Here is a 43529-nt window from a genome sequence, read left to right on the forward strand (position 1 = left end):
TCGGTCAGCGTCTTGCCCATCACGACGGGACCGTGATTCTTCAGCATCAGGATGCGCTTGTCGCCCAGATTTTCGACGAGGCGTTCGCCCTCTTCCTCGCGCACCGTCACACCCTCGAAATCATGATAGCCAAGCTGGCCCATGAAATTGCAGGCATAGAAGTTCACAGGCTGGAGCCCACCCTCGAGCGAACAGACCGCCGTTGTCGCGGTCGTGTGGGTGTGGATGATCGCATGGGCGTCGGGCAGCACGCGGTGGAACAGGCTGTGCTGGACGAAGCCCGCCTTGTTGACGTGCCACGGATTATCCACGTCGACCTTGTTGCCGTCGATGTCGATCTTGATCAGGCTCGACGCAGTCACTTCGCTGAAGTGCATGCCATAGGGGTTGATGAGGTAGCTGCCGTCCTCGTCCGGCACCTTCACCGTGATGTGGTTGAAGATCATTTCGTCCCAGCCCATCATCGCGAAAATTCGGTAGCAGGCGGCGAGTTCGAGCCGCGCCGTCCATTCGGCTTCGCTATATTTGCTGTTGCGCTTGAGCTGGGTTGCCATCGGGCGATCCTCTTCCTGTCGGTTTCGTCTTGCTACCTATGCCACAGGCGAGCGGGCGCGCGCAATGGCGGCGGCGGGCATCCGCGCGCGGAAGAGCGACGATTTGCCGCGTGGGGGCTTGCATTTTGGCGCGAATCTCTCTAGTGGCCGCCCCAACGGAACGTCGCGCCTTTGCGACGCTCTTTTTATTGCCCGAATATCGGCGACCTATGGCAACCCGGATTTCCGCCGGAAGCCTCGGCCGTCTGACGAACAGGAGACGACACGGCGTATGCAGATCATCGTTCGCGACAATAATGTCGACCAGGCCCTCCGCGCGCTCAAGAAGAAGCTGCAGCGGGAAGGCGTGTATCGCGAAATGAAGCTGCGCCGTCACTACGAAAAGCCGAGCGAAAAGCGTGCGCGCGAACGCGCCGCCGCCGTCCGCCGCGCCCGCAAGATGGAGCGCAAGCGGATGGAACGCGACGGTATCAAGTAAGACCGTCTTCGATACGAAATCCTGTTTCGTAGAAGGGCGCCGCGGCAACGCGGTGCCCTTTTTCTTTGCCTGTGGTGCAGGACTTATCCCAGCGCGTCGACTTCTTCGGCCAGCGCCAGCCAGCGATCCTCGGCTGCGGCTTTTTCCGCGCGCAACGCGTCGAGCTTTGCCGTCAGGGCGCTGAAACGCGCATTGTCGCGCGTGAACAGGCTGCCGTCGGACAATTCGGTTTCGATGCCGGCCATCTCCTTCTCAATCTCCTCGATACGGCCCGGAAGCAGGTCATAGTCGCGCTGGTCCTTGTAGGAGAGTTTTCGGCGTGCCTGGGGCGGTGGGGGCGGCGCGGTATCGGCGCCGGCCCCCTTGGCTTTCGCCGACGAGGGCTTGCTGCGCTTGGCTTCCCAGTCGGCATAGCCGCCCGCGACGATATCGACCTTGCCGGATCCGTCGAGGCCGAGGGTGACCGTCACGGTGCGGTCGAGGAAGTCGCGATCGTGGCTGACCAACAGCACGGTTCCCGCATAGTCGGCGATGACCTCCTGCAAGAGGTCGAGCGTTTCGAGGTCCAGATCGTTGGTCGGTTCGTCGAGGACGAGCAGGTTCGATTCGCGCGCGAATTCGCGCGCGAGCAGAAGCCGCGAGCGTTCGCCGCCCGAAAGCGCGGCGACACTGGCCTCGGCAACCGAAGGATCGAAGAGGAAGTCCTTGAGGTAACCCTGGACATGCTTCTTCACGCCGCGCACCTCGACCCAGTCGCCGCCGTCCGCGAGGATGTCGCGCACGGTCTTTTCGGGCGACAGCAGGCTGCGCTGCTGATCGATGACGATGCCATCGAGCGTCGGGGCGAGGGTGACCTTGCCCTTGTCGGGTTCGATTTCGCCAGTGAGCAGCTTGAGCAGCGTCGATTTGCCCGCGCCATTGGCGCCGACGATCCCGATGCGGTCGCCGCGCTGGACGCGAAAGTCGAAGTCCTTGATGATCGTGCGATCGCCGAAGCGCTTGCTGATATGGTCGGCGACGATCACCGACTTCGAGCGGACGTCGTCGTTGGCGAGGCCGAGCTTGGCGACGCCGGGGCCGCCGATCATCGCCGCGCGCGTGGCCCGCATCTCGATCAGCTTTTCGAGCCGGCCCTGGTTGCGGCGGCGGCGCGCGGTCACGCCGCGCTGGAGCCAGTGTGCCTCCAGCTTCAGCTTCGCATCGAGCTTTTCCGCGGCGCGCGTTTCTTCGGCATAGATGGCCTCCATCCACGCATCGAAGCCGCCGAAGCCGATTTCCTTGCGCCGGATGCCGCCGCGGTCGAGCCAAAGGGTCTGGCGCGTCAGGCGCGTCAGAAAGGTGCGGTCGTGGCTGATGGCGACGAAGGCGCCGGAGAAGCGTGACAGCCAGCCTTCGAGCCAGTCGATCGCCGCTAGGTCGAGGTGGTTGGTCGGCTCGTCGAGCAGCAACACGTCGGGGTTCTGCGCCAGCGCGCGCGCGATGGCGGCGCGGCGACGCTCGCCCCCCGAGGCGCTTGCCGCTTCGCGCGCCATGTCGATGCCAAGCTGGTCGGCGATCGCCGCCACCTCATGTTCGGCGGGCGGGTTCGCGCCGCCGATCGCATAGTCCATCAGCGTCGCATAGCCCGTGAAATCGGGCTCCTGCTCCAGCAGCACGACGTGGGTGCCGGGGACAATCGTCCGCTTGCCCTTGTCGGGCTCGATACGTCCGGCGAGCAACTTGAGCAGCGTCGTCTTGCCCGCACCATTGCGGCCGATCAGTGCAAGCCGATCGCGCGCGCCGACGTAGATGTCGAGATCCTGAAACAGCCAGCCGGTGCCCTGCACCAGGGCCAGGCCTTCGTAAGAGAGAATGGGAGCTGCCATGATGAACGGCTCGCTACATAGGCGTTCAGCGTCATGCAAGCGCCGAGCGCCCAAAGGCGGGAACGGGCCCACTCCGTCCTGCGTATGGGGTGGGTATCCACGATCGGCCGGGGGTCCGGCCTACAGGAGTTTGATATGACCAAGCATATGTTCACCGCCATGGCGACCGGCATCGCGCTGCTGGCTGCGACGCCGGCCATTGCACAGCAGAGAGGTTCGACGGTGACGACAGCAACGACGGAAGGCCCGATCCTGAGCTTCAGCGTGAGCGAGGAGGTCCGTTCGCGGCCCGATCAGGCGACGGTGGGCGCCGGCGTGACGACGACCGCGCCGACCGCAGTCGAAGCAATGCGGCTGAACGCCGCCGCGATGGACAAGCTGATCGCCGCTGCCAAGGCGCGCGGGATCAAGGCCGAGGATATTCAGACAAGCGGCATCAGCTTGTCGCCGCAATATGACTATAATAATCGTAGCGACGGTCAGCCGCCGCGCTTCCTGGGCTATCAGGTCAGCAACAGCGTGCGCGCGACGACGCCGAAGATCGACGATATCGGGCCGCTGCTCGATGCGCTCGTCGCGGCGGGCGGGACCAATATCGATGGCCCCTGGTTCGCGATGAAAGATCCCGATGCGCAGCTTGTCGGCGTTCGCGGCGCGGCGATCAAGGCTGCCGAAGCGAAGGCGGCGGACTATGCCAAGCTGGCCGGCTATCGCGCCGCCGAGCTGGTTTCGATCAGCGAAGGCGGTGCTGTCGGCGGGCCGGTCCCCATGCCGCGCGTGCAGATGATGGCCGCAGAGGCCAAATCGACGCCGGTCGAGCCGGGTCAGGTCGGCAACACGTTGACTTTGAGTTTCCAGTATCGGCTGGTACGCTAAAGGTCTGGGCCGTGTCTCGGCAGACGCCGAGGCACGGTCGGCCGGATCAGCCTAGCTCGCCCTCGGCCCATGGCCAGGTGCGTTCGCGGAACCATTTGGTGATGATATATTTGCGGCCCTTGCGCACCTTCATTCCGTGATGGAGCGTCTCGGGGTTCGGCTTTCCGTCCGCGCGGACATTGTTCCACGCGACGAGTTTGCCCGTTTCAGGCTGGTGCATCTTGCCCGTGGCGAGAAAGCGCGTCGCGCCGCCCGCCTGGGGCTGGTTGAGATAGACCATCAACGTCCAGGTTCGCTGTCCGGGAATCGCGCAATAGGTCTCCCAGTCGGCGCCGTGCGGGTCGAAATAGTCGGTATGCGCCTTGAACTCCTGCCCCACATCATAGCGCTGCCCCTGTAGCGGCTCGCCATGATCCAGCGGTATTCCGGTGATATCATGCAGCCGCGCGTTGACCGCCCGCACCAGCGGATCGCGGTGATCGAGGTCGCAGGTCGTGCTGGTCCGGAAAGCTTCGTCACCATTGGGATCGGCGATCGTCGAAGGGCGCACGTCGCGGTTGATCTGCGCCATCAGCCCGGCGCATGTTGCGGGATCGAGAAAACCCACCAGCATGAATTGCTGCAGCTTGGGCGTCGGTGCGCGCCGGATGCCGGGAAGCAGCGCCAGCCGCTCGGCGGTACGGTCGGCGCCCGACAGCGCCATATCGACATGCTCGTTTCCGGACATGGCCTCTTTTAGGCGGCGTTGACCATGCGAACAATGCTTGACGAAAGGGGTGGTCACGCCTATCGCCGCGCGCTGTCGCAGGCGGTCTCGCCCGGCATATGGCGATCGTAGCTCAGTTGGTTAGAGCACCGGTTTGTGGTACCGGGGGTCGCGGGTTCAAGTCCCGTCGATCGCCCCATTTTCAAAGCTTTTCGTTGATCGGAACCGTGGCGATCCCTTTGGGGGTGACTCGCGCCGGCTATTTCATTATTACGCCCCTACGTAATTTTTTAACGCGAGGGTGACGCCATGTCCGCAGTCTGGGATTTCGCCGATTTCGACGATCATGAACATGTTCACATGTTCCGCGATCGCGACAGCGGACTGACGGCGGTCATCGCCGTGCATTCGACCCACCTCGGCCCCGGTGCGGGCGGGGTGCGCTTCTGGCATTATCCGCAGCGGTCGGCCGCGATCGTCGATGCGCTACGCCTCTCGCGCGGCATGAGCTATAAGAATGCGATGGCGGGGCTGCCGATGGGCGGCGGCAAGGGCGTAATCCTGGCCGACGAAGCTGGCACCAAGACCCCCGAACTGCTTGCGGCCTTCGGTCGGGCGGTCGAATCGCTGGGCGGCGCCTATGTGACCGCGGAAGATGTCGGCATCACCGACGCCGACATGGTCCAGATCGCGAAGAAGACCAAACATGTCAGCGGCCTTCCGGTCGCGAGCGGCGAGGCCGGGGGCGACCCCGGTCCCTATACCGCGCTTGGCGTTTATCTGGGTATCAAGGCGGCAATCCGCGAAGGGCTGGGTACCGACAGCGCCGCGGGCGTGCGGATCGCGATCCAGGGCGTCGGCAGCGTCGGCGGCGGCGTTGCGCGGCGGCTTGCGGCCGAAGGCGCGAAGCTGACCCTTGCCGACGTCAATCTGGCGCGCGCAAAAGCACTGGCAGAGGAATTGGGTGCCGATCTCGCCGACTCGGCGGCTATCATGGAAATCGAAGCCGATGTGCTCAGCCCCAATGCGCTGGGGGCGATCCTGACCGAACGCAGCATCGAAAAGTTGCGCGTGCCGATCGTCGCGGGCGGCGCGAACAACCAGCTCGCAACCGCCGCCGACGGGCAGCGCATCCACGATCGCGGCATCGTCTACGCGCCCGATTATGTGATCAACGCCGGCGGCATCATCAACGTGGCGCTCGAATATCTGGGGCAGGGCAGTCAGGAGGAGGTCGAAAGCCGCATCCACCTGATTCCGGGTCGCCTCGCCGAGATCTGGGCCGAGAGCAAGGCAAGCGGCACGCCGGCAGCGACGGTAGCGGATCATATGGCGCAAAAGCTGATCGGGCGGCGCTGACCAGCGGCCGGTTGCAACATGGGATGGCGCGCGCGCGAAAACGCGCTAAGCCGCTCCCATGAAGCGGCATTTCTATCTGGTTTCGGGATGGGCCTCATTGGGGCTCGGCGCGCTCGGTGCGTTCCTGCCGCTGTTGCCGACCGTGCCCTTCGTGATCCTAGCCGCCTTCTGCTTCGCGCGCTCGTCGCCGCGCCTCGAGGCCTGGCTGCTCACGCATCCGACCTTTGGAAACCACATTGTTGCTTGGCGCGAGGAGGGGGCGATCAGTCGCCGCGGCAAGCTTGCTGCAAGTGCCGCCTTTGTTTTCAGCATTGCGCTGGCGCTGCTCTTTGCGCCCTGGCCGTGGATGATGGCGCCGATCATCGCGGCCGTCGTAACGGGAAGCTGGATATGGACAAGGCCGGAGGCATAGCCCCCGGCCTTGTCCCTTTCAGCAATGTCGTCCGAGCTTAGAAGTCGACCGACACACGCCCATAGACGAAGCGACCGCTGAAGCCGAACGGCGACTGCGACGAATAGGGCAGGAAGCTGTTGTTCAGGCCATAGTTATAGCCATCGACAACCCCGAACGGCAGGCGGTCCGGATATTCGTCGAGCAGATTATTGGCACCGACGGCGATCTGCACCGGCTGGATCGGGCGGAAGCGGAACTCCAGATCGACAACCCATTTCGGGGTCAGGGTGATATCGCCAGGAGCGGCACCCTTCGGGATGGTGATGTCGAGGCTGGGGCCGGGCAGAAAGACCTTGCCATAGCGATTGGCACGGAGCGTCATGCCGGCGGGACCCGCCTCCCAATCGACCCCGACGTTCAGCTTGTTCGAGGGCTGGCCGTCGGTCAGGCGGAAGCTTTCGGGGCGAGCGAACAGCCGCTGCGCCGTAAAGCCGCTGAACGTACGGCGATCAGTGATCTTGGTATCGTTGAGATTATAGCCGGCAGTGAGCGTAACCTTGCCGATCCCGAAATCGGGCAGGCGATAGCTTCCGACGATATCGACACCCTGCGTGCGGGTGTCGATCCCGTTGATGAAGAAGCGTGCCGATGTGCCCTGCACATTGGCTGCCTGAAGGATCGCGACGACGTCTGCGCCCTGCAGGTTTTCGGTGAGCGTGATGCGATCGTTGATCTTGATGCGGTAATAATCGACTGTCAGGCTGAGTCCGCGAACCATGTTGAAGGCGAAGCCGCCGCCGAAGTTGACCGATTTTTCCGGCTTCAGCGGCTGCGCCCCGAGTGCGACGGCAATCGGCGATGCAACCGGGAAGGTGCCTATCTCGATCAGCGTCCCGTTCACATTGTTCGTCGAGGTGGTCGAGAAGAACTGCTGGGCCATCCCCGGTGCGCGGAAACCGGTCGAAACCGACCCGCGGAAAGCGAGACCGTCGATGGGCTCGAACCGCGCCGCAAGCTTCCCGTTCACCGTGTCGCCGAAGTCCGAGAAATGTTCGTAGCGGCCGGCGGCCTGGACGTTGAACATATCGCTGATATCGGCATCGAGTTCGAGATAGCCGGCAAAGCTGTCGCGCGACTTGTCGATCGCGGTGGTCGGCGAAAAGCCGGGGAACACCTGCGAACCCGGCGCCGCGCCGTTGGAGAAGGTGTAAGGACCGGCGATATAGCTTTCGAGCTGCCCCGGAACGATGCGGTAATTCTCGTTCCGCCATTCCGCTCCGAGCGCGAGCGTGGTGCTGCCGATACCGAGGTTCAGGTCACGGCTTGCGTCGAGGTTGACCGAGGTTTGCCCCGAGCGGAGACCGCCTGCGTCGAACTTGCGCGGGCTGTGCAGGCTGCCGAGCGAGGTGTTCACGCTGTTCTCGACGCCATAGTCGAGCCGGTTCGATCCATAGTTGACCGACAGGTCGAGGTTCCAGCCTGCGGTTTCGCCGCGCAGCCCGCCGGCGATGGCGATATCCTGAATGGTGCTGGTAATCAGCGGCAGGAAGCCGTCGGGATAGATTGGCTGGCCGCCATTGTCCCAGTCGGCGTTGCGCGAGTCGAGCGAGCGGCGATAGAAGCCCGCGCCATTGGCGTCACGGATGCCGTAACTACCGAAGCTGTAGAGCTCAAAGCTTTCGCCAACATCCATCCCGGCGTTGAAGAAGAAGTTCATGTCCTTCGATTCGCCATCGCCGAAGCGGTGTTCGTAGCGGTTGAAGGTCACCTCGCGCGGATCCCCCGCAGCGGCATAGTTGCGCCGCAAATCGGGGCCCGAGCGGTTGGTTGGCGAACGGTCCTTATATTCGGCCGTGAAGTTGAAATAGCCCGCATCGCCGATCGGCAGGCCTATATTAGTCCCGATGGTCCAGGTGTCGCCGTCGCGGCGCTTGCGATCCTCGCCCGTGTAGGTGATTGCCGGATCGTCGGACGCGCCCGTCGTCGGTGCGACGCTGGCGACCTGCGCGACATCCTCCATCGTCGTGATATATTTGCCGAAGCTGATCTGCGCACGGCCCCCGACGCTTTTCTTAAGCTGGATGTTGATAACGCCAGCAATCGCGTCCGAGCCATATTGCGAGGACGCGCCGTCGCGCAGCACCTCGATACGCTCGATTGCCAGCGGCGGAATCGTGTTCATGTCGACGCCCGCCGAGCCGCGTCCGATCGAGCCATTCAGGTTGAGCAGCGACGAAAGATGGCGGCGCTTGCCGTTCACGAGCACGAGCACCTGGTCGGGCGCGAGGCCGCGCAGCGTGGCCGGACGCAGCGAGTCCGTGCCGTCGGTCAGCGACGGCTGAGGGAAATTGAACGAAGGAACGAGCTGGTTGAGTAGCCGGTTCGTTTCGGTCGTCCCGCTATTCTGCAGCGATTCACTCGAGATCACGTCGATCGGCACGGTGCTGTCGGCGATCGTCCGGTCGGTCCGGCGGGTGCCGGTTACGATGATCGTTTCGTTCGCATCCGCGTCGTTGGCGCCTTCCTGTGCGAAAGCCGGCGCAGTCCAACCGCTTGCGACAAGAGCGGTGGCGAGCGCGAGGCTCGATAATTGGGTCGTGTTTTTCATGGTCATCTTTCCCTGTTGATTGCCCCTAGAAACGACCTGCACAGGTTTGATGAGAAATGCCGACGCTTCCACCCCTCACGCGGCCGAGCGGGGCGCTATTATTTCGTTTTGGTGACATATGTGGCAATTGAGCCACACAATCGCCGCATGCTAAGTAATTTTATGTCTTCCCACCATTGCTATCGATATCATTCGTGCGTGACGCCGATGGCGTCAATTGTCTAGACCGCGGCCGTGCGCTCGCCTAAGGCTCGGCGCGCGATGCACGCCTATGCGAATCCGACCCGTTTTCTGGCCATTGCGCGTCCGCTGACGCCGTGGCTGCTGTGGCTGGGACTGGCGTTCTTGCTCGCCGGGGCATGGGCCGGACTGACGATGGTGCCGGGCGAAGCGAAGCAGGGCGAGACGGCGCGCATTCTCTATGTTCATGTTCCCGCCGCCTGGCTCGGCATGGGGGGCTGGACGTCGCTCGCTCTTGCAGGATTGGTGCAGCTCGTGTGGCGGCACCCGCTGGCAGGGATTGCGGCGCGCGCGATCGCGGTTCCTGGCATGCTGTTCACCGCACTGTGTCTCGCGACCGGATCGATCTGGGGAAAGCCGACCTGGGGGACCTGGTGGGAATGGGACGGCCGCATGACGTCGATGCTCGTGCTGCTCTTTCTCTATGCCGGTTTCGTCGCGTTGACGACGGGCGACGAAAGCGAGCGGCAGGGCGGAACGCTTTCGCGCGTTGCGGCGATTTATGCGCTGGTCGGCGCGATCAACATCCCGATCATCAATCGCAGCGTCGTGTGGTGGAACAGCCTGCATCAAGGGCCGAGCATCACCATGCGCGGATCGAGCATCGACGGCAGCCTGTTGTGGCCGCTGGGCTTGACCTTGGCCGGATTTTCGCTGCTATTCGGGGCGATCGTATTGATGCGCATGCGGCGAATCATTGCCGACAATCGCGTCGCGGCGCGCCTGCGCCGGTTGGCGGACGATGAGGGGACCGAATTTTGACCGGCGTCATAACCGGAAACGGTCAATGGGCCTATGTCGCGGCTGCCTATATGCTGACCGCGCTCCTGACCGGAGCGGTGGTCTGGCATAGCTGGCGGACGATGACGAAGGCTGAAAAGCGCAGCGCTGCGCTGCGCAGGGACCGGACATGAAGGCGAAACATCAACGACTGATCCTGGCGGCGGTGGCGCTGTGCGGCGTCGGCGGCGCGGGGGTTCTCGCGGCGAGCGCGCTGCGCGACGAGGCGGCCTATTTCCGCACGCCTGCCGAAATTCAAGCGGGCAAAGCCGAAGTGGGCGAAGCAATGCGGCTGGGCGGAATGGTGGCGGCCGGCAGCATCAGGCATCAGCCCGACGGCGTGACGATCCGCTTCGTCGCCACCGACGGAAAGGCATCGATCCCCGTCGAATATAAGGGCATCGTGCCCGATCTGTTTGCCGAAAATGCCGGAATGGTCGCCGACGGCCGGATGCGGGCCGATGGCACCTTTGTGGCCGACCGTATCCTGGCCAAGCATGACGAACGCTATATGCCGCCGCAAATGGGCGATATGCCCAAGGCTATGAAAGCAGCGCCGAAAGCATGATCGCCGAACTGGGTCTCGCGCTGTTGTGGATGGCTGCGGCGCTCGCCTGCCTGTCGCTCGTCGCGGGCAGCCTCTATCTGCGGAGCGGCAAAGGCGATCTTGCAGCCCTCGTCCGGCCGGCGAGCGTCGCGCAGGGCGTTTTGACCGCGGCGGCTTTCGCGATGCTGATCGCGCTTTTCGTGCGGTCCGACATGTCGGTCGAACTGGTGGCGCGCAACAGCCACAGTTTGAAGCCGATGCTGTTCAAGGTCGCGGGCGCCTGGGGCAATCATGAAGGATCGATGCTTCTGTGGCTCACGATCCTCGGCCTGTCGGGCGCGCTCGTTGCGATCTTCGAAAAGCGGCTGCGCGAGGATACGCTGGTCGCAACGCTTGCTGCGCAGGCGGCGCTGAGCCTCGGCTTTTTTGCGTTTCTGCTCTTTTCATCGAACCCCTTCAAGCGGCTGCCGATCGCGCCGCCCGACGGGCAGGGGCTGAACCCGCTGTTGCAGGATCCCGGGCTCGCCTTTCACCCGCCGACGCTTTACGTCGGCTACGTCGGTTTGTCGGTCGCCTTCAGCTTTGCGGTCGGCGCGCTGATCACGCGCGAGATCGGCCCGGCCTTCGCGCGCGCCATGCGGCCGTGGGTCTTGGGAAGCTGGATTTTCCTGACTCTGGGAATTACCGCCGGCAGCTATTGGGCCTATTACGAGCTGGGCTGGGGCGGCTGGTGGTTCTGGGACCCGGTTGAAAATGTGTCGCTCATCCCGTGGCTTGCAGGCGCGGCGCTGCTCCACTCGGTGAGCGTGACCGCGACGCGCAACGCGTTGCGCGCATGGACGGTGATGCTCGCGGTTGTCGCTTTCTCCATGTCAATGGTCGGCACGTTCATCGTGCGGTCGGGCCTGCTGACCAGCGTGCACAGCTTTGCCGTCGACCCCGAACGCGGAACCTTCCTGCTCGCGCTGATGGCGATCTACATCGGCGGCGCATTGACGCTGTTCGCGTTGCGCGCCAGCAGCGTCGCCGAAGGCAAGAAATTCGCGCTGCTCAGTCGCGAGGGGTCGCTCGTCATCAACAATCTGCTGCTCACGACGATCCTTGCGCTCGTGCTGCTCGGTACGCTCTATCCGATCGTGGCTGAGGCCATGGGCGAAAAGATTTCGGTCGGACCGCCCTATTATAACAAGGTTGCGGGCCCGCTCGCGCTGATCCTGTGTCTGGTCATGGTGGCCGGTCCGCTACTCGCCTGGCGCAAGGACGACGGGCGCAAGCTGTGGTCGCGACTTCCTGCCGCGATTCTTGCCGGGTCGGCGGTGCTGTTCGGCCTGATCCTGTTCGGCGGCAAGGTCGGCGTGCTGCCGCTGCTTGGCATGACGGTCGCCGGGATCGTCGCGGTTGCCAGCCTGGCGCCATTGTGGGGCCGCAATCTGCGCCGGACGCCGCTGCCGACATGGGGCATGGTGATCGCGCACTTCGGCGTCGCGGTCGCGCTTGCCGGGATGGCCGCCGAAAGCGCTTTCATCAAGGAACGGCTGGTGGCTGCGGCGCCGGGCGAGACGGTCACCGTCGATGATTTCACGGTGAAGTTCGTCGGCGTCCGCCCGATCGCTGGCCCCAATTACACCGCGGTCGAAGGAACGCTGATCGCGACATCGCCCTCCGGACACAGCTTCACCCTGCGGCCCGAGGCGCGAACTTTTCCGGGCCTGATGGGCGGCGCGCCAACCGAAACCAATGAGGCCGCATTGCTGACGCGGCCGGGCGGACAGCTTTATGCCGTGCTCGGCCAGCCGGTCACGGGCGCCGATGGCCACGCCGACCGCTACCAGCTTCGCCTGTGGTGGAAGCCGCTCGTCTGGTGGATCTGGCTGGGTGGGGCATTGATCGCGATCGGCGCGGCGCTGTCGCTGCTCGGCCGTGCGCAATTGCTGGCCCTGTGGCGCAGTCACCGCGCGCGCAAGGCCGAGGGGCGCTACCCATGAAGACCCGCTGGATCCTGTTTGTGCCTTTGGCGATTACCGCGCTGCTGTTTGGGGCCTTCATCTATCGCCTGACGACTCCGCCCGAAACGCTGATCCAGTCGCAGTGGATCAACAAGCCGATGCCGTTGTTCGACCTGCCGCCCGCAACCGCCGGCGTCGAGGGCCTGAAAAGCAGCGACCTCGCCGACGGGCGGCCGCGCCTCGTCAACGTCTTTGCCAGCTGGTGCATCCCGTGCCGTGCCGAGGCGCCGCAGCTTGAGGCGCTGAAGGCCGCGGGCGTTCCGATCGACGGCATCGCGATCCGCGACCGGCCCGACGATGTGGCGCAATTCCTGCGGGAAAATGGCAATCCCTTCGACCGCATCGGGTCGGATGTGCAAAGCAGCGTCCAGATCGCGCTCGGCTCGTCGGGCGTCCCCGAAACCTTCCTGATCGACGGCAAGGGGATCATCCGCGAACAGATACAGGGCGTAATCCTTCAGGAACAGGTGCCGGAAATCGTCGCCAAGCTGGAGAAGATGAAGTGAGGGGCTGGACCATCCTGCTCGCCTCGCTTGTTCTGGCCGCTGCGCCTGCGGCCGCGCAGGATCGCCTGCCGCCGGCGCCCTATGCCTATCAGCAGCTTCCCGATCCCGCGCAGGAAGAAAAAGCCAAGGCACTTATGGAAACGTTGCGCTGCCTCGTCTGCCAGGGGCAGTCGATCGCCGACAGCGATGCGCCGCTCGCCGGCGACATGCGGCATGAGGTGCGCACCAAGATTGCCGCGGGAGAAAGCCCCGATGCGATCCGCCAATGGCTGGTGGCGCGCTATGGCAATTGGGTCAGTTACGATCCGCCGTTCGATGCGGCCACCGCCCTGTTGTGGCTCGGGCCGCTCGCTTTCCTGTTGCTCGGAGGATGGCTGGCCTTCGGGCGTTTCCGCCGCGACGCAGGCGATGCGGAGAACGCTCCATGATCTGGATGTGGATATTGCTTGTCGGCTTGGTCACGCTGGGCGCCATCTTCTTGTTCGGCAAGCTGCCGGCGGCGGCTCGGCCGCTTGCTGTCGCTGCGGTCATGGTGGGCGTCGCCGGTTATGCTCTGCAGGGTAGCCCATCCTTGCCCGGCAAGCCGATCGTGGCGCCCGAACAGCTTGAAGGGTTCGGCGAGGCGATCACCGATCGTCAGCAGGGTATGGCCGACCGTTTTGGACCGGCCGCACAATGGATCGCGATGTCGGACGGCTTTGCGCGAACCGGCAAGACGGCGCTGGCTGCGCAAACGCTTGAAAAGGGGCTGGAGCGTTATCCCGACAATGTCGATCTTTGGGTCGGCTTGGGCAATGCGCTTGTTGCGCATGGCGGAGGCGTGATGTCGCCCGCCGCCGCGCTCGCGTTCGATGAGGCCGCAAAGCGCGACCCGAACCATCCCGCGCCGCCTTTCTTTGCAGGCCTTGCGATGGCGCAGAGCGGCGATCTGAAGGGTGCGGACGCGGTATGGAGCCAGCTTCTGGCGCGCACCCCGCCCGATGCGCCGTGGCGCGCGGACCTCGAGATGCGGCTGGCCCAATTGCGACAGGCGATGGGGCCGGACCTGTCCCCCGATGCGCCGACCGGGCCTTGATTCAATGCTATTCCTGTCTCTCCCGCTGGTCTAAGGCGCGCCAATGACTGTCGAGTCGCAACAGGGTCAGGCAAGCGCCGAAAGCGCCGCGCCCACCGGAATCGAAGCGGGCCAAACGGGTCACGGCCATCACGGTGACGGCACGCTGAAGCTGGCGGTCGGCGCCGTCGGCGTCGTTTTCGGCGATATCGGCACCAGCCCGCTCTACGCTTTCCGCGAAACCTTCGCCGGCCATCATTCGATCGAAGCCGACCAGCTGCACATCTATGGCGTGCTCAGTCTCGTCTTCTGGTCGATGATGCTGGTCGTCACTTTCAAATATGTGATGACGATCATGAAAGCCGACAACAAGGGCGAGGGGGGCAGTCTGGCGCTGCTCGCGCTGATAAGTCGCTCGTCGGGCGGTGCTCGCTGGACCTGGCCGATCGTTTTGCTCGGCGTTTTTGCCACCGCGCTCTTTTACGGCGACAGCATGATCACTCCGGCGATGTCGGTGTTGTCGGCTACCGAGGGGCTGCAATATGTCAGCCGCGGTTTCGAACCCTATATCGTTCCGATCGCGCTTGCGATCCTGATCGGCCTCTTTGCGATCCAGTCGCGCGGAACCGCGAAGGTCGGGATGCTTTTCGGGCCGATCATGCTCGGCTACTTCGTGATGCTCGCGGTGTTGGGCGTCATGCATATCGTCGATCATCCGACGATCGTCATGCACACGCTGAACCCCATCAACGCGATGCGCTTTTTCTATTATGACGGCTTCACCGCCTTCATCGCGCTTGGGGCCGTCGTCCTCGCGGTAACGGGGGCGGAGGCGCTCTATGCCGACATGGGCCATTTCGGCCGCGCGCCGATCGGGCTGAGCTGGTTGTGTTTCGTACTACCCGCGCTGATGCTCAATTACATGGGGCAGGGCGCGATGGTGCTTGCCGGACAGGTCGCACCTACGGCGCAACTGATCCAGGATCCCTTCTTCCTGATGATGCCCGACGCGTGGCGCGTCCCCGTCGTGCTGCTCGCGCTGCTGGCGACGATCATTGCCAGTCAGGCCGTCATTTCGGGCGCCTTTTCGTTGACGCAGCAGGCCATCCAGCTCGGTTTCGTGCCGCGCCTGCGGGTCGAACATACCAGTGCGTCGGCGCAGGGGCAGATTTACATTCCCGTCGTCAATTGGGGCCTGATGGTCATGGTCATTCTGCTCGTGCTGTTCTTCGGTTCGTCGAGCAATCTGGCTGCGGCTTATGGTATCGCCGTGACCGGCGCGATGTTCATCGACACCTGTCTGATGAGCGTGGTGCTGTTCAGCCTGTGGCGCTGGCCGGCGTGGAAAGCGCTGCCCGTGCTCGCGGTATTCTTCATCGTCGATGTCGCCTATTTCGGCGCCAATCTGATCAAGGTGCCCGATGGCGGCTGGGTGCCGCTCGTGATCGGTCTGACGATCTTCACCATGTTGACGACCTGGTCCCGCGGCCGCAAGCTGATGCAGCAGGAAATGGCGGAAAGCGCGATGCCGATCCCGGTGTTCGTGAAGTCCGCGGCGAACAGCGCAACGCGCGTTCCGGGCACCGCTGTCTTCATGACGTCGACCTCCGATGGGGTGCCGCACGCTCTGCTTCACAATCTGAAGCACAACAAGGTGCTGCACGAACGCATCATCCTGTTGACCATCAAGATTGCCGACGTGCCGTTCGTGCCGGAAACGAAACTCTGCCAGCTTGACGATCTGGGGCAGGGATTTCACCGACTGATCCTGCACTATGGTTTCATGCAGCCGGTCGACGTGCCCGATGCGCTGAAACGCACGACCGCGTGCGGCGGCGAATTCAAGATGATCGAGACGAGCTTCTTCCTGTCGCGTCAGACGCTGATTGCCGCCAAGAAGCCCGGCATGCCGATCTGGCGCGAAAAGCTGTTCGCATGGATGCTGCGCAATTCGGAAAGCGCGATGGAGTATTTCCGTCTGCCGACCAACCGCGTGGTCGAACTGGGAAGCCAGGTTGCCATCTGATCGTCAGCTCTGAACAGACAGGCGTCTGAACATCGGCGCGCGTCGTGCGATGCTGGGGCGAACCCATCGGGACGCGCGACATGCAAGCAGGGATTAGCTCCGCCTCGTTACGGCCCGCCGCGCCGGCGCCCTTCGCGCTGATTGCGGGAAATGACTTTTCGACCCTGCCGGGGGGCGCCGAAGTCGCGCTGAGTCATACGGCGCCTCGCTCGGAGCCGCTGGCGCTGTCGTGCGGCCATGCCCAAAAGCCGCGGCCCTCACCATGGTTATCATGATGTGATGACGGCGCGGGTCGATAGGATCCGGATATGTTTCGAGCGGCAGATCAATCGCGACGCCCCCGCGGCACGGCGCACGGCCGCGATGCGTCCGGCGTTGCTGCAGGACAGCTTGCGCCGCGCGCTCACCGACCGCCGCGGCACCGGCTTTAACCGGCGCGATCCGATGCGCTTGTTCGCGGATCGCCCATATCTTGACGAAGCGATCACGCGGCTGTTCCGTTAGCCTTGGAGCCGCACCTTGCCCTGCAATTCGGACCATGCGTCCTGATATTGCGCTTCGAGTTCAGCGACGAATTCGGCGACCGGGCGCACGCCGCGGACCGAGGCGATCCCCTGACCCGAGCCCCAGATATCCTTCCATGCCTTTGCCTTGGTGTTGCCGCCAGACCCGAAGTTCATCGTCTTGAGGTCGCCTTCCGGCAGATTGTCGGGATCCATCCCCGCGGCCACGATCGATTGGCGCAGATAATTTCCGTGCACGCCGGTGAAGAGGTTTGAATAGACAATGTCGGCCGCGCGCCCTTCGACGATACCGTTCTTGTAGCCGTCGTCGGCATTGGCTTCGGCAGCGGCGATGAAAGCGCTGCCCATATAGGCCAGGTCGGCGCCGCACGCCTGGGCAGCGAGGATCGAGCGACCGTGGGCAATGGCACCCGAAAGCGCCACCGGGCCATCGAACCATTCGCGGATTTCCTGCACCAGCGCAAAGGGCGACTGGGTGCCGGCATGGCCGCCGGCGCCCGCGGCAACGGGGATCAGTCCGTCGGCGCCCTTTTCGATCGCCTTGCGCGCGAAGCGGTCGTCGATGACGTCGTGCAAGGTGATGCCGCCCCACCCGTGGACCGCCTGGTTCAATTCCTCCCGGGCGCCCAATGAGGTGATGGTGATCGGCACCTTCCATTTTTCGCAGGTTGCAATATCCGCCTCGAGCCGATCGTTCGAGCGGTGAACGATCTGATTCACGGCAAAGGGGGCTGACAGCCGGTCGGGGTTGGCGCGGTCCCATGCCGCCAATTCCTCGGTGATGCGGTGGAGCCACTCGTCCAGCAGCGATTGCGGCCGGGCGTTGAGGGCCGGGAAGCTGCCGACAATCCCCGCCTTGCACTGCGCGATGACCAGATCGGGGCCCGAAACGATAAACAGCGGCGAGCCGATGACGGGCAGGCGCAGGCGGTCGAAAATCGGGGGAAGGGCCATGAATCAGTCTCTCCAAGATGGTCTTGAGCTTACCCTAACGTAAACGGAAGGTGGCGCAAGCATGAAGCGCCGCGCTCTGCTTGGCGTAGCCGCGTCTGGGGACATCGAGCGTGTTGGGCATCAAGACAGACTTGCGCCGTTGTTTGGAAGGATGGTGCCGTCGTTCGTCGAGCCGCAGCGTCGGCCCGTCGAAGAGACGATGCTTAGTAGATAAAGCAAAAATATCTCTATCTTTCTATAAGTTGGACTAAGCGTGTGCCGGTTGGGCGGTATGCGATTCGGAGTTCGCGCGTCGAGTTATTGCCCTGCCCAGGTCGCGGGCTGGCCTGACAAGCCTGCCGGACCCCTTCGTTTCCCCCCGCCGAAGGATTTATACCATGCCTATCCCCTCCCCAAATAACGGTGTGCCGCGCGGCGGTTGCGACTGCCTGCCGCTACCGGCCGGTGATGCGCCCGCTATGCCGCCGCCAAACACATACGTCCTGCGTTACGAAGATCGATGGTTCGGCATCGAGAAGCACGTCGCTTTCGAGGCGGCAGATCTCGTTGCAGCGCTAGCCCTAGCTGAGAGCGAGCCGGTTGGTAGCTGGGCCGAGCTTAGTGATGGTGAAGGCGTGCTCATCTGCCGCCGCGGCGGGGCACTGGGGGCCGCGGATTACTGGTCGGTCGATTAGTCCGGCGCTGCATCAGTGGAGCGCTGCGACCAGCTGGCGCATCGTGGCGTGAAGCCGCATCATTTCCGTTTCGCCCAGCGTTTTCGTCAGTTCGGCCTCGGCCTCGCGGCTTAGACGGGCAAGGGTGTCGACCGCGGCTTTGCCTCGTTCGGTAAGCACAACCCGTTTCGCTCGCCCGTCGTCGGGATCTGGGCCGACGGCGACATAGCCGAGTTTGGCCAGGCTGTCGGTCAGATAGGCCATGCTCTGTTTCGTCATGCCGGCCCGCTCGGCGAGGTCGACGACCCGCGACCCGGCGGGGTCGATGTTGCGTAGCAGGCTGGAGTGAGCGGGGCGGAGGTCGGCGAAGCCGGCGTCGCGGGCCTGGCCGTAGATGCGGGTGCGCAGCCGGTCGTAGGCAAGGTGGAAGAGCTGAGCGAGGCGTTGGCCGTCGCCGGATAGCGGGGGAGGGAGATTTTCGGTCATTGCAGCCTCTTGACACAAGACAGATTAACTGTCTATTGCACCATTAGACAGAATAACTGCCTATATCGGCGATCCGCCGGAGGCTGTGATAGAAAGTGACGGCAATGGAGCAGGTGGTGGCCGCGATGGACCGCAGCGACGAGATGGTGGCCCGCAATCTGGCGGTGGCGGCGGAGCATATCGAGAATGAGGCGCGCGATCCGGCGTCGGTGATGGATCTTTATACCGATGACATCGTCCTGGAAGTGCCGGGACGGGGGCTATATCTCGACAGCAAGTCGGCAATCGAGGCCAATTACCGCCGCATGTTCGCCTCGCTGGCTGAGGTCGAACTGGAGCCGCTCGACCGTTTTGCCACCGAAACTCGCGTCGTCGATGACATGAAGGTGCGCTTTCGCCTGACGGGTGACGGGATGGTCAATGCACCGGTGGCGATCGGGGCGCGGGTCGAGCTCCGGCTGGTGCATGTCTTTCACATGCGCGGCGGACGGATTGCCCGCGAAATCGTGCATGAGGAGTGGCGCACCATCGGCTGAGCGGCGCCTCGCACGGCGCACCTGTCAGGGCGCGGGCGCGGTCGTTCTGGCTTCAGCCTCCTCCACGACCCGCGCTTCCTTTTCGGCGCGCAGGCGTTCGGAGTGGAGCAGCTTGTCGGCCATCGCCTGCCACGCCGCGGCGGCGCGCAGATTGCGGTCGCGCACCTGCGTCAACGACGATGCGTCGGCATCGGTGCGGCACTTGTCCGCCTGGGCGATGTAGAATTCGGTGGTGGCCGACATGGCTGCTCTTCCTTGTACGGTTGTCCGTTACGGTCGATCAATCGACCATATCGGCGATCAGGCGCCGAAGCTCGCGGCGCGACAGCGTCGGGCGGCGGCGCGGCGCGCGGGCCGGAGAAATCCGGGCCGTCTGCGCCCGGCCGGCCAGCGACAGCGCGGGCAGAGCGGGAAAAATCGAAGGGTTGTTATAGAAGTTCGTCATCATCTTTATCTTTGCTTTGGATGTTGTGGTTTTTGGAGACCGGCGCCACTGCGCCGATCCCGTATCGTTTGACCCTTGAAGGATCAGAGCCCGCGCCGTTTGCGCTGGCTGGGCGGAACCGGCCCGCCGCCGCGTTCGCGGTAGACAAGGCGGCCCTTGCTGAGGTCATAGGGCGTCACTTCGACGCGCACGGCGTCGCCGACGACCGACCGGATGCGGAAACGCCGCATCCGGCCCGCCGTATAGACGATCAGCCGATGACCGTTTTCGAGCGTGACGCCGAAGCGCCCGTCGGGCAGGATCTCGTTGATCTGCCCTTCGAAGGTCATGACTTCCTCTTTGGCCAAGATCAGGCCGACTGGAGGTTGACTGCCGACGTCTTGCCGTTCTTGCCGGTTTCGAGTTCGAACTGGACGCGCTGGTCCTTGTCCAACGTCGTCATGCCGGCGTTCTGGACGGCGGTGATGTGGACGAATGCGTCGCCCGAGCCATCTTCATTTTCGATGAAGCCATAGCCCTTGTCCTGGCTGAAGAATTTTACGGTGCCGATCGGCATAGGGTGTTTCCTTTCACGAGAAACGGGAATCCCCCGGCAAAAGCACCGGAGGAGCTGGTAGCGTGTGAAGGGAAGAGTCTGCCCCAAGGGGCCGTCAAATTCCGTCGCAGGCGACGTTAGCGAGGCCGATATGGAGGATTGTTCCCGAAAAGTCAAGGTGCCGCGCAAATGGCGGTAAAATTGCGCGCCGCAACGCCCCCCGATTTTAAGTCATCCCGAGCCGGCGGAATATAAGCAAGACGCGCCATTCTATTTTCCACGATCGCCACAATATTCGCCATTATTCAGCCGCGCAGCGCCGTTTTACGTGGCGTGCGCCGCGCGCCCGGCGGCGGGGGGCGGACCGACCGCGCGATCGTTCGCGCGCGCCCGCGTTTCGACCATGCGGTCGAGCCGCGCGTCGGTGCGGCGGCGCTTGGCAAAACTGCGCCCCTCTTCGCGCAGCATCTCCACCGGCTCGTCATGCCCCGGATCGCGCAGTCGAGAAACTCGTCGGCGAGCCGCGTCCGCGCAATCAGCACCGCCGCCGCGCAGCCGATGCGAAACGTCGCCCCTTAGGGCCGCTGTTTCAACTGATAGGCGGCGGACGGCGACATGCCGACCTTCGCCCGCTGAAGCTGAGTTTTCCAGTGGGAGATTGCGAGGAGGCGAGTGATGAATGACTTCTTTAAGCTCCATTCGCCGCGCTAAGTATCGCCCGCACGCTCGCCGTCGCGACGTCGGTATCGAGGCCGCAGCCGAACAGGCTTTTCCCGTCGGCGGTACGGCATTCGACATAGGCTGCGGCCTGCACGTTGCTGCCTTGGCCGATCGCGTGTTCGCTGTAATCGACGATGTCCATCAGCGGGCCGCCGGATTCGGCGAGCGCAGCGATGACGCTGCTCATCAGGCCGTTGCCGCGGCCGCTGACGCTGCGTTCGGTGCCGTCGATGGTTAGCTTGCCGGCGAAGATGCGGTCGGCGCCCGAATGGGTCTCCGACCAGTCGACGAGCTGGAAGCGCTTGCCTTCGGTGGCGAGATAGGTGCGTTCGAACGCCTGCCAGATATCGTCGGCGGCGAGTTCGCGGCTCGTTTCGTCGGCGAGCGCCTGGACGACGTGGCTGAAGCTCGCCTGCATCTTCTTGGGCAGCTTCAGTCCCTTGTCCTGTTCAAGCACCCAGGCGACGCCGCCCTTGCCCGACTGGCTGTTGACGCGGATCACCGCTTCGTAGCTGCGGCCCAGATCGGCGGGGTCGATGGGCAGATAGGGCACCTCCCACGCTTCGTCATTCTGGCGTTCGCGTGCGGCAAAACCCTTCTTGATCGCGTCCTGATGGCTGCCCGAAAAGGCGGTGTAGACCAGATCGCCGCCATAGGGATGGCGCGGGTGGACGGGGATATTGTTGCAATATTCGACCGTCTGGATGACCTGATCGATGTCCGAGAAATCCAGCTCGGGATCGACGCCCTGCGTGTACATGTTGAGCGCGATGGTGACGAGGCAGGTGTTGCCGGTGCGCTCGCCATTGCCGAACAGGCAGCCTTCGACGCGGTCGGCGCCGGCGAGCAGGCCGAGCTCGGCTGCGGCGACGCCGGTGCCGCGGTCGTTGTGCGTGTGCAGGCTGATCAGCGCGGCGTCGCGGTTCGGCAGATGCTTGCCGAAATATTCGATCTGGTCGGCGTAGATATTGGGGGTCGCCGCCTCGACCGTCGCGGGCAGGTTGAGGATGATCGGCTTGTCGGCGCTGGGCTGGAGAATGTCCATCACCGCGGCGCAGACCTCGATCGAGAAATCGATCTCGGTCGTCGAGAAGCATTCGGGGCTATATTCGAAGCGCCAGTCGGTGCCGGGCAGGCGCGCGGCATTGTCGCGCAGCTGCTTCGCGCCTTCGACGGCGATCGCCTTGATATCGGCCTTGTCCATGCCAAAGACGATCTTGCGCCACGCGGGCGCGACGGCGTTGTAAACGTGGACGATCGCGGTTTTCGCGCCCGCGAGGCTGTCGAAGCTGGTGCGAATGAGGTCGGCGCGGCTCTGCGTCAGCACCTGCGGCGTGACGTCATCGGGGATGCGGCCCGAGCGGACGAGGTTCTGGATATAGTCGAAATCGGTCGCGCCCGAGGCGGGGAAGCCGACCTCTATCTCCTTCAGCCCGCAGCGCACGAGCAGGTCGAAGAAGCGCGTCTTTTTCTCGGCATCCATCGGATCGATCAGCGACTGGTTGCCGTCGCGCAGATCGGTCGACAGCCAGATCGGCGCGCGCGTGATCGTGCGCGAGGGCCACTGGCGATCGGTCAGCGGAATCTGGGGAAAGGGGCGGTATTTGACCGAAGGGTCGCGGAGCATGGTCATGGGGTGAAATTCTTCTGCTGGGATTGGCTGGCTGTGTCGATCGGACCCTTGAGCGGGTGGCCGCGACTAACGCGCAGCCAGTGTCACGCCCAAGGGCGTGTAAGTCGCAGAAGAAGAAGAGCGTTGCCGCGCATGGCGCCCCCATGATGCATAATGTCGCGCTTGGCAAGGGGAACGTGCGAAAATGTCGCCGGACCGCCATCCAGGAGGATGGGGGCGGCCCGGCGCAGGGTGGGGTTAACGGTGGGAGAGGGCGTTGCCCCCTCAGGCGTCTTCGTTGTCGCGGACGTGGCCTTCGTCGGGATCGCGCGCGTCGTCGTCATCGTCATCGAAATCATCGCCGAATTCGAAGACTTCCTCCTCGACCATATTGTCAGCGGCGTGGATGCGCACGCCGATCAGCCAGTCGGCAAGCGGGCCTTCCCAGCCCGCCTCGACCGGCGCGAGCGCATCGGCGGCGCTGCCCGCCGGGCGATCGCCGACAAGGTCGAAATCCTGCACCCCGTCGTCGGGCGGGGTGATGTAGACATGGGGTTCGAGCCGGACATGCGTCCATCCGGCGGTGGGGGCGAGGCCGTCGGCCTCGACAATCAGCAGCGGATCGTCCGCATCGCCGCCGACCATGGCGGCCACCTCGACTATTTCGCGAACCAGTTCGCTCATCGTGCCGACTCCTGCGAAAAGGGCGGGACCCCAACCGGACCCCGCCCCCTGGCTAGCGGCGCTGTGTGACAGATTGATGCGTCACTGTTTTTCGAAGGCGGCGTGGATGTCGAGCTTCACCTCGTCGCTGACGAAGGGGATGCCGTAGAGGACACCGAAATCGCTGCGCTTGATCGTCGTTTCGGCTTCGAAGCCGACGGTATCCTTCTTGCTCATCCCCATGCCGGCGCCGTGAAATTCGACGTCGAGGGTGACGGGGCGGGTAACGCCATTGAGGGTGAGGTTGCCCGTGACCTTTGCCTCTGTCCCGTCGTCGTCGAGGACGACCGCAGTCGAAACGAAGCGGGCGTCGGCGGGGGCGGGACCGAAGAAGTCGGGCTTGCCGCCGTCCTTGCCCGCGCGCAGCAGATGCGCGGTCAAGCCGGCGCTGGCGGTGGTGACCTTCGACACCGGGATGACGACGTCGACCTTTGCGGCGGCAGGGTTGGCGGGATCGAGCACGAGGGTGCCGGTCACGTCGCCGAAGATGCCGGTATAGTTGCTGAAGCCGAGGTGATCGACGCGCCACACGACCATCGTGTGCGCAGGATCGGCGGCGTAGGTGCCGGCGGTAACGCGGCTCTTGTCGGGCGCGCCGGGGGCGCCGGGCGCCTGGGCGACGACGACGGGAACGGCAACGACGGCAAGAGCGAAAAGCGTGGTGAGCGATGCGATACGGCGCATGAGCGGGAGCCTCCTGTTGGGGAGACGCGATGCTAGGCGAGGGCGCGCGTCGCCGTCAATCGCGTCGCCCGGAAACGCAGCGTTTCGTCCGCTCAGTCGATCCCGTCGCCGATCAGCGAGAAGGGCGCCCAAGCGCTGGGGTGCGACCAGCTTTTGAGGAAGTCGTCGGCGCGCGGATCGTTGCGGATATCGCGCATCGCGTGCTGTAACGCCTCGGCGCGCGAGAGGCCGGGGTTCTTCTGCATCAGTTCGAACAATCGCACGGTGAGTACCGAGGCGACGTCGTCGCGCACCGGCCAGTGCGAGGCGAGCAGGCTTTCGGCGCCCGCGAAGAAGAAGGCGCGCGCCAGCCCCGACAGCCCCGGCGCCCCTTCGCTGCCGTCGCCCGAGGCGGTGTTGCACGCCGACAGCACGACCCAGCGCGCGCCGAGGTGCAGCCCCGCGACTTCAGACGCGGTAAGCAGCCCGTCGTCGAGCGGGGTCGCGGTGGCGGGCGGGGTGAAGACCAGGCCGGGTTCGGCGAGCCCCTTTACCTCGCCCGCGATCAGCCCGTGGGTCGCGAGAAAAAGCACCGAGAGATGTTCGAGATCGCTGCGCTTGAGATTCGTTTCGGTAGCGGTGCCGGCGAGATAGAGGCGCGCGGCGTCGGCGCCGAGCAGCGCCTGCATCGCCTTCAATTCGGCCTCGGTCCCCGGCAGCCGGGCAAGGCGGCGCAGCGCCGCGGGATCGGCGAGCGGCTGCGCATCGCCGATCGCGGGTTGCAGCCCGGCGGTGACGGGGAGTCCGCTGCTGCGCGTGCCGCGCGCGCGGGCGCCGGCAATGCCGCGTGCGGCCGCCTGACCCTCGAGCACCGGATCGCCGAAGCCGACCATGCGCGTGCCCGCCTGGCCCTCGTCGCGCGCCGCGACCGCGCGCAGCAATTGCAGCGACTGGAGCGAAGGAAGCTGAAGCAGCGCGGGGCCGTCGGCGAGCCATTTCGTCGCGCGCAGCACCGCAGGATCGCCATCGGCGCCGGTCGGCTTTTCGGTGACGAGGATGCCGAGCGGCAGCGAGGAAAGCGACCCGGTCGCGGCGGTGAAGAGATGGCGCTTGCCCGCAAGATCGGCGGCGAAGGGCGCGAGCAGCCGGTCGTAGAGCAGCCAGGCGGTGCCGCGATCGAAGGGAAAATCGCCTTCGCCTTCGGCCGACCATTTTGCATCCTCTTCGGCGGTAACGTCGATACTGGCGCCGACGTCCCACAGCAGGCGGCGCACATGCGCGTTGACCTCTGCCGCGGGCATGTCGGCGCGATTCCAGCGCAGCGCGTCATGGGTGACGAGCAGGACATGGGTGCCAAATTCGGACGGCACGAGCATGACGAAGGCTTCGTCGGGCGCGAGCAGCGCCTGCGCCTCTGCGATGGCGAGCGGACGCGGCCGGATCAGCGCGAAATAGTCGGGTGTCGCCGCGGCAATCGCGGCATCGACCTGCGCGCGGCGATCGTCCTTGCGCGCGATTTCGGATTGCAGCGTCGAGAACTGACGCTGGCGTTCGGCGGGGTCGTCGGGGAGCGTTTCGAGCTTCGTGTTGAGCGCCGCGATCTCTGCATCGATCCGGCGTCGTTCCTCGACGAGCGGCGAGACCGAAGCGCGCGCCGCGGCGCGTTCGGCGGCGGCGCGCGCGACGGCCCGGCTGGTCGTTCCCGCCATCGCATCCTGCAACGCGGTGAAAGCCTGATCGGCGGCAGCGCCGTCATGCACGCCCTTCGCCCACAGGGCGTCGGCGTAGAGCAGGAAATAATCGGCGTAGCGGCGTTCGCCGAGCCATGCCCAGGGATCGGCGGTCACCCAGTCGAGCTTCATTTCGTCGAAGCGGTCGAAGCCGAGCGCATCGCGGAAACTGGTCATGCCGAGCGCGGCATGGCGCGCCGCGGCGAGCGCCAGCGCAGGATCGCCGCGGTTGCGCAGCAGCAGTTCGGAAAGATCGGCCTTGAGCGCGTTGAGCGTGTCGTCGGGATCGCCGAAGCTGCCGCGCCGCGCCGAGCGCCGGTCGGGGTCGAGATAGAGGGCGAGATGGTCATTGGCGGGATCGCCCAGCACATCGGCCAGCACTGCGATCGCGGCGGCGCTGCGATCGCGCTTCTTGAGGAAGGTGGTCAGATTGTCGAGCGCATGAAGGGTACGGAAATCACCGGCGCCAAACGCCTTGCGTTCGACGGCCAGCGCCTCGCGGTAGACGGCTTCGGCTTCGGTATCATTGACGGGCAGATCGTCGAGATCCCAGGCAAGGTCGCGCAGCGCCTTGGCATATTCGTCGCTGTCCTCGCCGTAATGGCCGGCGAACAGCGCCACCTTGCGGCGGCTGTTGGCGATGCGTTCGATCTCGTCGCCATAGCTCGACAGGGTGCGTCTCTCCGCCTCGATCGCCTTTTGCTCGGCGTCGAAATCGATCCCGGCGAGCTGGGTGCCGACGAGCGCACCGAAACCATAGCGGGCGAGCTGGTCGCGGGCGCGGTCGGCCTTGCCCGCCGCGACCGCCGCCTTGGCATAGGCTTCGGCGATGCCGGTCACATCATTGACCATATCCTTGTCGAAATATTCGCCGCTGCCCGCCTTGCCCTTCGTATAATGCGGGCTGGCGACCAGGATTGCGAGGATGCGTTCGTCGAGGGCAAGCGCGTCGTCGGGGTGGTTCGCGCCCGCAAGCGCGGCGCGATAGTCGTAATAGCGGCGGACGAGGCGGAAATCGGGGCCTTCGCAATCGTCGCCGGTGCAGGCATCGATCGCGGCGAGGTTGTCGTCGAACAGCCGTTTGCGCAGCGCCCCGGCGTCGTCGGCGCGGCCGACGAGGGCGAGCAGCGCAGCGTAGCTCGACAGCATGTCGGCGCGCTTGTCGCGCGCGCGGTCGCAGCGCGTGCCCCATGCCGGGCCCTCGCACCCCGCCCAGCGCGGTTCGAAGCGCGCGATGACGGCATCGAAAGCGGCGACGGCTTCGCCGCCGCGCCCGACGTCGTTGAGCATCTGTCCATATTCGAGCAGGGTATCGCCAAGATCGGTATCGTCGCGCGCGCAGCCCATCACCATGCCGGGGACCCGGCGGCCGCAGCCATAGGCTTCCTCGGTCAGCGCGTGGACATAGTGGGAGAAGGGCTCGATCGCCTCTTCGCGGTAGCCGTTGACGCGCAGTGCGATCGCATATTGGCGTTCGACATCGGCGGTCGCATAGGTGCCCGCCCCGTACAGCGCGGTGGCGATTTCGACGGCGCGTACGAGCGCCTGCCGCGATTCGGGTGCCCGGTGCGCCCAGCTGAGATTATTCGCGTGGACGAGCAGCTTGGCGAGATAGGGAGCGCTCTTCTCGCCGCGGTCGGCGGCGATCAGCTTGAGCGTGCGTTCGGAGATGGCGGCGCGGTCGGTAAGATCGGCCGCCAGTTCCTTGCGGTCATTCTCGGCAACCTTCTCGGCGGTCGCCGGTGACAGGTCGGGGACGATCTGCGCCGCGGCCGGTAGCGCGGCGACGAGCCAGAACACCGCCCATATCCCCGCCAGCATCGTCCGCATCCGCCGCATATCCCGCCCCCCGCGAACGGCCGCGCCGGCAAGGCGGCGAAGCCGGAAGCCAAAGGGTTAGGCAAAATTGCGACGCGGCGCAAATCGGGCGTAGAGGGCTTTGGGGAGCTTGGGCGGCTTTGGCGGGAAGCGAGGGTTATTGCCCCGCGGCGCGGCGCTCCGCAAACCATTGGCGCAGCATCGCGGCGGTGCAGCCGGTGAAGCCGTAAGAGCCGATCACCGAGCAACTGTCGGGACGCGTCAGGCGGGCGACATTGTCATAATCCTCGACCCGCGCGCCCCAGGCGCTGCCGCCGACCGACGTGTCCTCGTCCTTGCCGCGCAACTCCTTCGGCACGCGGTAGCGGTCCGATTCAGGGCGCTGGGCGCAGACGACGATGTCCTCACCCTCGGCGACCGGACAATGGTCGTCGCCATAGGTGACGAGAAAGGAGATGCGTTCGGGCGGTTCGCTGTGCTGCGCGAGGCTTTCGTCCTGCGCGGCGGCGGGTAGCGGGGCCAGCAGCATGGCAGCGGCGAGCAGCAGCGACGGGGCGGCGGTTGAAATCGACATGGCGTTCCCTCTGACCATCCCCGTATCCGCAATAGGCACGCGAAGATGAACGCAAGCCGAACCGGGCTCAGGCGATATCGAGCGACGCGGCGATGGCGGCCCATATTTCAGCGAGTTCGTCAGCGCCGGTGCAATAGGGCGGCATGACGTAGACGCTGTTCCCAAGCGGGCGCAGCAGCACGCCCCGATCGCGGTAGAAGGCGGTGAGGCGGGGAGCGAGCGCCGAAAGATAGCCCGCATCGGGAACCACGAGATCGAGCGCGGCGATGGTGCCAAGGTGGCGCGTGTTGGTGATGCGCGGATCGGCCGCCAGCATCGCGAGATGCGCGGCCTGCGCATCGGCGAGCGCGTCGATCCGCTGCTGCACCGGTTCGTTGCGCCAGATGGCGAGATTGGCGTTGGCGGCGGCGCAGGCGATGGGGTTCGCGGTGTAGCTCGACGAATGATAGAAGGTCTTTGCGCGGTCGGGCGAATAATGCGCCGCGAATATCGCTTCGCTGCACAGCGTCACCGCGAGCGGCATCGCGCCGCCGGTGAGGCCTTTCGACAGGCAGACGATATCGGGGATCACCCCCGCCTGGTCGCAGGCGAAGCGCGTGCCGGTGCGGCCCCAGCCGGTCATCACTTCATCGGCAATGAAGAGAACGCCGTGCGCCGCACAAATGCTGCGCATTTCGGCGAGCACCCACGCGGGATAGATCAGCATGCCGCCGGCGCCGAGAATCAGCGGCTCGACGATGAAGGCGGCGGGCTTTTGCAGGCAGGCGGCTTCGAGCGCGTCGAGCGTGGCCTGCTCCATGCCTTCATGGGGGAAGGGGATGGCGTCGACGTCGAACAGCAAAGGTTGCCACGCGCGGTTGTAGACGCCGCGCTCCCCGACCGACATCGTGCCGATCGTGTCGCCATGATAGCTGTGGTCGAGGACGAGAATGCGGCTGCGCGCCTCGCCGATGTTGAACCAGTAGCCGAGCGCCATCTTGAGCGCGACCTCGACGCTGGTCGAACCCGAGTCCGAAAAGAAGACGCGGGTGAGCGGGTCGGGGGTGATGCGGATCAGTTCGGCGGCGAGGCTCTCGGCGGGTTCGTGTGTCCAGCCCGCGAAAATGAGCTGGTCGAGCTTTTCGGTCTGGGCGCGGATCGCGGCCATGATTTGCGGGTGCGCATGGCCGTGCGTCGTCACCCACCAGCTTGAGATCGCGTCAATCCAGCTATTGCCCTCGGCGTCGTAAAGGCGCGCGCCGCGGGCGCGGTCGATCAGCGGGATCGGCTCGCCGAGGCCGTGCTGAGTGAAGGGGTGCCAGACGGGGGACATTGGCGGTTTCTCTCTTTTGCGTTTGCGCTGCGTTTGTCGAAACACCGCATTTTCGTCGGATGCCCGATAAAGACAAGGACGGCCCTTAGACAAGCTCGGGGGCGAACGGGAATTGGAGTCAGGAGAAATCCGCGATGTTGAAATTGGCCGCGAAAGCCGCCGCGAGCGCCTCGGGGGTCAGCGGGTCAAGGTGGGGGAGGCGGCCGAGACGCTTTGCGCCCGATAGTGCCGCGATGATCGCTTCGCTGTCGGGGGCCGCCTCGCCGACAAAGGCGATCCCGTGGATGGGGACGTGGCGGGCCTTCAGCGCCTCGATCGTGAGCAGGCTGTGGTTGATCGTGCCGAGCGCGGTGCGCGCGCAGACGATCACCGGAATCTGCCAGCGCGCGAACAGGTCGGCGTAGAGCATCGTGCGGGTGACGGGGACGAGCGCGCCGCCCGCGCCTTCGATCAACAGGTCGCCGGGCGGCGGGGCGAGCGCGTCGGCGTCGATGGTCACGCCGTCGATTTCGGCGGCAAGGTGCGGCGAGGCGGGGGTGACGAGGCGCCAGGCTTCGGGATGGACGCGAACGCCGGCGAGGCGCGCGACGGCTTCGCTGTCGGTCTCCTCTTCGAGCCCCGACTGGATCGGCTTCCAGTAGGGCAGGCCGAGCGCGCCCGCGAGCGCGGCCGAAAAGACAGTCTTGCCGATGCCGGTATCGGTGCCGGTGACGACGAAGCGGGTCATGCCGCCGCCATCGCCGCCGACAGCGCATCGACCATCGCGTCGATGTCGCGGGTCGAGACGTTGAGGGTGATCGCGATGCGCAGCCGCGCCGTGCCCTGCGGTACCGTCGGCGGGCGGATGCCACGGATGTCGAAGCCCTCGGCCTGCAGCATGGCGGCGATCCGCATCGTGCGGGCGTTGTCGCCGATGACGACGGGGATGATCTGGCTGCCGCTCGGCGCGATGCCGAGCGCCGCGAGCCGCTTTTCGGCGTGGCGGACGAGCCCCGAGAGCCGCGCCGCGCGCTCGGGCTGTTCGGCGACGATTTCGAGCGCCTGGCGGACGAGCCATGCCATGAGCGGCGAGGGCGCGGTCGAGAAGATGAAGGGACGGCCGCGGTTGACGAGGAAGTCGCGCACGATCGCGGGGCCGCAGAGCAACGCGCCCTCGCAGCCCAGCGCCTTGCCGCAGGTGTGGAGCGTGATCAGATTGGCCCGCGGCGCGAGCGCGTGGGCAAGCCCCTGTCCTGCCGGGCCATAGACGCCCGTCGCATGCGCTTCGTCGACGATCAGCACCGCGTCGTGGCAGTCGGCGAGGACGGCGAGATCGGCGAGCGGGGCCCTGTCCCCGTCCATCGAATAGAGGCTTTCGACCGCGATCCATGGCGTGCCGGTACCGCCGCCCGCGCGCCAGCGGAGGATCGCGTCTTCAAAGGCTTGCGGGTCGTTGTGCGCAGCCGCCGTGCGCTCGGCGCGGCCGAGATTCATCCCGTCGTGCGCGCTCGCATGGATCAGCGCGTCGTGGACGATCAGGTCGCCGCGCTGCGGCAGCGTCGCGAACAGCGCGGCGTTGGCGGCGAAGCCGGTGGGGAAGAAGAGCGCCGCCTCGGTGCCATAGTGGCGCGCCGCATGCGCCTCGAGCGCTTCATGCTCGGCATGGTTGCCGCGCAGCAGCCGTGAGCCGCCCGAGCCAGCCGGAATGCCGCGCGCGGCGCCCTGCGCCAATGCTTCGGCGAGCGCGTAGGAACCCGCGAGCGCGAGATAGTCGTTCGAGGCGAAATCGATCCCGGCGCGCGGCGCGAGCGCGCGGCGGCGGTCGGCGGCGGCGAGGGCTTCGAGGTCGGCACGGTGGGCGTGAAAGGGATCAGGCCGTGGGGGCAAGGATGATAATCTCCCAACAGGAAAATTCGCTCGCCCCGAGCCTGTCGAAGGGCGGTTCTATTCTTCGACGATGGAAGAAGGACGAACGGTGCTTCGACAGGCTCAGCACGAGCGGAAAGAGAGGGAACGCTTTCCCCCGTCGCCGATCAGTTGACCGCCTTGTCGACCAGCTTGTTCTTGGCGATCCACGGCATCATCGCGCGCAGTTGGGCGCCGGTCTGTTCGATCGGATGCGCTGCGGCGGCCTTGCGGCTGGCTTTGAGTTCGGGCTGGCCGGCCTGGTTGTCGAGGACGAAATCCTTGACGAAGCGGCCCGAGGTGATGTCGGCAAGGACGCGCTTCATTTCGGCCTTGGTCTCGTCGGTGATGATGCGCGGACCCGTCTTGATGTCGCCATATTCGGCGGTGTTCGAGATCGAATAGCGCATATTCGCGATGCCGCCTTCATAGAGGAGATCGACGATCAGCTTGGTTTCGTGGAGGCATTCGAAATAGGCCATTTCGGGGGCGTAGCCCGCCTCGACGAGCGTTTCGAAACCCGCCTGGATGAGGTGGGTGATGCCGCCGCACAGCACCGCCTGTTCGCCGAAAAGATCGGTTTCACACTCTTCCTTGAAGGTCGTTTCGATGATGCCGCTGCGGCCGCCGCCGACGGCGGAGGCGTAGCTGAGGGCGAGCGCCTTGGCGTGGCCGTTACCGCTGTTGCCCGATGCTTCCTGCGCAACCGCGATCAGGCAGGGAACGCCGCCGCCCTTCTGATATTCGCTGCGCACCGTGTGGCCGGGGCCCTTGGGCGCGACCATGAAGACGTCGATGTCGGGGCGCGCCTCGATGAGGCCGAAATGGATGTTGAGGCCGTGCGCAAAGGCGAGCGCGGCACCGGGCTTCAGATTGTCGGCGAGATCGTCGTAATAAATCCTTGCCTGATGCTCGTCGGGCGCCGCGATCATGATGACGTCGGCCCAGGCGGCGGCTTCCTTGTTCGACAGGACGCGGAAGCCGGCGCCTTCGGCCTTCTTCGCGGTTGCCGAGCCGGGGCGCAGCGCGATCGCGACATCCTTGACGCCGCTGTCGCGCAGGTTCTGCGCATGGGCGTGGCCCTGGCTGCCATAGCCCAGGATGGCGACCTTCTTGTTCTTGATCAGATCCTGGTCGGCGTCGCGATCGTAGTAAACCTGCATTTTCTTCTTCCCCATAGTGTGTCCCCGCGAAGGCGGGGACCCATTTGACGTTGACTGGACCCCCGCCTTCGCGGGGGAACGCGAAAGTGAAACTAGAGCGCCTCCGGCCCGCGGGCGATGGCGACGATGCCGGTGCGGCCGACCTCGACCAGACCGCATTCGCGCATCAGCGCGATGAAACGGTCGACCTTGTCGCTGTTGCCGGTGATTTCGAAAATGAAGCTCGTCAGCGTCGTGTCGACGACCTTGGCGCGGAAGACGTCGGCAAGGCGCAGCGCCTCGATGCGCTTTTCGCCGGTGCCGGCGACCTTCACCAGCGCGATCTCGCGTTCGACATGCGCGCCCTGATCGGTGAGGTCGGTGACCTGATGCACCGGCACCAGCCGGTCGAGCTGCGCGATGATCTGGTCGATCACCGCGGGCGGACCCGAGGTGACGATGGTGATCCGCGACAGCGCATGATCGGCGCTGATGTCGGCGACGGTCAGGCTTTCGATATTATATCCGCGCGCCGAGAAGAGCCCGGTGATCTTGGCGAGGATGCCCGCCTCGTTATCGACGGTGACGGCGAGCACGTGGCGCTCGCCCGTTTCGGTGGTGATTTTCATCGTTATTCCTTCCCCTCCCGCTTGCGGGAGGGGATCGAGGGGTGGGTGCGAGCGCATCGAGCAGGCGGCGTTGCGGTGCCCACCCCGCTGCGGCGAGCGAACAAGTTCGCAAGCCTTGCTGCCCCTCCCGCAGGCGGGAGGGGATGAAGAGCGTCTGCCATCATCACACCAGCGCTTTCGCTTCGTCGTCCATCGTCCCGGTGACGTCGCTCGGCTGGAGGATCATGTCGGTGTGCGCCGCGCCCGACGGGATCATCGGGAAGCAGTTGGCGAGCTTGGCGACGCGGCAGTCGACGATCACCGGACCCGGCGTCTCGATCATCTGCCGGATGCCGTCCTCAAGCTCGCCTAGCGTGTCGATCCTGAGGCCGGTCCAGCCATAGGCGGCGGCCAGTTTCACGAAATCGGGCAGGCTGTCCGAATAGCTGTTCGAATAGCGGCTTTCGTAGGTCAGTTCCTGCCACTGGCGGACCATCCCCATCCATTCATTGTTGAGGATGAAGATCTTCACCGGCAGGCGGTACTGGCTGACCGTGCCCATTTCCTGGATGTTCATCTGCAGCGAGGCTTCGCCCGCGATGCAGACGACGAGGCGGTTCGGGTGCGCGATCTGTGCGCCGACGGCGGCGGGAAAGCCGTAGCCCATCGTGCCGAGCCCGCCAGAGGTGAGCCAGCGGTTGGGCGCGGCAAAGCCGAAATGCTGCGCCGCCCACATCTGGTGCTGGCCGACCTCGGTCGTGATGATGGGATCGCGGCCGCGGGTCGCGTCGAAGAGCGCCTTGACCGCGCGCTGCGGCATGATTTCGGCGCCCGCGTCCTTTTTTTCGGGGAAGTCGAGGCAGCGCGTCGCGCGCCAGCCGTCGATGCGGCGCCACCATTCGCCAAGGTCGCGCGCCTTGTGGCCCTTGTCGGCCCAGGCCGCGATCAGCGCGTCGAGCGCGCGGCCGGCATCGCCGACGACAGCGATGTCAACCGGGACGATCTTGTTGATCGAGCTGCGGTCGATGTCGATGTGGATCTTCTTCGCCTCGGGCGCGAAGGCGTCGAGGCGGCCGGTGACGCGGTCGTCGAAGCGCGCGCCGACCGCTATGATGAGGTCGGCGCGGTTCATCGCCATGTTCGATTCATAGGTGCCGTGCATGCCGAGCATGCCGAGCCATTTCGGATCGTCCGACGGGAAGGCGCCCAGCCCCATCAGGGTCGAGGTGATCGGTGCGCCGGTCAGGCTGACGAGCTGGCGCAGCGCCGCGCTGGCGTCGGGGCCGGCGTTGATGACGCCGCCGCCGGTATAGAAGATCGGGCGTTCGGCCGCGGCGATCATGCCGATCGCCTGCGCGATGGCGCCGGCATCGGGTTCGACCTGCGGACGATAGCTTTGATGCTCGATCTTTTCGGGCACGCTATAGCTGCCCGTCGCGACCTGAACATTTTTCGGAATGTCGATGACGACGGGGCCGGGGCGGCCGTGCGTCGCGATGTAGAAAGCCTCGTGAATCACGGCGCCCAGCCGGTCGGGGTCCATGACCAGATAATTATGCTTGGTGCAGTGGCGCGTGATGCCGACCGTGTCGCATTCCTGAAAGGCGTCGGTGCCGATCAGCGTCGTCGGCACCTGACCCGTCAGCACGACCATCGGGATCGAATCGAGCAGCGCGTCGGTGATGCCGGTGACGGCGTTGGTCGCGCCGGGCCCCGAGGTGACGAGCACGACCCCGGGCTTGCCGGTCGAGCGCGCATAGCCCTCTGCCGCGTGGGTCGCGGCCTGTTCGTGGCGAACGAGGACATGCTTGATCGAGGGATGATTGAAGAGGGCGTCGTAGATCGGAAGTACCGCGCCGCCCGGATAGCCGAACACCGTATCGACCCCGAGGTCGACCAGCGCCTGAACCACCATGTCGGCACCACTCATTTCCTTCACGACATGCGCTCCTTTCTTCGTGCGGCCCGATGCTGGGCGCAGCCTGTCCGCGGCCTTGTTGCGCCGCAGCAGGCAGCGGGCAATAGGTATATGATTCTATCCTGTCAACAGTCTATCACGTAATAATATTGCGATTTGATTGATAGAATCGATGGATAATGACTCTTCGTGGCGCGGCCATCCGGCGGGGGGCTGGTGGCGGAACCAGGTATATTGCCGCTTCGCATATTGGCGGGTCGCCGCTTGCGCCGCCTCGAGCGCCGTCTCGCGGCTGCTTTCGCCGCGGACATGCGCCGCGACCTGCGGCACGCCGATCGCGCGCATGACAGGCAGATCGGGGTCGAGCCCGCGCGCGAGCAGCGCGCTGACCTCCTCGATCGCGCCGCCGTCGAACATACGCACAAGGCGGGTGTCGCAGCGCTCGCGCAGCCAGTCGCGCGGCGGCAGCAGAATGAGCGGCACCAGCGTGATCGCCTCGGCGATGCCGCCGCTGCGTTCCTGTTGCCACGCAGCGAGCGTCCGGCCGGTCGCGCGCACCACCTCGAGCGCGCGCGCGATGCGGGTCGTGTCGGCAGGATTGAGCCGGGCGGCAGCGGCGGGATCGGCTTTGGCGAGCGCGGCATAAGCGTCGGCGACGGGCACGGCGCGCACTGCTTCGCGAATATCCGGGTCGATTTCGGGCACCGGGGCGATGCCGTCGAGCAGCGTGCGCAGATAGAGGCCGGTGCCGCCGACGAGGATGGGAACCTTCCCCGCGGCGTGCGCGTGGGACAGGGTGCGGCGCGCTTCTTCGGCCCAACGCGCCGCATTGTGGGCGTACCCGCCATCGACATGACCGAAGAGGCGATGCGGGATGCCGGCCATCTCCGCCGCGTCCGGCCGTGCCGAGAGGAGGGGGATGTCCACATAAACCTGACTCGCGTCGGCGTTGACGACCTCTGCGTCGCCGAGCGCCTGGGCGAGGGCGACCGCCAATGCGCTCTTGCCGCTGGCGGTGGGGCCAGCGATAAGCGCCACCGGTGGACGGTGCGTGAAGGAAGAAGAAGGAGATGCCATGTTCGTTGCAACGCTGATAGCAGCCGGGAAGCTGACGGGCGAGGTGGTCCGCGAAGCGATCGACCGTCTCGATGCGACAGGACATGAGGTGGGCGCGCCGCACTGGATCGACGAGGGCGACGCGGCGGACATCTTCTTTCAGGGCAGTCTGGTCAGCGCGCGCGCCGAACTGGCAAAAATGGATCATGGCGCGCTCGACGTCGTCGTCCAGCCGCTTGGCGACCGGACGAAGAAGCTGATCATCGCCGACATGGATTCGACAATGATCACCGTCGAATGCATCGACGAACTGGCCGACTATGCCGGGATCAAGCCGCAGATCGCCGCGATCACCGAACGCGCGATGCGCGGCGAACTAGATTTTCGCGCCGCGCTGATCGAGCGCGTCGGGCTGCTCCGCGGCATGGCCGAGGCGACGATCGCCGAATGCCGGGCGGAACGCGTCAGACTGACCCGCGGTGCGCGCACGCTGGTCCAGACGATGAAGGCGAATGGCGCCTGGTCGGTGCTGGTGTCGGGCGGTTTCCTGCCCTTTGCCGCGCCGGTTGCCGAAGCGATCGGCTTCGACAAGGTGGTCGCGAACGAGTTGGAGATCGCCGGCGGCAAGCTGACCGGCAAGGTTGCCGAACCGATCGTCGACAGCTCGGCGAAGCTCGAAACGCTGCGCGCCGAGGCCGCGGCGCGCGGGCTGACGCTGGGCGACACGCTGGCGGTCGGCGACGGCGCGAACGATATTCCGATGATCACGTCGGCGGGGCTCGGGATCGGCTATCACCCGCATCCCGCCGCCGCCGCGGCCGCCGATGCGGCGATCCGCCACCACGACCTGACCGCGCTTTTGTGGGCGCAGGGCTATGCGCGGCGCCAGTGGGTGATGGGATAGGCGATGCTGCGCGCGGCGGGGGCGGGCCTTGCCATGCTGGCGCTGTCCGCCTGCGCGGGCGGCCAATATCGCCCGGTGGCCGATACTCCGGTGCGGATCGGCAAGCCCTATGCGGTCCGCGGAACGACCTATGTCCCCGCCGCCGCGCCTGCCTATGACGCCGTCGGCTATGCGAGCTGGTACGGCAGCGAATCGGGCAATCGCACCGCAAATGGCGAGAAATTCCGGCCCGGCTGGATCACCGCCGCGCATACCACGCTGCCCCTGCCGACCTATGTCGAGGTGACGGCGCTCGACAGCGGGCGGCGGATCGTCGTGCGCGTCAACGACCGCGGGCCGTTCGCCGGCGGCGGGCGCATCATCGACCTGTCGAAAGGCGCCGCCGAAGCTCTCGGCGCGCACCGCCATGGCGTGGTGCCGGTGCGCGTGCGGCGGGTCGAACCGTCCGACGAGGATCGCGCTCGGCTGCGCAAGGGCAAGCCGGCGGCGGCGCTCGCCCCCTTGCCACCGCGCGAGCTGGCGGCGCTGCGCGCGCGGCTGGCGGCGGGGGAGCGCTGAGGCGAAAGAGGGCGGCGGGCGTCAGTCGCAGGCGCGGTGGAGCTTGACCGCGAGCCACGCCGAGATCAGGCACATGACCGCGCTCATCAACAGCTGATCGACGACGCCGACGCCCGCGAAGCCGAGCCCGATAGCGAGCAGCGAGCCCGCGACCATCGCGCCCGAATTGACGATATTGTTCGCCGCGACGGTGCGCGCGGTCTGGTCCTTGGGCACGGTGGTGGTCAGGAAGGCATAGAGCGGCACGACGAACATGCCGCCGCTGATCGCGATGCCCATCAGGCTGGCGAGCAGCGGGATGACATCGGCGTGGTTTAAAAAGCCGCCGATGCCGTAGAGCGTGCCCGCGGGATCCTGCTCCCAGTTGCGGCAGACGAAATAGAAGGCGACGACGAACGCGCCCATCACGACGACGCTCGCCGGGCTGTAGCGCGCCGATACCTCGCCCTTGAGCAGCCGGTTGACCGCGACCGAGCCGATCGCGATGCCGATCGAGAAGACCGCGAGGAACAGGCTCGCGACGCTCTTGTCGGCGTGGAGGATATTCTTCACCAGCGGCGGGAACTGGATGAACAGCACCGCGCCAATCGTCCAGAAGAAGCTGATCGACAGGATCGCGAGATAGAGCCGCTTGATATGCATCGTGCCGCGCACCAGCGCGATCGACGAGCGGACGATGTGCCAGTCGATCCCCGTTTCCTCGTGCTGCGGCGGCGCGGGCGGCACCTTGCGCCCGGTCCAGTAGCCGATGAAGGCGACGAGCACGACGCCGAGCGCCGCCCATTCGACGTCGATGATACCTGCGAGGATCGTGCCCGCGAGGATCGCGATATAGGTGCCGGCCTCGACCAGCCCGGTGCCGCCCAGCACCTCGTCGCTTTCCAGATGCTGCGGCAGGATCGCATATTTGATCGGACCGAAGAAGGTCGAGTGGATGCCCATCGAAAACAGCGCCAGCATCATCAGCGGAATGGCGACCAGATGCACCGCCCAGCCCATCCATGCGAGGACGAGCCCGGTGCCGCCGACCGCCATGATGAGGATTTCGCAGAATTTGACGATGCGGATGATCATCGCCTTGTCGCGCGTGTCGGCAAGCTGCCCGGCGAGCGCCGACAGGAGGAAGAAGGGCAGGATGAACAGCCCGGTCGCGACCGCGCTGAACAGCGTTTCGGACGCTTCGTCGTTGAAGACGCCGTAGACGACGAACAGCACCATCGCATTCTTGAACAGATTGTCGTTGAACGCGCCGAGCAATTGCGTGACGAACAGGGGAAGGAACCGGCGTTGCTTCAAAAGCGCAAAGGATCCGGTCATTGAAATTCCATCATTGCAGTCCGACATAGCGACCCGGCCGCGCCAAAGGGGCAATTCGGTTGTCGCCCGGGGGGCTTATCGGTTAGGGCTTGGACGGTCAAAGCCCATTTTGGAACTTTCGCGCGATCAGGGGTCATGCTCAGCCTACCGAACATCTTGACGCTTTCGCGCATCCTGACGGTTCCGATCCTGCTGGCGCTGCTGTGGCCGGGCGCGCGCGAGGGGACGCACCAGCCGGCGCCGCTCTATTATGCGCTGGCCTTCGTCCTCTACTGCCTGATGGGCATCACCGATTATTTCGACGGCTATGTTGCCCGCGCGCGCGGCACCGTGTCGCGGCTCGGCGCCTTCCTCGATCCCATCGCCGACAAGATCATGATCGCGGCGGTGATCCTGCTGCTCGTCTTCACGCGCGACATCACCGGCATCCACGTCATCGCCGCGCTCGTCATTCTGCTGCGCGAGATCATCGTGTCGGGACTGCGCGAATTCCTCGCGACCTTGCAGGTGTCGATGCCGGTCACCCGGCTCGCCAAATGGAAGACGACCTTTCAGCTTGTCTCGTTCGGCGCGCTGATCCTGGCGGGCGCGCTGCCCGCTATGGAATGGGTCCGCAGCGTCGGCCTGGCGACCCTGTGGGGCGCGGCGGTGCTGACGATGATCACCGGCTGGGATTATCTGCGCGTCGGCCTGAGGCATATGGACTGACGCCGGTGGCGCTGCAGCTCGCCTATTTCGCATGGGTGCGCGAACGCATGGGATGCGGCGAGGAGCAGGTCGAACCGCCCGCCAATGTCGCGACCGCGTCCGACCTGATCGCATGGCTCGCCGCGCGCGACGACCGCGGCGCCCGGGCCTTTGCCGATCCGGCGCGGATTCGCGTCGCGATCGACGGCCAGATGATGGGCAATGACGCGGCGCTTGCCGGCGCCCAAGACGTCGCGTTGTTCCCGCCGGTGACGGGCGGATGATCCGCGTCGTCGTCCAGGACGCGGCGATCGACTTTGCGACCGAGACCGACCGCCACGACGCGGGCGGGCACGGCGCTACCGCTAGCTTCGTCGGCCGGGTGCGCGGCGACGACGGCGTGATCCAATTGTTCCTCGAACATCACCCCCAAATGACCGAGCGCGGCCTCGCCGACCTGGCGCACGCCGCCGCGGACCGCTGGCGGCTGCCGGCGCTGACGCTGATCCACCGCGTCGGCGCGATGGCGCCGGGCGAGGCGATCGTGCTCGTCCTCGCCAGCAGCCCGCACCGCGCCGAAGCGCTCGCTGCCTGCACCTTTCTGATCGACCGGCTGAAGACCGACGTCATGCTGTGGAAGCGCGAGACGCTGGCTGACGGCGCCGTCCGCTGGGTCGAACCCCGCGCGGCCGATCAAGAGCGCGCGGAGGGCTGGGATTAGGGAGCGGGCGGAAGGGACGGTTTGGGATGGTTAGCTGCTTCACGGGCCGCGACCACCATAGACCCCCCATATCTTCGAGACCGCCCCGTTCTCGGCCTCCCAGCCGACATTCCATATGTTTGAGACGATCAGCTTCTTCTCTACGAATGTGGCGAACCGACCATGTGGCCCCTCTTTGATTGAGAAACCTTGTCGCTCCAACTCCTCGATGATGGCGTTTTCAGCAGTGCCGAGGGGGAAGCGAGCTTTCAGCCTCGCATCGAAGATCGGCTCACCCTCGGCGTATGTTGCTGGGAGATCTCGCGTGATCTCCGGGATTCGCTCGATCCCGCTCGCGATAACACAGGTGATCACGATGGACGCCGCGAGCAAAGAAAAGGCCGAAATCATAAGCCGCATCGGGCGTTCGATAATCAATATTCGCCGCGACTGCCATGGGGTCGTTAGCGATCGTTCGATCGCCGGGGACCAATATATCGACGCGGGACTTTCATAAGATTATAAATGGGGCCGCTGCCGGCCGGGCGCTTTACTGCTGCGCGCCCTGGCGCGGTTGCGGTCTGTCGGTCAATTTGCCCGGTGTTTGCGGAAAATGTCGGCGAGCATGCGGAATTCGTCGGCGCGCGGGCTGCCCTTGCGCCAGACGAGGGCGATGGTGCGCCAGTCGTGGTCGGAATCGAGCGGGCGGGTGTCGATGTCGGTGTGGTCGAGTATGCCCGCCTCGATCGCCATCTGCGGCAACATGGTGATACCCAGCCCGTTGTCGACCATCTGCACGAGCGTATGGAGCGAAGTGCCCATCATGCGTGCGCCCGCGCGCAGTTCGGGGCGGTTGCACGCCGCAAGGGCGTGGTCTTTGAGGCAGTGGCCGTCCTCGAGCATCAGCATCTGCGCGGGGTCGATCTGGTCGGCGCTGACCATTGCGGGAAGTTCCTCCGACTGATCGCCGGGGAAGGCGACGAACAGCGCGTCGTCGAACAGCGCCTCGCTCTCCACATCGCCGCAGGCGTAGGGCAGGGCGAGCAGCACGCAATCGACCTGGCCGTGGTGCAGCGATTCACACGCCTGCGCGCTCGGCTCTTCGCGCAGGAACAGCTTGAGCGACGGGCGTTCCTTGCGCAGCCGCGGCAACAGGTCGGGCAGCAGGAAAGGCGCGATCGTCGGGATCACGCTCATCCGCAATTCGCCCACTAGCGGCGCCGAGGCGGCGGCGGCCATGTCGGCAAGCTCCTCCGCCTCGCGCAGCACCCGGTGCGCCTTTTCGACGATCGCGTCGCCGAGCCCGGTAAAGCGGACGACGCGGCGGGTGCGTTCGACGAGGGTCTGGCCGAGCAGGGTTTCCAGCTCGCGGATGCCCGCCGACAGCGTCGACTGGGTGACGTTGCAGGCATCGGCGGCGCGGCCGAAATGGCCATGCTCGTGCAGCGCGACGAGATATTGCATCTGCTTTAGCGAGGGCAGGTAATATTGCATTGATCGAATATAGCAATCGGATTGGTAATTTCGAGTGACTTCGTCGATTATATGCGTCGCGGTCGCATGAGAGGAAGGCAAGGGGACCGAGCCGATGGCAGACGAAGGTGGACGACGAAGACGGGGCGCTGGGGTCGGGGAGCTAAGGCGCATGGACAAAAACCAACCTCATGGAGCGTCCGCTTTCGCGAATGTTCGGCGTCGAGCTGAATGAGCGGGATGGGATGGGGAGCTGAAAGGCTGCTCTGCGTCTTCTATATGCAAATGCTGCCGGGATTTGGCTACAAGTATCCGATGGTGCCACGACTTAATAATTATCAGCCAAGCTAGAATTAACGCAGTCATAGGAAATTTGCACAAGGGTAGCGCTGAAGAAGGGGTGGGAGCAAGAAATGTCATTCCGCAGGATCGCAGAGATCGTTGTTATTGCGGCGACGACAACGGCCTCGCCAGCTTTTTGCCAGGACGCGGATGTCTCGTCGAACGAGCCAATCCGCACCATTTCGGCAGTGGTCGAATCAGATGCGAAAGCAGCTATTTCAGGGATCAACACGTTCTCGCTTGACCTTTATCGGCGCACGCTGACCGCTGATGAAAACCATTTCCTTTCGCCCGCCAGCGTTTCGGTTGCCATAGGTCTTGCCTATCGCGGCGCGCGCGGTACGACGGCGGGGGAGCTTGAGAAGACATTCCATTTCACCAAGCCGCCGTGGGACTATCTGCGTGCCAACGGGCAAGTGCTTGACACGATGACTTTTTCCGGACCGCGACGCGAACTACGAACGGCGAATGCCGTCTGGTTGCAGGACGAGATGCACCTTCTGCCCGAGTATGAGAAGGACGTGACGGCTTTTGCGCAGGCAGGGTTGCAGCGTGTGAACTTTCGCGGAGGAGCGAATGCCGCGCGCATCCAGATCAATAGCTGGATTGCAGAAAGCACTCGGGGCAAGATCAAAGACCTGCTGCTGCCGGACGACATCACAAAACGAACTCGCGCGATCCTCGTCAATGCCATCTACTGGAAGGGCGCATGGGCTGGCGCTTTCGATAAAAAGCAGACAAAAACGGAGCCTTTCACGCAATTGAGTGGCGATCAGGTTTCCACGCCGCTCATGCGCCAGCAGTCCAACTTTCGACTGATCGAGCGGGGCGGCTTCAAGGCGATCTCGCTGCCGTACGTGGGTCACGAAGTCGAAATGGTTGTGTTTCTGCCCAATTCGGCAAAGGGCCTGCCGAAATTCGAAGAAGAGCTTACCGCCGCTGATCTCGCAAATTGGCTTACCGACCTCGCCAACGCCGAGCGGCGCGAAACCATCCTGACGATACCCAAGATGCATGTAGAATTGCGGCAGGACCTCAAGAATTCTCTTATCTCCATGGGCGCACCCACAGCATTTTCAGACGATGCCGACTTTTCGGGAATGGCCACAATTCCATACCCCGGCGAGGTTCCCGAAGCCGTCGGACTGAAAATCGCTCGCGTCATTCACAAGACATATCTTGATGTGGACGAGGTCGGTGCGGAGGCTGCGGTCGCCACTGCGGTCGGGGATATCGTCGTCTCCAGCGCCCGAAGGGAACCACCTCCGCCGCCGTTCATATTCCGGGCGGACAAGCCGTTCTTTTTCCTGCTGCGCGACCTACGGACTGGTTTGATCCTGTTCATGGGACGCTATGTGAAAACCCAAGCGGAGCGTCCGCTCGGCGACTAGGGATTCAGGCCTCCGGCCACACGATATTCAAGCACCGCGATGCCCCCCCGGGGCGTCAACGTATGACGGCTATTGGCGCACCCTCGTCTCGATTGGAATGGCCTAAGATCGGTCGATACTGTTGAAAAAGTCCGAAAGGGGTTTGGTCGTGTCCCAAGGGGTGGTGTAGGAAGGTTTCCCTGAAGGGGTGGCCACCGTCGATCTTCTGGTAGGGTTCGGATGCGAACTCGAACCTGGAGAAGAAGACGATGACCGACGACAGAAT

The 43529-nt window shown here is 65.0% G+C and carries 48 protein-coding genes and 1 tRNA gene (1 of these 49 cut by a window edge); 22 read left to right on the forward strand and 27 right to left on the reverse strand.

Annotated features, from left to right (window positions below; genetic code table 11):
- Positions 1-554, reverse strand: partial view of a class II aldolase/adducin family protein gene (locus tag L0963_RS13190; protein WP_062902728.1) — the 5' portion only. The gene continues 211 nt to the left of window position 1, outside the view; 554 of the gene's 765 nt are visible here — the first part of the coding sequence; its start codon is at positions 552-554; the stop codon falls past the left edge of the window.
- 271 nt (positions 555-825) lie between these two features.
- Between L0963_RS13190 and rpsU the strand changes: the two genes are divergently transcribed.
- Positions 826-1032 (forward strand): 30S ribosomal protein S21, encoded by a 207-nt coding sequence (gene rpsU / locus L0963_RS13195; protein ID WP_003047635.1) that lies wholly within the window; start codon positions 826-828, stop codon positions 1030-1032.
- Positions 1033-1115: 83 nt separating this feature from the next.
- Here rpsU and L0963_RS13200 read toward each other — a convergent pair whose 3' ends face one another.
- Positions 1116-2897: an ABC-F family ATP-binding cassette domain-containing protein gene (locus L0963_RS13200; protein WP_234179933.1), complete on the reverse strand. Its 1782-nt coding sequence runs from the start codon at positions 2895-2897 to the stop codon at positions 1116-1118.
- A 135-nt stretch (positions 2898-3032) separates the two neighbouring features.
- Between L0963_RS13200 and L0963_RS13205 the strand changes: the two genes are divergently transcribed.
- On the forward strand, positions 3033-3773 hold the full coding sequence (locus L0963_RS13205) for an SIMPL domain-containing protein (protein WP_234179935.1): 741 nt from the start codon (positions 3033-3035) through the stop codon (positions 3771-3773).
- A gap of 46 nt (positions 3774-3819) precedes the next feature.
- On the opposite strand, the gene L0963_RS13210 is transcribed toward L0963_RS13205, so the two are convergent.
- Positions 3820-4500, reverse strand: coding sequence for a prolyl hydroxylase family protein (locus tag L0963_RS13210; RefSeq protein WP_234179937.1), 681 nt, complete (start codon positions 4498-4500; stop codon positions 3820-3822).
- A 101-nt stretch (positions 4501-4601) separates the two neighbouring features.
- Here L0963_RS13210 and L0963_RS13215 point away from each other — a divergent pair.
- From L0963_RS13215 to L0963_RS13225, 3 genes are all read left to right on the forward strand, one after another.
- Positions 4602-4678, forward strand: a tRNA-His gene (locus L0963_RS13215).
- A gap of 110 nt (positions 4679-4788) precedes the next feature.
- Positions 4789-5838 (forward strand): Glu/Leu/Phe/Val family dehydrogenase, encoded by a 1050-nt coding sequence (locus L0963_RS13220; protein WP_234179938.1) that lies wholly within the window; start codon positions 4789-4791, stop codon positions 5836-5838.
- A 58-nt stretch (positions 5839-5896) separates the two neighbouring features.
- On the forward strand, positions 5897-6250 hold the full coding sequence (locus L0963_RS13225; RefSeq protein WP_234179940.1) for a YbaN family protein: 354 nt from the start codon (positions 5897-5899) through the stop codon (positions 6248-6250).
- Positions 6251-6287: 37 nt separating this feature from the next.
- Here L0963_RS13225 and L0963_RS13230 read toward each other — a convergent pair whose 3' ends face one another.
- Positions 6288-8840 carry a TonB-dependent receptor plug domain-containing protein gene (locus L0963_RS13230; RefSeq protein WP_186402278.1) on the reverse strand — a complete coding sequence of 851 codons (2553 nt, stop codon included), beginning with the start codon at positions 8838-8840 and terminating at the stop codon, positions 6288-6290.
- Positions 8841-9101: 261 nt separating this feature from the next.
- Here L0963_RS13230 and ccmC point away from each other — a divergent pair, with 261 nt between their 5' ends.
- From ccmC to L0963_RS13275, 9 genes are all read left to right on the forward strand, one after another.
- On the forward strand, positions 9102-9842 hold the full coding sequence (gene ccmC / locus L0963_RS13235) for a heme ABC transporter permease CcmC (protein WP_234179942.1): 741 nt from the start codon (positions 9102-9104) through the stop codon (positions 9840-9842).
- Positions 9839-9994: a hypothetical protein gene (locus tag L0963_RS13240; RefSeq protein WP_186402276.1), complete on the forward strand. Its 156-nt coding sequence runs from the start codon at positions 9839-9841 to the stop codon at positions 9992-9994. The genes ccmC and L0963_RS13240 overlap by 4 nt, the downstream gene beginning before the upstream one ends.
- The gene (ccmE, locus tag L0963_RS13245) at positions 9991-10428 is read left to right on the forward strand and encodes a cytochrome c maturation protein CcmE (RefSeq protein WP_062902721.1); all 438 of its coding nucleotides are present in this window, start codon (positions 9991-9993) and stop codon (positions 10426-10428) included. The genes L0963_RS13240 and ccmE overlap by 4 nt, the downstream gene beginning before the upstream one ends.
- The gene (locus L0963_RS13250) at positions 10425-12392 is read left to right on the forward strand and encodes a heme lyase CcmF/NrfE family subunit (RefSeq protein WP_234179945.1); all 1968 of its coding nucleotides are present in this window, start codon (positions 10425-10427) and stop codon (positions 12390-12392) included. Before ccmE ends, L0963_RS13250 begins: the two co-directional genes overlap by 4 nt.
- Positions 12389-12919, forward strand: coding sequence for a DsbE family thiol:disulfide interchange protein (locus L0963_RS13255; RefSeq protein ID WP_186402274.1), 531 nt, complete (start codon positions 12389-12391; stop codon positions 12917-12919). Before L0963_RS13250 ends, L0963_RS13255 begins: the two co-directional genes overlap by 4 nt.
- Positions 12916-13347 carry a cytochrome c-type biogenesis protein gene (locus L0963_RS13260; RefSeq protein WP_062902718.1) on the forward strand — a complete coding sequence of 144 codons (432 nt, stop codon included), beginning with the start codon at positions 12916-12918 and terminating at the stop codon, positions 13345-13347. The genes L0963_RS13255 and L0963_RS13260 overlap by 4 nt, the downstream gene beginning before the upstream one ends.
- The gene (locus L0963_RS13265) at positions 13344-13994 is read left to right on the forward strand and encodes a tetratricopeptide repeat protein (protein WP_062902717.1); all 651 of its coding nucleotides are present in this window, start codon (positions 13344-13346) and stop codon (positions 13992-13994) included. The genes L0963_RS13260 and L0963_RS13265 overlap by 4 nt, the downstream gene beginning before the upstream one ends.
- A 43-nt stretch (positions 13995-14037) precedes the next feature.
- On the forward strand, positions 14038-15999 hold the full coding sequence (locus L0963_RS13270) for a potassium transporter Kup (protein WP_234179946.1): 1962 nt from the start codon (positions 14038-14040) through the stop codon (positions 15997-15999).
- A 237-nt stretch (positions 16000-16236) separates the two neighbouring features.
- Complete coding sequence (locus tag L0963_RS13275) at positions 16237-16503, forward strand: hypothetical protein (RefSeq protein WP_234179948.1); 267 nt, start codon at positions 16237-16239, stop codon at positions 16501-16503.
- Here L0963_RS13275 and L0963_RS13280 read toward each other — a convergent pair.
- On the reverse strand, positions 16500-17477 hold the full coding sequence (locus tag L0963_RS13280) for an NAD(P)H-dependent flavin oxidoreductase (RefSeq protein ID WP_234179950.1): 978 nt from the start codon (positions 17475-17477) through the stop codon (positions 16500-16502). The two genes, L0963_RS13275 and L0963_RS13280, sit on opposite strands and share 4 nt — an antisense overlap.
- A 377-nt stretch (positions 17478-17854) precedes the next feature.
- Between L0963_RS13280 and L0963_RS13285 the strand changes: the two genes are divergently transcribed.
- Entirely contained in the window at positions 17855-18151 is a 297-nt protein-coding gene (locus tag L0963_RS13285) for a hypothetical protein (protein WP_234179952.1), read from the forward strand.
- A gap of 12 nt (positions 18152-18163) precedes the next feature.
- Here the strand turns inward: L0963_RS13285 and L0963_RS13290 are convergent, their stop codons facing one another.
- A complete protein-coding gene (locus tag L0963_RS13290) occupies positions 18164-18616 on the reverse strand; it encodes a MarR family winged helix-turn-helix transcriptional regulator (protein WP_234179954.1) in 453 nt (150 codons plus the stop codon).
- Between the two features lie 125 nt (positions 18617-18741).
- Between L0963_RS13290 and L0963_RS13295 the strand changes: the two genes are divergently transcribed.
- Positions 18742-19152, forward strand: a complete 411-nt coding sequence (locus tag L0963_RS13295; protein WP_234179979.1) for a nuclear transport factor 2 family protein — start codon at positions 18742-18744, stop codon at positions 19150-19152.
- A 24-nt stretch (positions 19153-19176) separates the two neighbouring features.
- Here L0963_RS13295 and L0963_RS13300 read toward each other — a convergent pair whose 3' ends face one another.
- From L0963_RS13300 to miaA, 17 genes are all read right to left on the reverse strand, one after another.
- On the reverse strand, positions 19177-19395 hold the full coding sequence (locus tag L0963_RS13300) for a hypothetical protein (protein ID WP_062902711.1): 219 nt from the start codon (positions 19393-19395) through the stop codon (positions 19177-19179).
- 37 nt (positions 19396-19432) lie between these two features.
- Entirely contained in the window at positions 19433-19597 is a 165-nt protein-coding gene (locus L0963_RS13305) for a hypothetical protein (protein WP_162928321.1), read from the reverse strand.
- 83 nt (positions 19598-19680) lie between these two features.
- On the reverse strand, positions 19681-19944 hold the full coding sequence (gene infA, locus L0963_RS13310) for a translation initiation factor IF-1 (protein WP_040590296.1): 264 nt from the start codon (positions 19942-19944) through the stop codon (positions 19681-19683).
- A gap of 2 nt (positions 19945-19946) precedes the next feature.
- Entirely contained in the window at positions 19947-20153 is a 207-nt protein-coding gene (locus L0963_RS13315) for a cold-shock protein (RefSeq protein ID WP_003047572.1), read from the reverse strand.
- A 303-nt stretch (positions 20154-20456) separates the two neighbouring features.
- On the reverse strand, positions 20457-20606 hold the full coding sequence (locus tag L0963_RS13320; RefSeq protein ID WP_234179956.1) for a hypothetical protein: 150 nt from the start codon (positions 20604-20606) through the stop codon (positions 20457-20459).
- Between the two features lie 214 nt (positions 20607-20820).
- Positions 20821-22479, reverse strand: coding sequence for a 2-isopropylmalate synthase (gene leuA, locus L0963_RS13325; protein WP_234179981.1), 1659 nt, complete (start codon positions 22477-22479; stop codon positions 20821-20823).
- Positions 22480-22749: 270 nt separating this feature from the next.
- Positions 22750-23148: a hypothetical protein gene (locus L0963_RS13330; RefSeq protein WP_234179958.1), complete on the reverse strand. Its 399-nt coding sequence runs from the start codon at positions 23146-23148 to the stop codon at positions 22750-22752.
- Positions 23149-23229: 81 nt separating this feature from the next.
- Positions 23230-23871, reverse strand: a complete 642-nt coding sequence (locus L0963_RS13335) for a YceI family protein (RefSeq protein WP_186402266.1) — start codon at positions 23869-23871, stop codon at positions 23230-23232.
- A 92-nt stretch (positions 23872-23963) separates the two neighbouring features.
- Positions 23964-27419 carry a CHAT domain-containing protein gene (locus L0963_RS13340; protein ID WP_234179960.1) on the reverse strand — a complete coding sequence of 1152 codons (3456 nt, stop codon included), beginning with the start codon at positions 27417-27419 and terminating at the stop codon, positions 23964-23966.
- Between the two features lie 136 nt (positions 27420-27555).
- Entirely contained in the window at positions 27556-27972 is a 417-nt protein-coding gene (locus L0963_RS13345) for a hypothetical protein (protein WP_062902705.1), read from the reverse strand.
- A 67-nt stretch (positions 27973-28039) separates the two neighbouring features.
- Entirely contained in the window at positions 28040-29284 is a 1245-nt protein-coding gene (locus L0963_RS13350) for an adenosylmethionine--8-amino-7-oxononanoate transaminase (RefSeq protein WP_186402264.1), read from the reverse strand.
- A gap of 118 nt (positions 29285-29402) precedes the next feature.
- Positions 29403-30011: a dethiobiotin synthase gene (bioD, locus tag L0963_RS13355; protein WP_062902703.1), complete on the reverse strand. Its 609-nt coding sequence runs from the start codon at positions 30009-30011 to the stop codon at positions 29403-29405.
- The gene (locus L0963_RS13360) at positions 30008-31150 is read right to left on the reverse strand and encodes an 8-amino-7-oxononanoate synthase (protein WP_234179961.1); all 1143 of its coding nucleotides are present in this window, start codon (positions 31148-31150) and stop codon (positions 30008-30010) included. The genes bioD and L0963_RS13360 overlap by 4 nt, the downstream gene beginning before the upstream one ends.
- Before the next feature lie 146 nt (positions 31151-31296).
- Positions 31297-32331, reverse strand: coding sequence for a ketol-acid reductoisomerase (gene ilvC, locus L0963_RS13365; RefSeq protein ID WP_062903244.1), 1035 nt, complete (start codon positions 32329-32331; stop codon positions 31297-31299).
- 92 nt (positions 32332-32423) lie between these two features.
- A complete protein-coding gene (gene ilvN / locus L0963_RS13370) occupies positions 32424-32939 on the reverse strand; it encodes an acetolactate synthase small subunit (protein ID WP_062902701.1) in 516 nt (171 codons plus the stop codon).
- A gap of 163 nt (positions 32940-33102) precedes the next feature.
- The gene (gene ilvB / locus L0963_RS13375) at positions 33103-34857 is read right to left on the reverse strand and encodes a biosynthetic-type acetolactate synthase large subunit (RefSeq protein WP_234179963.1); all 1755 of its coding nucleotides are present in this window, start codon (positions 34855-34857) and stop codon (positions 33103-33105) included.
- Between the two features lie 96 nt (positions 34858-34953).
- Positions 34954-35913 (reverse strand): tRNA (adenosine(37)-N6)-dimethylallyltransferase MiaA, encoded by a 960-nt coding sequence (gene miaA / locus L0963_RS13380; protein ID WP_234179965.1) that lies wholly within the window; start codon positions 35911-35913, stop codon positions 34954-34956.
- Between miaA and serB the strand changes: the two genes are divergently transcribed.
- A complete protein-coding gene (serB, locus tag L0963_RS13385) occupies positions 35912-36796 on the forward strand; it encodes a phosphoserine phosphatase SerB (RefSeq protein WP_062902699.1) in 885 nt (294 codons plus the stop codon). The genes miaA and serB overlap by 2 nt on opposite strands.
- Positions 36797-36799: 3 nt before the next feature.
- The gene (locus L0963_RS13390; protein WP_186402260.1) at positions 36800-37354 is read left to right on the forward strand and encodes a septal ring lytic transglycosylase RlpA family protein; all 555 of its coding nucleotides are present in this window, start codon (positions 36800-36802) and stop codon (positions 37352-37354) included.
- 21 nt (positions 37355-37375) lie between these two features.
- Here the strand turns inward: L0963_RS13390 and L0963_RS13395 are convergent, their stop codons facing one another.
- The gene (locus L0963_RS13395; protein WP_062902697.1) at positions 37376-38671 is read right to left on the reverse strand and encodes an MFS transporter; all 1296 of its coding nucleotides are present in this window, start codon (positions 38669-38671) and stop codon (positions 37376-37378) included.
- Between the two features lie 135 nt (positions 38672-38806).
- Between L0963_RS13395 and pgsA the strand changes: the two genes are divergently transcribed.
- Genes pgsA through L0963_RS13410 form a run of 3 tightly spaced genes read left to right on the forward strand, consistent with a single transcriptional unit; the run spans position 38807 to position 40079 of the window.
- Positions 38807-39379, forward strand: coding sequence for a CDP-diacylglycerol--glycerol-3-phosphate 3-phosphatidyltransferase (gene pgsA, locus L0963_RS13400; RefSeq protein WP_234179967.1), 573 nt, complete (start codon positions 38807-38809; stop codon positions 39377-39379).
- A 5-nt stretch (positions 39380-39384) separates the two neighbouring features.
- Positions 39385-39642 carry a MoaD/ThiS family protein gene (locus L0963_RS13405; RefSeq protein WP_217372376.1) on the forward strand — a complete coding sequence of 86 codons (258 nt, stop codon included), beginning with the start codon at positions 39385-39387 and terminating at the stop codon, positions 39640-39642.
- Positions 39639-40079: a molybdenum cofactor biosynthesis protein MoaE gene (locus L0963_RS13410; RefSeq protein ID WP_062902695.1), complete on the forward strand. Its 441-nt coding sequence runs from the start codon at positions 39639-39641 to the stop codon at positions 40077-40079. The genes L0963_RS13405 and L0963_RS13410 overlap by 4 nt, the downstream gene beginning before the upstream one ends.
- A gap of 39 nt (positions 40080-40118) precedes the next feature.
- Here L0963_RS13410 and L0963_RS13415 read toward each other — a convergent pair whose 3' ends face one another.
- Complete coding sequence (locus L0963_RS13415; protein WP_234179969.1) at positions 40119-40478, reverse strand: hypothetical protein; 360 nt, start codon at positions 40476-40478, stop codon at positions 40119-40121.
- Positions 40479-40646: 168 nt separating this feature from the next.
- Positions 40647-41552 (reverse strand): hydrogen peroxide-inducible genes activator, encoded by a 906-nt coding sequence (locus L0963_RS13420; protein WP_186402258.1) that lies wholly within the window; start codon positions 41550-41552, stop codon positions 40647-40649.
- Between the two features lie 392 nt (positions 41553-41944).
- On the opposite strand from L0963_RS13420, the gene L0963_RS13425 reads away from it, so the two are divergent.
- The gene (locus L0963_RS13425) at positions 41945-43264 is read left to right on the forward strand and encodes a serpin family protein (protein ID WP_234179971.1); all 1320 of its coding nucleotides are present in this window, start codon (positions 41945-41947) and stop codon (positions 43262-43264) included.
- A 55-nt stretch (positions 43265-43319) separates the two neighbouring features.
- Here the strand turns inward: L0963_RS13425 and L0963_RS13430 are convergent.
- Positions 43320-43529, reverse strand: a 210-nt coding sequence (locus L0963_RS13430; protein WP_234179973.1) for a hypothetical protein, incomplete at its 5' end; no start/stop codon positions are given.

The sequence above is a fragment of the Sphingopyxis sp. NFH-91 genome (assembly GCF_021401285.1).
GTDB lineage: Bacteria > Pseudomonadota > Alphaproteobacteria > Sphingomonadales > Sphingomonadaceae > Sphingopyxis > Sphingopyxis terrae_A.

Excerpts from the sequence above, each read along its gene's own strand:
- rpsU (WP_003047635.1), top strand. The coding sequence starts at position 826 with ATGCAGATCATCGTTCGCGACAATAATGTCGACCAGGCCCTCCGCGCG.
- L0963_RS13200 (WP_234179933.1), bottom strand. The coding sequence starts at position 2,897 with ATGGCAGCTCCCATTCTCTCTTACGAAGGCCTGGCCCTGGTGCAGGGC.
- L0963_RS13205 (WP_234179935.1), top strand. The coding sequence starts at position 3,033 with ATGACCAAGCATATGTTCACCGCCATGGCGACCGGCATCGCGCTGCTG.
- L0963_RS13210 (WP_234179937.1), bottom strand. The coding sequence starts at position 4,500 with ATGTCCGGAAACGAGCATGTCGATATGGCGCTGTCGGGCGCCGACCGT.
- L0963_RS13220 (WP_234179938.1), top strand. The coding sequence starts at position 4,789 with ATGTCCGCAGTCTGGGATTTCGCCGATTTCGACGATCATGAACATGTT.
- L0963_RS13225 (WP_234179940.1), top strand. The coding sequence starts at position 5,897 with ATGAAGCGGCATTTCTATCTGGTTTCGGGATGGGCCTCATTGGGGCTC.
- L0963_RS13230 (WP_186402278.1), bottom strand. The coding sequence starts at position 8,840 with ATGAAAAACACGACCCAATTATCGAGCCTCGCGCTCGCCACCGCTCTT.
- ccmC (WP_234179942.1), top strand. The coding sequence starts at position 9,102 with ATGCACGCCTATGCGAATCCGACCCGTTTTCTGGCCATTGCGCGTCCG.
- ccmE (WP_062902721.1), top strand. The coding sequence starts at position 9,991 with ATGAAGGCGAAACATCAACGACTGATCCTGGCGGCGGTGGCGCTGTGC.
- L0963_RS13250 (WP_234179945.1), top strand. The coding sequence starts at position 10,425 with ATGATCGCCGAACTGGGTCTCGCGCTGTTGTGGATGGCTGCGGCGCTC.
- L0963_RS13255 (WP_186402274.1), top strand. The coding sequence starts at position 12,389 with ATGAAGACCCGCTGGATCCTGTTTGTGCCTTTGGCGATTACCGCGCTG.
- L0963_RS13265 (WP_062902717.1), top strand. The coding sequence starts at position 13,344 with ATGATCTGGATGTGGATATTGCTTGTCGGCTTGGTCACGCTGGGCGCC.
- L0963_RS13270 (WP_234179946.1), top strand. The coding sequence starts at position 14,038 with ATGACTGTCGAGTCGCAACAGGGTCAGGCAAGCGCCGAAAGCGCCGCG.
- L0963_RS13275 (WP_234179948.1), top strand. The coding sequence starts at position 16,237 with ATGCCCAAAAGCCGCGGCCCTCACCATGGTTATCATGATGTGATGACG.
- L0963_RS13280 (WP_234179950.1), bottom strand. The coding sequence starts at position 17,477 with ATGGCCCTTCCCCCGATTTTCGACCGCCTGCGCCTGCCCGTCATCGGC.
- L0963_RS13285 (WP_234179952.1), top strand. The coding sequence starts at position 17,855 with ATGCCTATCCCCTCCCCAAATAACGGTGTGCCGCGCGGCGGTTGCGAC.
- L0963_RS13290 (WP_234179954.1), bottom strand. The coding sequence starts at position 18,616 with ATGACCGAAAATCTCCCTCCCCCGCTATCCGGCGACGGCCAACGCCTC.
- L0963_RS13295 (WP_234179979.1), top strand. The coding sequence starts at position 18,742 with ATGGACCGCAGCGACGAGATGGTGGCCCGCAATCTGGCGGTGGCGGCG.
- L0963_RS13300 (WP_062902711.1), bottom strand. The coding sequence starts at position 19,395 with ATGTCGGCCACCACCGAATTCTACATCGCCCAGGCGGACAAGTGCCGC.
- L0963_RS13305 (WP_162928321.1), bottom strand. The coding sequence starts at position 19,597 with ATGACGAACTTCTATAACAACCCTTCGATTTTTCCCGCTCTGCCCGCG.
- L0963_RS13315 (WP_003047572.1), bottom strand. The coding sequence starts at position 20,153 with ATGCCGATCGGCACCGTAAAATTCTTCAGCCAGGACAAGGGCTATGGC.
- leuA (WP_234179981.1), bottom strand. The coding sequence starts at position 22,479 with ATGCTCCGCGACCCTTCGGTCAAATACCGCCCCTTTCCCCAGATTCCG.
- L0963_RS13330 (WP_234179958.1), bottom strand. The coding sequence starts at position 23,148 with ATGAGCGAACTGGTTCGCGAAATAGTCGAGGTGGCCGCCATGGTCGGC.
- L0963_RS13335 (WP_186402266.1), bottom strand. The coding sequence starts at position 23,871 with ATGCGCCGTATCGCATCGCTCACCACGCTTTTCGCTCTTGCCGTCGTT.
- L0963_RS13340 (WP_234179960.1), bottom strand. The coding sequence starts at position 27,419 with ATGCGGCGGATGCGGACGATGCTGGCGGGGATATGGGCGGTGTTCTGG.
- L0963_RS13345 (WP_062902705.1), bottom strand. The coding sequence starts at position 27,972 with ATGTCGATTTCAACCGCCGCCCCGTCGCTGCTGCTCGCCGCTGCCATG.
- L0963_RS13350 (WP_186402264.1), bottom strand. The coding sequence starts at position 29,284 with ATGTCCCCCGTCTGGCACCCCTTCACTCAGCACGGCCTCGGCGAGCCG.
- bioD (WP_062902703.1), bottom strand. The coding sequence starts at position 30,011 with ATGACCCGCTTCGTCGTCACCGGCACCGATACCGGCATCGGCAAGACT.
- ilvC (WP_062903244.1), bottom strand. The coding sequence starts at position 32,331 with ATGCAGGTTTACTACGATCGCGACGCCGACCAGGATCTGATCAAGAAC.
- ilvN (WP_062902701.1), bottom strand. The coding sequence starts at position 32,939 with ATGAAAATCACCACCGAAACGGGCGAGCGCCACGTGCTCGCCGTCACC.
- serB (WP_062902699.1), top strand. The coding sequence starts at position 35,912 with ATGTTCGTTGCAACGCTGATAGCAGCCGGGAAGCTGACGGGCGAGGTG.
- miaA (WP_234179965.1), bottom strand. The coding sequence starts at position 35,913 with ATGGCATCTCCTTCTTCTTCCTTCACGCACCGTCCACCGGTGGCGCTT.
- L0963_RS13390 (WP_186402260.1), top strand. The coding sequence starts at position 36,800 with ATGCTGCGCGCGGCGGGGGCGGGCCTTGCCATGCTGGCGCTGTCCGCC.
- L0963_RS13395 (WP_062902697.1), bottom strand. The coding sequence starts at position 38,671 with ATGACCGGATCCTTTGCGCTTTTGAAGCAACGCCGGTTCCTTCCCCTG.
- pgsA (WP_234179967.1), top strand. The coding sequence starts at position 38,807 with ATGCTCAGCCTACCGAACATCTTGACGCTTTCGCGCATCCTGACGGTT.
- L0963_RS13410 (WP_062902695.1), top strand. The coding sequence starts at position 39,639 with ATGATCCGCGTCGTCGTCCAGGACGCGGCGATCGACTTTGCGACCGAG.
- L0963_RS13415 (WP_234179969.1), bottom strand. The coding sequence starts at position 40,478 with ATGCGGCTTATGATTTCGGCCTTTTCTTTGCTCGCGGCGTCCATCGTG.
- L0963_RS13420 (WP_186402258.1), bottom strand. The coding sequence starts at position 41,552 with ATGCAATATTACCTGCCCTCGCTAAAGCAGATGCAATATCTCGTCGCG.
- L0963_RS13425 (WP_234179971.1), top strand. The coding sequence starts at position 41,945 with ATGTCATTCCGCAGGATCGCAGAGATCGTTGTTATTGCGGCGACGACA.